We start from the raw sequence: 56,596 nt of genomic DNA, 5'->3' as shown, positions 1-56,596 counted from the left end.
CGGGCCTTAACCGCTTACAGCGGCGTCACATACGCCGAGCTGATCCCGCCGTCCACCAGGAACGTCGAGCCGGTGATGAAGGAGGCGTCATCGCTGGCCAAAAACGCCACCGCGGCCGCGATCTCCTCCGGCTCGGCGAACCGGCCCACCGGTACGTGCACCAGCCGGCGCGCGGCGCGCTCCGGGTCGGCGGCGAACAGCTCCTGCAGCAGCGGGGTGTTCACCGGCCCGGGGCACAGCGCGTTGACCCGGATACCCTGCCGGGCGTACTGCACCCCGAGCTCCCGCGACATGGCCAGCACGCCGCCCTTTGAGGCGGTATAGGAGATCTGCGAGGTCGCCGAACCCATCACCGCCACGAAAGACGCGGTGTTGATGATCGAGCCGCGCCCGGCCGGCGTCATGTGCCGCAGCGCCGCCCGGCAGCACAGGTACACCGATTTCAGGTTGACGTCCTGAACCCGTTGCCACGCCGGCAATTCGGTGTTTTCGATCAAGTCGTCATCCGGCGGCGAGATCCCGGCGTTGTTGAAGGCGATGTCCACCGCGCCGAACGTCGCCGCCGCGGTGTCGAACAGCGCGTCGACCTGCTCCTGATCCGAGACGTCGACCGGCACGAACAGACCGTCCAACTCGTCGGCGACCGCGGCGCCCGTCGATGGATCGAGGTCACCGACCACGATGCGGGCGCCCTCCGAGCGCATCCGCCGGGCGGCAGCCAGGCCGATTCCCCCGCCCGCACCGGTCACCACGGCAACCCGCCCCGCCAGACGTTGCGTCAGATCGGTCACTCACATCTCCTTTACTGCGATGAATACGTTCTTGGTGTCGGTGAAGGCCAGCGGGGCATCCGGCCCCAGCTCCCGGCCCAGCCCGGATTGTTTGAAACCCCCGAACGGGGTGTTGAACCGCACCGAGGAATGCGAATTCACCGACAGATTCCCGGCTTCCACCGCCCGCGACACCCGAAGCGCCCTCGACAGGTCATCGGTCCAGATCGAGCCCGACAGCCCGTACACGGTGTCGTTGGCCAGCGCCACCGCATCGGCTTCGTCCTCGAACGGCAACACCGTCACCACCGGGCCGAAGATCTCCTCGGTGACGGACCGGTCGGTGGCCGCCGGGGTCAGCACCGTCGGCGGGAACCAGAACCCGGGGCCGGCCGGCGCCTGACCGCAGAACGCGACCGGTGCGTCGTCGGGCACATAGGAGGCCACCTTGTCCCAGTGCGGCTGCGACACCAGCGGACCCATCTCGGTGTCGCGGGAGGCCGGGTCGCCGACCACAACACCGGACACCGCGGGCTCGAGCAGCTCCATGAACCGGTCATACACGCTGCGCTGCACCAGAATCCGGCTGCGGGCGCAGCAGTCCTGCCCGGCGTTGTCGAATACGCCGTAGGGCGCGGTCGCCGCCGCACGCTCCAGATCACAGTCGGCGAACACGATGTTGGCGCTCTTGCCCCCGAGCTCCAACGTGACCCGCTTGATTCCGGCCGCCGCGGCGGTCAGCACCCGGGTGCCGGTGACGGTGGAACCGGTGAACACGACCTTGGCCACATCCGGATGGGTGACCAGTCGCTCGCCCACCACCGCACCCGGGCCGGGCAGCACCTGCAGAAGGTCCGGCTCCAAACCCGATTCGACGGCCAACTCGCCCAGCCGGATGGTGGTCAGCGGAGTCCACTCGGCGGGCTTGATCAACACCGCGTTGCCGGCGGCCAGCGCCGGGGCGAAGCCCCATGCGGCGATCGGCATCGGGAAGTTCCACGGGGTGATGATCCCGACGACGCCGAGCGGCTCGTGGAAGGTCACGTCCAGCCCGCCGGCCACCGGTATCTGCTGACCCGACAGTCGTTCCGGGCTGGCCGCGTAGAACTGCAGCACGTCGCGGACATGCCCGGCTTCCCATTCGGCGGCCGACACCGGGTGTCCGGCGTTGGTCACCTCCAGTGCGGCCAGCTCGCCGATGTGGGCGTCGACGGTAGCGGCGAAGGCGCGCAGCGCTGCCGCGCGGTCGGCCGGCGCCAGTCGCGCCCACCGCTTCTGCGCTGCCTGCGCCCGGCGCACCGCGTCGTCGACGGCCGCGACGTCGACATGCTCGACGGAAGTGAACACCGCCCCGGTAGCCGGGTTGATGAGATCAGTACTCATGCATACCTTTCCGCCGCGCCCACGATCGCGGTGAACAGCCGCAGATCATCCAGCGACGCCTCGGGATGCCACTGCACCGCGACAACGAAATTCTCCCCGGGAAGCTCGATCGCCTCGATGCAACCGTCGTCATCACGCGCGCTGACGACCAGCTTGTCACCCAGCTCGGCGATCGCCTGATGGTGGTAGCACTGCACCTGGCAGGTCTCACCGACCAGCTCGGCCAGTCGGGTACCGGCCACGGTGCGCACCGGCATCGGGGTGAACACGCCGTTGCCGGCCCGGTGCCCGTTGTTGCCGAGTACGTCGGGCAGATGCTGGTGCAACGTGCCGCCGAGCGCGACATTGAGCACCTGGGCGCCGCGGCAGATACCCAGCACCGGGAGCCCGCGCCGCAGCGCCTCGGCCAGCAGCGCAAACTCCCAGGCATCCCGCGTGGTGTCGGGCCGATCGGTTTCGACGTGCGGCGCCTGGCCGTAACCGGCGGGGTCGAGATCCCTGCCGCCGGTGATCACCAGGCCGGAAACACCGTCGAGCACCCGTGCGGCGATCTCGGGCGTCACCGGCTGCGGCGGCAGCAGCACCGCAATACCGCCGGCGGCGGTGATGCCCTCGAGGTAGTCGGCGGGCAGCAGGCCCGCGCGCACATCCCAGACGCCGGTCTGCGCCCGGTCGAGGTAGGTGGTCAGGCCGACCACCGGACGGTCGGGTTCAGAACCGTTCAAATCCGCGAACCCTCTCCCAGTCGGTCACCGCGGTGTTGAACGCGTCCAACTCAACTCGCGCACCGTGCAGGTAATGAGCGACGACGTCGTCGCCGAAAGCCTTGCGCGCCATCGCCGATTCGGCGAACGCGTCGGCGGCCTCGGCCAGCGTCGACGGCAGATGCGGTAACCCGGCATGGTAGGCGTCACCTTCGACCGGGTCGGGCAATTCCAGCTCGTTGTCGATTCCGTGCAGGCCGGCCGCGATCAGGGCCGCCACCGCCAGGTAGGGGTTCACGTCGCCGCCGGGGACCCGGCACTCCATCCGCAGCGAGTCGCCGCGGCCGATCACCCGCAAGGCGCAGGTGCGATTGTCCAGACCCCAGCCGATCACTGTGGGAGCGAAACTGCCGCCGACGAATCGTTTGTAGGAGTTGATGTTCGGCGCGTAGCACAGCGTCAGCTCGGACAAGGTGGCCAGCACGCCGGCCAGGAAACTGCGGAACATCGCCGACATGCCGTGTGGCGCAGCCGGGTCGGCGAACACCGCGGATCCGTCCGTGCTGCGCAAGGAGAGGTGCACATGGCAGCTGTTGCCCTCGCGTTGGTCGAACTTCGCCATGAACGTCAGGCTCTTGCCGTGCTGGTCGGCGATCTCCTTGGCGCCGCTCTTGTAGACGCTGTGGTTGTCGCAGGCCACCAGCGCCTCGTCGTAGCGGAAGGTCATCTCCTGCTGGCCGGTGTGGCACTCCCCCTTGACGCCCTCACAGCGCATGCCCGCGCCGGTCATGCCCAGGCGGATGTCACGCAGCAGCGGCTCCAGCCGGGTGCCGGCGACCAGGCCGTAGTCGGCGTTGTAGTCCGTGCCCGGTGTCAGGCCGCGATAACCGCCGGCCCACGCCTGCCGGTAGCTGTCGTCGAAGACCAGAAATTCCAGTTCCGTTGCGGCGTAAGCGACCAGCTCGCGCTCGGCCAGCCGCGCGAGCTGCGCGGCCAGGATCTGGCGAGGCGACACCGCCACCGGGTTGCCATCGGGCCAGTAGGCGTCGGCGAGCACGTGGGCGGTGCCGGGCAGCCACGGGATGCGCCGCAGCGTCGCGAAGTCCGGTCGCAGCACCAGATCGCCGTAGCCGGTGCCCCAGTCGGCGATCGGGTAGCCGGGAACGGTGTTCATCTCGACGTCGACCGCCAGCAGATAGCTGCAGCACTCCACGCCGTGCCCGGCGACCTCGTCGAGGAAGTGCTGCGCCGTGACCCGCTTACCGACCAGCCGGCCCTGCATGTCGGTGAGCGCCACCACGACAGTGTCGATCTCGCCGCACCCGACCAGCTGCTGCAGTTCGACCTGGGACAGCATCGCGGGCCGGGTCATTGCGCTCCTTCACCGACGACAGCCCCCCTGACGTTTGAGTGCTGTCAGGTTACCTGCCCGTGCTCAGCCGATCGGCTCCAGCCGACTGAACTGCTGCGACTGGTAGCGCTCAGCGCACGTCGACCGGCGGATCTTGCCGCTGGTGGTGATCGGCAAGGAGCCGGGAGCGACCAGCACGAGGTCGGCCACTCGCACCCCGTGTGACCGCGAAACCGCCGCTGCCACGTCGCGTTTCAGATCCGCCAGCCGCTGCGTTTCCTCCTCTGGAGTGCCGCGGCTCTTGAGCTCGGCGATGACGGCGAGCTGCTCACGACCCTCCCCGCTGACCGGGATGGCAGCGACGCGGCCCCCGGTGAGCTCCTGCACCGTCGCCTCGATGTCGTCGGGGTAGTGGTTTCGGCCGTCGACGATCAACATGTCCTTGATGCGGCCGACGACCAGCAGCTCACCCTCGTGAATGACGCCCAGATCGCCGGTGCGCAACCAAGGTTGGGCGGGTGTGCCGGGGGACGGATCCTCGATCCGCCCGCCGAAGGTGCGTTCGGTCGCCTCCGGGTTGTGCCAGTAGCCGCTGGAGACATTGCCGCCGTGCAACCAGATCTCCCCGACCTGGCCGGGCAGGTTCTCGGTGCGTGTCTCGGGGTCGACGATGCGCGTCGTGCAGGCACGCGGTGGGCCGATGCTGACCAGCTCGGCGCCGGCCGGGCCGGCCTCTGCGACACCGGCTACCAGCTTCTCGTAGTCGAGCCGGAAGGTCACCGGCCGCTTGGCGCGAGGCGCCGACCCGGCGTAGACCATCGCTTCGGCCAACCCGTACGACGGCGCGAGCGCGTTGGAAGGCAGATTGGAGCGGGCGAACCGCTCGTTGAAGCGGCGGATCGTCGCGGCATGGATGCGTTCGCTGCCGCTGAGGATGGTGTGCACGCCGCTCAGGTCGAGCCCGGCCATGTCCTCGTCGGTGGTCCGGCGCGCGGCGAGTTCGAACGCGAAGTTCGGCCCGGCGGTGAACGAGCAGGAGTTGATGGCCAGCTGCTGAATCCAGCGCGCCGGCTTCTGCAGGAAGGCGATCGGGCTCATGATCACGGTGCGGCGGCCCATCAAGACCGCACCCATGATGCCGAGCAGCAGGCCCATGTCATGGTAGAACGGCAGCCAGGACACCAGCGTGGTGTCGGGCGGGGGCGCTCCCCCCTCGTCGACGAAATAGTCCGCCATCACCTGCTCGATGTTGGCGAAGATGTTCCGGTGCGAGACCACGACGCCCCGCGGCGAGCCGGTGGAGCCGGAGGTGTACTGCAGCAGCGCGGTCTTGGTGGTCAGCGCCCCGGCGCCGCTCCATCCGGTGGGCGAGTCGAGGTCGAGCAGGTCCATCTCGATGACCGCCGGCGGACGGCCTCCGATCGCGCCGACGCAGTTCTGGATATCGCCGACCACCGCTGACGTGGTGAGCACCGCGGCCGGTGCGCAATCCTTGAGCGCCCCGGTGACCCGCTCGTCGTGGCTGCCGAACGCCGGCACCGGCAACGGCACCGCGATGCAGCCGGCTTCCATCACCCCGAAGAATCCGACGACGTACTCCAGGCCCTGCGGCGCCAGCAGCGCGACCCGGTCCCCCGGTGAGGCGACCGCGGCCACCTCGACGGCGATAGCCTCGGTGCGCTGCAGCAGCTGCGACCAGGTCAGGGTCTCGGAGTACCCGGCCTGGTCGACCTCGTAGTCGATGAAGGTGAAAGCCAGCTGGTCCGGCCACTGCTCAGCGCGTTGACGCAGCAGTGCCGGTATCGATTGTGCCGACGACAACACTTGAACCCCCCACGTGATCAATCGGTTCTTTTCAGCCGAAGGTCCCCCGACGACGCTCGGCCCTCTGAAAATACTCTTCTTGTCAACCGTTACCAGGTACTGGCCCGCAAAACGATCTCCATCGCGAGTTGCGCGGTGAACTCTTGGGCGCTGCGGCGCCCCGGCAGCATCACCAGGCGGTGTTCGCCGTAGACGAACCGCTGGCTGGCGTCGGCCACCGAGGCCGACGCCCGGGAACTGACCAGAACGGTGGTGTTGATCTCCACCGGTGGGCAGCGTTCGTCGCGGATCGCCCCGCCCAGATCCGGTGCCCGCGGATGCCCCCGATCGAGTACCACCAGGCCGGTGAAGCGGTCCGGGCGCGTCGCCGCCAGCTCCCAGGCATTGTCACCGCCGGTCCGGTCCCCCACGAGTACACCGCACTGGACTCCCAGGGAATCCAGGATCCCGACCACGGACTTGGGCGTCAGCCGCGGGTCGGCGCCGATCACGATGGTGCGCAACGAGGCGGTGTGCAGCCGCTGACAAACCGCGTCGTAGGCGGTGAGCGGGTGCTGGGCGGCTGCGAGCACGACGACGACGGGCCCGTTGTGCGGGCCGGCGATATCGACCGGGATCGGAAACCCGTCGATCGTCATCATCGTGCCAGGCATCTCCGCCACGCTACAGCCAGCGGGCCCGCACCGGGCGGTTTTCGCAGGCCCTCAGCAGCTCACCAGCCACGATTACGTAAGGGTGAGGATCTCGGCGCCGTCGTCGGTGACCAGCAGGGTGTGCTCGAACTGGGCGGTCCACTGGCCGTCGCTGGTGACCACCGTCCAGTCGTCGTCCCAGATCTCGTAGTCCAGGCCCCCGAGGTTGATCATCGGCTCGATGGTGAAGGTCATCCCCGGCTCGATGACGGTGTCGACCTCGGGTTGGTCGTAGTGCAGGACCACCAGCCCGTTGTGGAAGGTCGTCCCGATCCCGTGTCCGGTGAAGTCGCGGACCACGGTGTAGCCGAATCGGTTCGCGTACGCCTCGATCACCCGGCCGATCACCGAGAGCGCACGGCCCGGCTTGACCGCCTTGATGGCCCGCATCGTCGCTTCCCGGGTGCGCTCGACGAGCAGGCGGTGCTCCTCGGAGACGGCTCCGGCCAGAAAGGTGGCGTTGGTGTCGCCGTGGACGCCGTCGATGTAGGCGGTGACGTCGATGTTGACGATGTCACCGTCGGCGATCACCGTCGAGTCGGGGATGCCGTGGCAGATGACCTCGTTGAGCGAGGTGCAGCACGACTTGGGAAAGCCCTTGTAGCCCAACGTCGACGGGTAGGCGCCGTGGTCGACCATGTAGTCGTGGGCGATGCGATCGAGTGCGTCGGTGGTCACCCCCGGCTCGACGGCCTTACCCGCCTCGGCGAGCGCGCCCGCCGCGATCCGGCCCGCCACCCGCATTTTCTCGATCACCTCGGGGGTCTGCACCCACGGCTCGCTACCCTCCGCGGCGGTGGATCGGCCGACGTATTCCGGACGCGGGATCGTCTTGGGGACCGGCAGCGTCGGGGACAGCACGCCGGGGGAAAGCGGGGCACGAACGGGCATCACGCCAGCTTAACGGCCCCGGAGAAAGCGGCGGCTCGGAGTAGATTCGCGCCCCGCGGCTGGGACCGGCTGCTGCGGGCTCAGAACGGCACTGTTCGGGCGCTAGCGGCGCAGCCGGTGCCGGTTGAGCCAGGGCCGCCGGGGGCCCTTGATGTCCACCGAGCCGCACACCACCCGCCCGGTCAGCACCAGGTGCGGGGTGCCTTCGGCGGGTGGGTCGCTACGGCGATCCCGGGCGCTTCCGCCATAGATCTCGACGTCGTCGATCGAGGCGCTCGCGCCGTCGGGCAACCGGATGTCCACGGAGCCGAACCGCATGTCGAGGTCGATGACGACCACCGGCCCGGCGAAGCGCGCCTTGGTGAGGTCGAGGTCGACCGAGCCCAGGCGGCGCACCAACGCCAACCGGGTGGGCACGATCCATTCGCCGTGCCGCTTGAGCGAGCCGGCCCAGCCGCGCAGTTCGACCCGGTCGGCCGCCGAGGTGACGATGGCACGCGGCCCGGGCAGGTCCCCGATCAGCGTGTCGAGGTCCGAGCGCATCCGGGCCTGCGAGACCTGGGCGGCCCGCTCCTCGAATTCGCCGATGTCGATCAGCCCGAGGGAGACGGCGTTGTGCAGGCGGCGCAGCGTCCCGTTGCGGTCGGCATCCGAGATGCGCAGCACCGCCGCCACGTCGTCATCAGTGCCCGTCATGGCTTCTCAACTTACCGCCGTACGCAGCCTCGCGTCAGAGTAGGAAGTTGTCCGGCAGCGAGTCGAACATCACCTTGGTCATCCGCACCGCGTACTGCGAGCTGCCGCCGCCGACGATCAGGGCGGCGAAGGCCAGGTCGCCCCGGAAGCCGGCGAACCAGGAATGCGATCCGCCGGCGAACTCGGCCTCCCCGGTCTTGCCGAACACCGGCCCGCAGCCGGCGATGTCGCGCGCGGTGCCGTCGGTGACCACCAGCCGCATCATCTGGCGCAGACCGTCGAGCATCTCGGTGCTCACCGGCGGAACCGCCGGGCTGTTGACCGCGGTGGGCCGTCCTTGGATCAATCGGGGCACCGGGGTCTTGCCGGCGGCGACCGTCGCCGCGGCCAGGGCGACACCGAACGGGCTGGCCAGCACCTTGCCCTGGCCGAACCCGTCCTCGGTGCGTTCGGCCAGATCCACCGTCGGCGGCACCGAACCGGTGACGGTGGTGATGCCGTCCACCAGGTAGTCCACCCCGATCCCGTAGCGGCTGGCCGCCTGCGACAGCGCCCTCGGCGGCATCCGGCTGGCCAGCTCGGCGAACGTGGTGTTGCAGGAGTTGGCGAACGCCCGCGACATGGACACCAGGCCGAGGTCGAACCCGCCGTAGTTGGGGATGGTGCGCTGGCCGATGTCGAGTTCGCCGGGACAGCCCACCATCGAGTTCGGTGAGGCCATGTCGCGTTCGATGGCCGCACCGGCGGTGACCATCTTGAACGTCGACCCGGGCGGGTACAAGCCGGTGGTCGCGACCAAGCCGTCGGCGTCGGCAGCGGTGTTCTGCGCGACCGCGAGCAGCTCGCCGGTCGACGGTTTGATCACCACCATCATCGCCTTGTCGCCGCGGGTGTTGACCGCGTTCTGGGCGGCGCGCTGCACCGATCGGTCCAGGCTGATCGTCAGCGACGGCGCCGGGGACGGGTCCACCTCGTTCAGCACCGCGACGTCGACACCGTTCTGGTTGACGCTGACCACGCGCCAGCCCGCCTCGCCCTCGAGTTGAGCCGAGACGGTTTTCTTGACCTCGCCGATGAGCACCGGCGCGAAGCGGTCGTCGGTGGGCAGCAGGTCGGCATGCGGGGTGATCACCACCCCGGGCAGGTGGGCGATGGCGGTTTCGACGCGATCGTGGTCGTTCTTGCGCAGCGTGATCAGATCCAGCGGGGTGACCGAGGAGCTGGCCTGCTCGGCGAGCCACTGCGGATCGCCCAGGGTGTCGTCGAACGGTCGCAGCGCGTTGATCACCGCCTGCGCGGTGTGCATCAGGTTCTTCCCGGCCCGGCCGGCGTCCAGTTCGTAGTGGTAGACGTAGCCGGGCACCAGCACGTCGGTGCCGCCGGCCTCGTTGACCGAGGCCCGCCGCGGCGGGTCGGCCCGCAGCGCGAAGGTCTGGTGTTCCCCCAGCCGGGGGTGCAGGCCGGTGGCCGTCCAGCGGACCGCCCAGTGGCCTTCGTTGCGCACCATCTTGAGCTGACCGTCATACGACCAGGTCCGGTTCTTCGGCAGCTGCCAGGTGTAGCGGTAGGACACCGTGCCGGTGTCGTCGTTGTAGCGCGCGCCCAGCACCTGCGCGTCGAGGTGCTCGGCCTGCAATCCGGCCCAGGCGGCGTTAAGGGCGCTGCGGGCGGTCGAGGGGTCATCACTGAGCTCGGCGGCGGTCGCGGTGTCACCGGTGGCCAACGCGGCGAAGAACCGCTCGGCGGTGGGCGCCGGCCCGTCCGGGCGGGGGGTGCACCCGGCCAGGGCGAGCACGATCAGCAGGACAGCTGATACTGATGTTGTTTTTGTTGCCATTGGTGCCGATGTTACGAAACGGACACGGGCTAGGCCCGGAGGCGCACCGTGACCGAATGTGATCACGCCGATCTCGCGCCGAGCGTGCATCCATTGCGAAGACCACGCTGATTTTTCGCAGAGATTGCACGTTCGGCGCGCCGGGCGCCCGTCGCACGCGCCGCGCTCAGTCCAGCAGCACGGTGGCAAAGGTGCCGGCCCGGGTGAACCCGACCCGCTCGTAGGCGGCGCGGGCCACCGCGTTGAAATCGTTGACATACAGGCTGGCGATGCGCCCGGTGCCGACGATCACCCCGGCCAGCATGGCGGTGCCGCTGGAGCCCAGGCCCTGCCCCCGTCGATCCGGATGCACCCAGACGCCCTGGATCTGGCCCACTGTCGGCGACTGCGAACCCACTTCGGCCTTGAACACCACCTCGCCGCGCTCGAAGCGCGCCCAGGCCCGACCCGCTGCGATCAGGTTGGCCACCCGCCGGCGGTAGGCCCGGCCGCCGTCACCGAGCCGCGGATCCACCCCGACCTCGCCGATGAACATGTCGACGGCGGCCACCAGGTACGCGTCGAGCTCGTCCGGGCGTACCTGACGCACCTCCGGATCCATCGGGCAGCCGGGCATAGTGTGCAGCGCCATCAGCGGCTGGCTCTCGCGCACGTCGCGGGCCGGGCCCCAGACGTCGGCGAGGCGCTGCCACATCGGCAATACGAGTTCGGCGCGGCCGACCAGCGACGAACAGCGGCGGATGGCGCTGACCGCCTTGTCGGCGAACGCGGTCAGGTCAGCCGCCGCCCCGCGCAGCGGAATCAGGTTCGGCCCGGCGTAGCACAGTGATTCCTCGACACCGCCGCGCGTCCACAGCTCCCCGCCGATCGCGCGGGGATCGACGCCGTGGTCGGCGACCCGGGCGGCCACCATGCAGGAGCCGACCGGATCCGCATCGAGCACTCGCCAGACCGCCGCGGCGTCACGCACGACGGACACCCGTCGCTGTTCGAGACGAGAATCCGGCGGAGCCGACATGGTGACTCTTTCTTGCGAACTCAACCGCCGCACGCCGTCGGCGGATCGGCTGCGTTCAGCTTACGGCGACGGTGGGCGGGCCGCCGGGAGATGCGCCGTCGCCCATCGCTCCCATTTCTGAGGCCAAGCGCAGCGCCTCCTCGATCAGGGTCTCGACGATCTGCGCCTCGGGAACGGTCTTGATCACCTCGCCCTTGACGAAGATCTGGCCCTTGCCGTTGCCGGAGGCCACCCCCAGATCCGCCTCGCGTGCCTCACCGGGCCCGTTAACCACACAGCCCATCACCGCGACCCGCAACGGGACGTCAAGCCCCTCCAGCCCCGCGGTGACCTCGTTGGCCAGCTTGTAGACGTCGACCTGCGCCCGCCCGCACGACGGACACGACACGATCTCCAGGCCCCGCGGATGCAGGTTGAGCGACTCCAGAATCTGGGTGCCGACCTTGACCTCTTCCACCGGCGGCGCCGACAGGGACACCCGGATGGTGTCGCCGATGCCGCGGGACAGCAGCGCACCGAAGGCCACGGCGGACTTGATGGTGCCCTGAAACGCCGGGCCGGCTTCGGTGACGCCCAGGTGCAGCGGGTAATCGCACTGCTCGGCCAATTGCTCGTAGGCGGCCACCATCACGACCGGGTCGTTGTGCTTGACGCTGATCTTGATGTCGCCGAAGCCGTGTTCCTCGAACAGCGACGCCTCCCACAGCGCCGACTCCACCAGAGCCTCCGGGGTGGCCTTGCCGTACTTGGCCAGAAACCTCCGGTCCAGCGAACCGGCGTTGACGCCGATCCGGATCGGCACCCCGGCGGCGCCGGCCGCCTTGGCGACATCGGCGACCCGGCCGTCGAACTCCTTGATGTTGCCCGGGTTCACCCGCACCGCAGCGCAACCCGCATCGATCGCGGCGAAGATGTACTTCGGCTGGAAGTGGATGTCGGCGATCACCGGCAGCTTGCTCTTTTTGGCGATGATGGCCAGCGCGTCGGCGTCTTCCTGCCGCGGGCAGGCCACCCGCACGATGTCGCAGCCGGCGGTGGTCAGCGCGGCGATCTGCTGCAGCGTCGCGTCGACGTCGTGGGTTTTGGTCGTGCACATCGACTGCACCGAGATCGGGTGGTCGCTGCCCACCCCGACACCGCCAACCATCAGCTGGCGGGTCTTGCGGCGCGGCGCCAAGGTCGGGGCCGGCACCGCCGGCATACCGAGGCCGACGCTCATGAGGGCTCTCCTGTCAAAACAGCCTGATCGGATTGACCAAGTCGGCGGTCACGGTGAGCAGCATGTAGCCGACCACCACTACCAAGACTACGTACGTGGCCGGCATCAGCTTGAGATAGTTCACCGGTGCGGCGGCGACCTTCCCGCGTGCCGACCGGACCACGTTGCGCAGCTTTTCGTAGAGTGCGATCGCGATGTGCCCGCCGTCGAACGGCAGCAGTGGCACCAGGTTGAGCACACCCAGAATGAAGTTCAGCTGCGCCAGGAAGAACCAGAACGCCACCCACAGGCCGTGATCGACGGTGTCGCCGCCGATGATCGAGGCGCCCACCACGCTGATCGGGGTTTCCGGGTCGCGCTCCCCGTTCGGGTTGCCGATCGCGTGCATCAGCGCACCGACCTTGGACGGGATGTTGGCCAGCGACTTGCCCAGCAGCACCGACAGGTCGCCGCTGAAAGCGAAGGTGGCCGGCACCGCCGTCAACGGGTTGTATTGGGTGGGCCCGAACTGGGCGGCCCCCACCCCGATGGCGCCGACGGTGCTGGGTACGGCCGCGCTGTCGCGCCCATCGGCGATCCAGCGCTGGGTCGGGGTCACATCAACGTATTTGGTCAGTTCGGTGCCGTCGCGTTCGACGACGACCGGTGTCACGCCGTGCTGCTTGCGCACGGCGGCGGCCATCTCCTCGAAGGTCGACACGGGCGTGTCGCCGACCTTGACCACCACGTCGCCGGACTGGATGCCGGCCAGCGCCGCCGGACCGGGACCGGCGCAGGGGCCCAGCTCGCCCTTGACGACTTCCGGTGCCACGCAAGCCGTTTCGCCGATGACGGCGGTGGTCGGCGCGTGCAGGTTGGGCAGGCCCCAGATCACCGCGATGCCGTAGACCAGCACCAGGCCGATGATGAAGTTCATCCCGGGCCCGGCGAACAGCACCGCCACCCGCTTCCAGGTCTTCTGCTTGTACATGGCGCGGTCGACTTCGTCGGGCGCCAGTTCCTCCACCGCGGTCATGCCGGCGATGTCACAGAAGCCACCGGCCGGAATCGCCTTGAGGCCGTATTCGGTCTCGCCACGGCGCGTCGACCACAAGGTGGTGCCGAACCCGACGAAATAACGCCGCACCTTCATGCCGGTGGCGCGGGCCACCCACATGTGACCGCATTCGTGCAGCGCCACCGACACCAGGATGGCCAGCGCGAACAGCGCGATGCCGATCGCGAACATCATCGCGTGCTTCCGACCTTTCTCGTAGCTGTCGCCTCGACGGCGCGAGCCGCTCGTTCCTTGGCCCAGCGCTGCGCGTCGAGTACCTCGTCCACGGTAGCGGGTTGTGCCGCCCACTGGTCGGCCGCGGCCAGCACATCGGCGATGGTGTTCACGATCGCGGGAAAGCCGATCCGGCCTTGCAGGAATGCTTCTGCTGCTTCTTCGTTCGCGGCGTTGTAGACCGCGGTCATGCAGCCGCCGATCTGACCGGCGTGGCGGGCCAGCTGAACGGCCGGGAAAACCGCCTGGTCCAGCGGCTCGAATTCCCACGTCGACGCGCTGGTGAAGTCGCAGGCCGCGGCCGCGCCGGGCACCCGGGCCGGCCAGCCCAGGGCCAGCGCGATCGGCAGGCGCATGTCCGGCGGGCTGGCCTGGGCGATCGTCGACCCGTCGGTGAAGGTGACCATGGAATGCACGACCGACTGCGGATGCACGACGACGTCGATGCGGTCGTAGGGCACGCCGAACAGTAGGTGGGTCTCGATGAGCTCGAGTCCCTTGTTCACCAGCGACGCCGAGTTCAGCGTGTTCATCGGGCCCATCGACCAGGTGGGGTGCGCGCCGGCCTGCTCGGGCGTGACACGTTGAAGATCCGCGGCACTCCAGCCCCGGAACGGCCCGCCGGAGGCGGTGAGTACCAGCTTGGCGACCTCGTCGGGCGTGCCGCCCCGCAGGCATTGCGCCAGCGCGGAGTGCTCGGAGTCCACCGGCACGATCTGGCCGGGCTGGGCGGCTTGCAGCACCAGCGGGCCGCCGGCGATCAGCGATTCCTTGTTGGCCAGGGCGAGACGGGCGCCGGTGTCCAGCGCGGCCAGCGTGGGACGCAGTCCCAGGGCGCCGACCAGAGCGTTGAGCACCACGTCGGCCTCGGTGTCCTCCACCAGCCGGGTGACGGCCTCGGGTCCGCGGTAGGGGGCGTCGAGGGCCTCACCGACCTGCGTGTCGGCGACGGCGAGGTTGGCGACGCCGGTCTCGGCGCACTGGGTGGCCAGCAGTTCGGGATGGCCGCCGCCGGCCGCCAGCCCGACCAGCTCGAAGCGATCCGGATTGGCGGCGATGACCTGCAACGCCTGGGTGCCGATCGAACCGGTCGAGCCCAACAACAGGACTTTGGTCCGGCGCCGCGCAGACACACTCACCTGCCCATTGTGCCCGAGATCAGTCGCGTGGTTCCCCGGTGTAGTCGCCGAAGCTGAACAGGTTGCCCTCCGGGTCGCGGACGACGAACTCGCGGGCCCCGTAGTCGGTGCCGGCCAACGGCGACACGACGTCGGCGTTGCGGCTCACGATCCGCTCGTAGAGGCCGTCGGGGTCGGCGGTGACGATGTAGCCGCCGGCGGTGCCAGGCTCACGGCACCAGTCGTTGCCGGGCTGGTGGCTACCCAGCATGATGCCGCCGGTGCCCTCGGGCCAGAGCAGTTCGGCATGTTTGACCGTGTCGCCGTCGACGCCGTGGCGGGCGGTGACGACGAACCCGAAGGTGTCGACGTAGTAGTCGATGAGTTTGCGAGCGTCATGCGCCTGCAGGGTCAACCAAACGGTCGGATTCGAAGTGGTCATGACACCACTGTGACCTTGCGGCGTGGCCGCCGTCTTGAATGTTTTGGAACTCCTCGGCCAGCCAGACCCCCGGCGGCACACCGGCGAACCGAACGAACTCGCGGGTCAGGTGTGCCTGGTCGGCGTAACCGGCCTCGCCGGCGATACCGGCCAGATCGACACGGCGGCGTCCGCGCGCCGCGTCCGCCATCCGAGCGGTGGCGTATTCGAAGCGCATCAGCAGCGCCACCGCCTTCGGGGTTCGCCCCACCTCGCGGCGGAACAGCGTGGTCAGGTGCCGCTGACTCAGCCCGACCTGGTCTGCGACGACGGCCACCGGCGTGCGCCCCCGGCTGCGCTCCAGCAGATGCCAGGCGTAGGCGACCTCGGGTCGCACGCTGGCGCGGCGCCGGCGGCCGGCCATCAGATATTGCGCAACCAGCGCGAACGCGTCGGGCCACCCGCGGGTGTCGGCAACCCGCTCATGTAGTCGCGCCGACGCGCGGCCCAACACCGGCGCCGCGTCGAAGTCGGTCACGCTCAGCTCGGCGGCCGGTACGCCGAACACCGCCCGCGCGGCCAGCGGGTGCAGGGCCACCTGCACACCGGTCTGTCCGCGGCGCTGCCGCACGTGGCTGGCCTGCTCGTGCAGGCCGCCGAGAATGATCGGAGTCGGCCGCGCCGCCGGCAGCGCGTCGGCGGTCCCGGCGGCTTCGACCCCCTCGTCGAGGCTGACGATGAAGGTCAGGGTCGACGACGGAAGTCCCCGGTGCACGGTCTCGGGGACGTCCAGCGCGCGGTAGCCGACCATCGACGTCACGCCCGGCGCAGTGCGCGGCGGCGCCACTACGAAATCCCAGACCTGCGGCCCGTCGACGGCATCAGTGGCCATGGCCTCCACGGTAGGTGGCCGAGTTGCCATATGTCAGAATGTTGCGCAGTCGCTCAGCTGAAAGTAGGGAGTCGAAGTGGCCGGTACCGAAGTGGAACGCCATGGTGTGGACACCGCCGAGGTGCCCTCGGCGGCCTGGGGCTGGAGCGCGATCAACCACCGCACCTGGCACATCGTCGGCCTCGGCATCGTCGGATTCCTGCTGCTGATGCTGCGCGGTAACCACATCGGCCACGTCGAGGACTATTTCCTGCTCGCGTTCGCCGCGCTGTCGCTGTTCGTCGTGCTGCGCGACATCATCGGCCGCAAGCGGGGCTGGCTGCGCTAAGCGCCAGATCCCCGGGCGCCTTTACTGGTCTTCCGCCGCCAATTGACCGCAGGCCGCGGCGATCTCGCGCCCGCGGGTGTCACGCACGGTGCACTCCACGCCCTGGGCCCGCACGCGCCGGACGAACTCCCGCTCCACCGGCTTGGGGCTGGCATCCCAGTCGCTGCCCGGGGTCGGATTGAGTGGAATCAGGTTGACATGCACCAATTGCCCCAGCGCCTTGTGCAGTTTGCGGCCTAACAGATCGGCCCGCCAGGGCTGGTCGTTGACATCGCGGATCAGCGCGTATTCCACCGACACCCGCCGGCCGGTCACGTCGGCGTAGTAGCGGGCGGCGTCGAGCGCTTCGTCGACCTTCCAGCGGTTGTTGACCGGGACCAGCGTGTCGCGTAACTCGTCATCCGGAGTGTGCAGCGACAGCGCCAAGGTGACCCCCAGCCCCTCATCGGCGAGCTTGCGGATCGCCGGGGCCAGCCCGACCGTCGACACCGTCACCGATCGCGCCGAGATGCCGAACCCGTTGGGCGGCGGCTCGGTGATCCGGCGGACGGCGGCCACCACCCGGGCGTAGTTGGCCAGCGGCTCCCCCATGCCCATGAACACGATGTTGGACAGGCGCCCGTGATCCCGATCCCGTAGTTCCACCGCCGCCGCCCGCACCTGCTCGAGGATCTCGGCGGTGGACAGGTTGCGGGTGAGCCCGGCCTGGCCGGTCGCGCAGAAGGGGCAGGCCATGCCGCAACCGGCCTGGGATGAGATGCACACGGTGTTGCGGCGCGGGTAGCGCATCAGCACCGACTCGAATTTGGTGTGGTCGTGTGCCCGCCACAACGTCTTGCGGGTCTCGCCGGCATCGCACTCGATCTCGCTGGCCGCGGTCAGCAGGCTGGGGAACAGCGCGTCGGCCACCGCGGAGCGCACCCCGGCCGGCAGGTCGGTCATCTGCTGCGGATCGGCGATCAGCCTGCCGTAGTAGTGGTGGGCGAGCTGGTTGGCCCGGAACGCCGGCAAGCCCAGTTCGGCGACGGCGGCGGCACGCCCGGCCGGGTCGAGGTCGGCCAAATGGCGCGGCGGCAGGGCCCGCCGCGGTGCGGTGAACATCAGCTGTTGCGTCATGATCCGTTCCAGTATGCCGGTGACTCAGGGCAGAACGGTCAGCACGATCCAGGTCACCACGGCCGACGGCAGCAGCGCGTCAAGCCGGTCCATGATGCCGCCATGGCCGGGCAGCAGCCGGCCCATGTCCTTGATGCCCAGGTCGCGTTTGACCTGAGACTCGATGAGGTCGCCGAAGACTCCGGTGAACACCAGCAGCACCCCCAGCGGCAGCCCCACCCACCACGGCCGGTCGAGGAACATCGTCACCGCGAACACCGCCGCGGCGACACCGAGCACCATCGATCCGGCGAAACCCTCCCAGGACTTCTTCGGGCTGATCGCCGGCGCCATCGGGTGCTTGCCGAACAGCACACCGACGGCGTAGCCGCCGATGTCAGAGAAGACCACCGGAAACAGCAGGCACAGCACCCGGCCGGGACCGTCGTCGCGGAAAACCAGCAGGGCCGCGAAGCTCATGCACAGCGGCACCCAGACCGCGATCAGGATCATCGCCGACACGTCCCGCAGGTAGTTGACCGGGGCGTGGTGCAGCCCCTTGTCGACCAGCCGCCACATCATGGAGATCACGATGGTGGCACCGAACGCGCCCAGCACTCCCCGGGCCCCGAACGGCAGCGACAGCCACAGCATCGCCTGCCCGCCGAGGGCCAGCGGGATGAACGGCACGTCGTAGCCGACTTCACGCAGGCGCCTGGTGATCTCATGGGTGGCGATCGGCGTGGCCACCGCCAGAATCAGCACCCAGAAGCGCGGCGCGAACAACAGGGTGTAGACCAGCATCCCGGCGAGCAGCGCCCCCACCACGATCGCGGCGGGGAGGTTGCGTCCCGCCCGCGACTGCTTTTGACCGGTGGGTGCACCGGTGTCCTTGTCTGCCACGGGTTTTGACTGCTGGCGGCCGCTAGACCTCCAGCAACTCGCCTTCTTTGTGCTTGACGAGTTCGTCGATCTGGCTCACGTACTGCTGGGTGGATTTGTCCAGGTCCTTCTCCGCCCGGCCGACCTCATCCTCACCGGCGTCGCCGTCCTTGCGGATGCGGTGCAGTTCCTCCATCGCCTTGCGGCGGATGTTGCGCAGCGCGACCTTGGCGTCCTCGCCTTTGCCCTTGGCTTGCTTGACCAGTTCCTTGCGCCGCTCCTCGGTGAGCTGCGGCACCGCCACCCGAATCAGGGCACCGTCGTTGCTGGGGTTCAGGCCCAGATCCGAGTTGCGGATCGCGGTCTCGATGGCGCCCAGCTGGGACGCCTCGTACGGCTTGATCACCACCAGCCGCGCCTCGGGCACGTTGATGCTGCACAGCTGGGTGATCGGGGTGGGCGAACCGTAGTAGTCGATGACAATCCGGGAGAACATGCCCGGGTTGGCCCGGCCGGTGCGAATGGTGGCCAGATCGTCGCGAGCCACCGCCACGGCCTTCTCCATTTTCTCTTCGGCGTCGAAGAGAGCCTCGTCGATCATGTGCGCCTCTCCTCTTTTAGGTGGTGACCAGTGTCCCGATCTTCTCACCCGCGACGGCCCGGGCGATATTTCCGTCGGTCAGCAGGTTGAACACCAGGATCGGCATGCCATTGTCCATGCAGAGGCTGAACGCGGTGGCATCGGCCACCTTCAGCCCACGGTCGATGACCTCGCGATGGCTGATCGAGGTGAGCAGTTCGGCGTCGGGGTCCAGGCGCGGGTCCGCGGTGAAGATGCCGTCGACCGCCTTGGCCATCAGCACCACCTGAGCGCCGATCTCCAGCGCCCGCTGGGCGGCGGTGGTGTCGGTGGAGAAATACGGCAGGCCCATGCCGGCACCGAAGATCACCACCCGGCCCTTCTCCAGGTGCCGCTGGGCACGCAACGGAATGTAGGGCTCGGCGACCTGGCCCATCGTGATCGCGGTCTGGACCCGGGTGTCGATGCCTTCCTTCACCAGAAAATCCTGCAACGCAAGACTGTTCATCACGGTGCCGAGCATGCCCATATAGTCCGAGCGCATCCGTTCCATGCCGCGCTCCTGCAACTGGGCGCCGCGGAAGAAGTTGCCGCCGCCGATGACGACCGCGACCTGCACACCGTCGCGGACCACTTCGGCGATCTGGCGGGCGACCTGGGCAACGACGTCGGGATCGAGCCCGACCTGCCCGCCGCCGAACATCTCCCCACCGAGTTTGAGCAGCACCCGCGAGTAATGGGGGCGGCCGGTCGGTGACACCGGGTCGGTACTCGTCGGCTCCGTCATCAGGCTCCTCGGGGCTCCGCGCATGACAGCGCCATCGCAGAATCGTCCGCGACGGCAGTTGTCATCCTGCCCTACCGGGCCGGTCAAACGGTGCGCGGGGGTGGTGACCCCGACAGCAAAAGACCACAACAGATGAAAAAATTTTCAATTGATGTTTTCGCTGCTATGGTCGGGTCCGTGCCGAACTCGCTGCCCCAGCTGAAGGCCGAATTCTTCAAGACCCTGGGCCACCCCGCCCGGATTCGGGTACTCGAGCTGCTGGCGGACGGCGACCGCACCGTCGGCGAGCTGCTAACCGAGATCGGGTTGGAGGCGTCCAACCTGTCTCAGCAGCTGGCGGTGCTTCGGCGCGCGGGAGTGGTGGTGGCGACCAAGGAGGGCAACACGGTGGTCTACTCCATCGCCTCGCCGGTGATCACCGAACTGCTCGCGGTGGCGCGCAAGGCGCTGACCGGGCTGCTCAACGATCAGGTCGCCCTGCTCGACGATCTGCGGGCCGGCCGATGAGCTGGCTCAGCAGGATCTTGCGGCTCGGCCGCATCACCGAACCGGCCGGCGCCCGCCCGCCCGCCGACCCGCCCCGCGGGCTGTCCGGCTCGGTGCAGGTACGTCACGTCGACGCCGGATCATGCAACGGATGCGAGATCGAGATCGCCGGGGCCTTCGGTCCGGTGTATGACGCCGAACGGTTCGGCGCCCGGCTCGTCGCGTCCCCGCGGCATGCCGACGCACTGCTGGTCACCGGGGTGGTCACCCGCAACATGGCCGAACCACTGCGCAACACCGTCGAGGCCACCCCGCACCCGCGGCGGGTCATCGCCTGCGGTGACTGTGCGCTGAACCGCGGGGTGTTCGCGCAGGCGTACGGGACGGTGGGCGCCGTCGGTGAGGTCGTGCCCGTGGACGTCGAGATTCCCGGCTGCCCGCCCACCCCCGACCAGATCGTCGCCGCACTTCGGTCGGTGACCGGAAGGTGACTGACTCCCACCTCTCGCGTAGCAACGCCGTCGGCCCACTACTCAGCGGTACGACGACGATCGGACTGGGCGCCGCCGGAGTCGGTGTCGGGTTGACCGGCGTGTTCAGCGACGTGCCGGCGATCCGGATCGGCTGGCTGCTGCCGCTGCTGGGCGTGCAGCTGCGGGTGGAGCCGGTCGGCGGCTTCTTCATGGTGCTGACCGGTGCGGTGGCGGTGGCGGCCGGCCTGTATTGGATCGGCTACTCCCGGCACGAGAAATTCGGCGCCATTCCGCTGATGGCCCTGCCGGTGTTCGTCGGCACGCTGCTGGCCGTCCCGGCGGCGGGATCGGTGACCACGTTCCTGTTCGCCTGGGAACTGATGGCGCTGAGCTCACTGGTGTTGGTGCTCACCGATCAACACCGCAGCGAGGTGCGCTCGGCCGCACTGATTTACGCGGTGATGACGCAGCTGGGCTTCGTGGCGTTGCTGGTGGGGATGGTGATGCTGGCGGCGGCCGCCGGTGACGAGTTCGCCGGGATCGGCGCGGTGCCCGACGGCGTGCGCAACACGGTCTTCGTGTTGACCCTGATCGGTTTCGGCTCCAAGGCCGGTCTGCTGCCGTTGCACGCCTGGCTGCCACGGGCGCATCCGGAAGCGCCGAGCCCGGTCTCCGCGCTGCTCAGTGCCGCCATGGTCAATCTCGGTGTGTACGGCATCATCCGCATCGACCTGCAACTGTTGGGGCCCGGTCCCCGATGGTGGGCGTGGGCGCTGCTGATCGCCGGCGGCGCGTCGGCGATGTACGGGGTGTTGCAGGCGTCGGTGGCCACCGATCTCAAACGCTTGCTTGCCTATTCGACAACGGAGAACATCGGGTTGATCACCCTGGCACTGGGCACCGCGACCTTATTGGCGGGCGCCGGCTCGCAGCCGGCCGCAGCGGTGGCGCTCACCGCGGCACTGCTGCACCTGATCGCCCACAGCGCGTTCAAGAGTCTCGGGTTCTTCGCCGCCGGATCGGTGCTGGCCGCCACCGGCCTGCGCGACCTGGACCGGTTCGGCGGCCTGGCCCGCCGGATGCCGGTGACCACCGCGCTGTTCGGGGTGGCCGCCCTCGGCGCCGCCGGTTTGCCGTTGGGGGCGGGTTTCGTCAGCGAATGGCTGCTGATCCAGTCGTTGATGCACGCCCGGGCCGGCCACGATGTCGCCATCGCGCTGGTGATGCCGCTGGCGGTGGGGGCGGTGGCGCTGACCGTCGGGCTGGGTGTGGCCGCCATGGTCAAGGCGTTCGGGATCGGTTTTCTGGCCCGCCCGCGCTCGGATGCCGCGGCGGCGGCGCGAGAATCACCCGGCACGATGATCGCCGCGATGGCGCTGCCCGCGGCCGCCTGCGTGGTGCTGGCCGTCGCCCCCGGTGCGGTGGGCCCGATGCTGACCCGGGTGCTCGACACGCTGCCAGTGTTCGGCGAGGCGCCGGCGCTCGGGGTGTTCCTGCACCTGCCGGGCCTGCACGCTTCCATGGCACCGGCCCTGCTGGCCGCCGCGCTGGCCGCCGCCGTGCTGATCGTGGCGATCGGTTCCCGATGGCGCTCGCGCCAACGACCCGAGCCGGCCACGGTGCCACTGTGGGCCTGCGGCGCCGAAGATCTGACCCCGCGCATGCAGTACACCGCGACGTCGTTCGCCCAACCGCTGCAGCAGGTCTTCGACGACGTGCTGCGTTTCGACACCGACGTCGAGGTGAGCGGCCAGGCAGCGTCGACCTATGTGGTCGAGCGAATCGCCTACCGGGCGCGGGTCGCCGACGTCATCGAGGAGCGCTGGTACGCCCCGGTACTGCGGGCCGTCGCCGGGGCCGCGCAGCTGGTGCGGCGCGCCCACACCGGCAGCGTGCACCTGTACCTGGCCTACGGCACGCTCGGCGTGCTGATCGCTGCGCTGGTGGCGCGATGAACGCGATGACTTTTCTGGCCGGTTTCGTGCAGGTCGCCGGTGTCATACTCGGCGCCCCGCTGGTGATCGGCCTGATGCGACAGGTCCGGGCGCGCGCCGAAGGCCGCGCCGGCGCCGGAGTCCTGCAACCGTGGCGCGACCTGCGCAAGCTACTCGGCAAGCAGCTGCTCAAGCCACTCGGCACCACCTGGGTGTTCGCCGCGGCGCCGGCCGCACTGGCCGCCACCACGCTGGTCATCGTCGCCACCGCACCGCTGGTGGCGACGGGCTCGCCGCTGGACCCGGTCGCCGATCTGATCACCGTGGTGGGACTGCTGTTCCTGGGCACCGTGGCGCTGGCGCTGGCCGGAATCGACACCGCGACGGCATTCGGAGGGATGGGCGCAAGCCGGGAGATCACCATCGCAGCACTGGTAGAACCGACCATTCTGCTGGCGGTGTTCGCGCTGTCGATTCCGGCGGGGTCGGCCAATCTGGGCGCCATCGTCGGCAACACCATCGAGCACCCCGGCCAGATGATCTCGTTAGCCAGTGCGCTGGCGTTCGTCGCGCTGGTCATCGTCATCGTCGCCGAGACCGGCCGGCTGCCGGTGGACAATCCGTCCACCCACCTGGAGCTGACGATGGTGCACGAGGCCATGGTGCTCGAATACGCCGGCCCCAAGCTCGCCCTGATCGAGTGGGCCGGCGGCATGCGGCTGACGGTGCTGCTGGCGCTGCTGGCCAACCTGTTCTTCCCGTGGGGCATCGCCGGGGCGAATCCGAGCCCGGTCGACCTGGCGGTGGGCGCCGGTGCGATCGCGATCAAGGTGGCCCTACTGGCGGGCGCCCTGGCCGGCATCGAGGTGTTCATCGCCAAACTGCGACTGTTCCGGGTGCCCGAATTGCTGGCCGGGTCCTTCGTGTTGGCGTTGCTGGCCGTCACGGCAGCGAACTTCTTCACCGGGGCGGGCGGATGAGCTACGACAACATGCTGGATCTGGCCGCCGGCGGCGTGCTGCTGGCCGCGGTGCTGGCCGTCTGGCGCCGCGACCTGTCGGCGATCGTGCGGGGGCTGCTCGTCGCCCAGGGCGCTGCGCTGGCCGCCATCCCGGTGATTCGCGGTGTGCAGGACCATGATCGGGCCCTGATCGCGGTGGGGGTCGGGGTGTTCGCCGTGCGCGCCGTCGCGCTGCCCTGGCTGTTGGCCCGCGCGCTGGGCGCCGAACGGCAGGAACGCCGCGAAGCCACCCCCCTGGTCAGCACCGCCGCATCACTGCTGGTGGTCACCGCCCTGGTGGTCGCGGCGTTCACGATCGCCCAGCCGGTGGTCGACCTGCAGCGCAGCACCGCGACCAACGCCGCCCCGGCCGCTATCGCCACCGTGTTGGTCGCACTGTTCATGATGGCGACCCGCCGCCATGCCATTTCACAGGCGGTCGGACTGCTGATGCTGGACAACGGGATCGCCGCCACCGCCTTCCTGCTGACCGCCGGTGTCCCGCTGATCGTCGAACTCGGCGCGTCGCTGGATGTCCTGTTCGTGTTGATCGTGCTCGGTGTGCTGACCGGCCGTTTGCGCAACGCCTTCGGCGGAGTGGACCTGGACCTGCTGCGGGAGTTGCGCGACTGATGACACCACTGATGCTGCTTCCGTTTCTGGCACCCGTTGTGGCGTCGCTGATTTCCGTCGTGGTCGGCTGGCGCCGGCTCAGCGCTGTCGCGACGTTGGTGTCGGCGCTGACGATTCTGGGGAGCGGGGTCGCCCTGGGGTTTCGGCTTGACGACCGCGCGCATCTGGCACTGAACGGCTTCCTGCGCGCCGACGCGCTGTCGGTGACCATGCTGATCGTGATCGGTGTGGTCGGCAGCCTGGCGACCTGGGCGAGTATCGGCTACATCGACGCCGAGCTGGCCCGCGGGGTGACCGATCCTCGTGGCGCACGGCTGTACGGCATCCTCACCCCGGCGTTCCTGGCTGCGATGGCTCTTGCGGTGTCGGCCAACAACATCGGGGTGGTGTGGGTCGCCGTTGAGGCCACCACGGTGGTGACCGCGTTTCTGGTCGGGCACCACCGCAGCCGTGCCGCGCTGGAGGCCACCTGGAAGTACGTCATGGTGTGTTCGGTGGGCATCACCATCGCGTTCCTGGGCACCGTCCTGCTGCACTTCGCCGCTCGCCATGCCGGTGCCGGCAGCGAGGATGCGCTGCACCTCGACGTCCTGGTGGCCCATGCCGCCGGACTCGACCCGGCGGTCACCCGGTTGGCCGGTGCCCTGTTGCTGATCGGCTACGGCGCGAAGATGGGTCTGGCACCGTTTCACAGCTGGCTGGCCGATGCGCACAGTCAGGCACCGGCGCCGGTTTCGGCATTGATGAGCGGGGTCCTGCTGTCCGTCGCGTTCTCGGTGCTGATCCGGCTCAAGCCGATCGTCGACGCCGCGGTGGGCCCCACATTCCTGCGTACCGCGCTGCTGATCACCGGGTTGGCCACGATGCTCATCGCCGCGCTGCTGCTGACCGTCACCGCCGATCTCAAACGGATGCTGGCCTATTCGTCGATGGAGACGATGGGCCTGATCGCGGTCGCCGCTGCGGCCGGCACCGTGCCGGCGATCGCCGCGCTGCTGCTGCACGTGCTGGCGCACGGGGTCGGCAAGACAGTGCTGTTCCTGGCCGGCGGCCAGCTGCAGGCCGCCCACGGCACCACAGCGATCGGCGAGATCACCGCGGTGTTGGGCAGATCACGGCTGGTGGGCGGCGCATTCGCCGTCGGCATGGTGGTGCTGCTCGGCTTGCCGCCGTTCGCGATGTTCGCCAGTGAGCTGGCGATCGCAATGTCGCTGGCCGACGCCCAGCTGGCCTGGGCCTTGGCACTGGCACTGACGGCGCTGTTGGTGGCGTTCGCCGCGCTGACCGCGAACTCCGGCCGCATGCTGCTGGGCGCCGCGAGCGCCGGCGGACCGGCGATCCGGGTGCCGGCCACAGTCGCGGCCGCGCTGGTGGCCGGTGTGCTGGTCTCAGTGGCCCTGGGAATAACCGCGGGCCCGTTGGCGGGCCTGTTCACCACCGCCGCAACCCAGCTGGGGGCACTGTGACAGCGACGGTTACCCGCGCTGCGGTCACCGACACCGAGCTGGCCGGCGCGGCCGCGGGGTTGCTGGCCGACGGCTTCCGGCTCGCACTGGTTGCCGCCCACGACGACGGCGACAGCCTGCGGGTGGTGTATCTATTCCTGGCGGGCCGGCCGGACCGTCGTACCGAGCTGACCCTGACCGTCCCGGCGCAGCGGCCGTCGATACCGTCCCTGGCCGGGCTGTCGTTTCAGGCCGGCCGCTTCGAGCGGGAGATGCTCGACCTCTACGGGATCACCCCGGTCGGCCATCCGCAGCCCCGCCGCCTGGTACGGCACGCGCACTGGCCGGAGAATTGGCACCCGATGCGCAACGATGCCGGGCCACCGCCGGATTTCGTTGCGGCGGGCCGTTTCCCGTTCCTCAATGTCGAGGGGGCCGGTGTCTATGAGATTCCGGTCGGGCCGGTGCATGCCGGCCTGATCGAGCCGGGACACTTCCGCTTCTCGGTGGTCGGGGAATCGATACTGCGGCTCAAGGCGAGGCTGTGGTTCGTGCATCGCGGAATCGAGCGACTGTTTGCCGGCCGGGCCGCCGGCGCCGCCGTCGAACTCGCCGAGCGGATCAGCGGTGATACTTCTGCCGGACACGCGCTGGCGCACAGCCTGGCCGTCGAGGACGCCCTCGGGCTCCAGCTGCCGGATCCGGCGCACCGGTTGCGCGCTCTGCTCGTTGAACTCGAGCGGCTCTACAACCACGCCGCCGATCTGGGCGCATTGGCCAACGATGTCAGCTTCGGGTTGGCCAACGTCCACGCCCAACGCGCCCGCGAGCAGCTACTGCGGATCAACGCTCACGTGACCGGCCACCGCTTGTTGCGCCAGGCGATCCGTCCGGGAGGCGTTGTGCTGCAAACACTCCCCGATCCGGCGCAGCTGCAGGAGCTGGCCGACGACATCGCTGAGATCGCCGAACTGACGCTGGGCAACTCGGTGATCTACGACCGGTTGGCCGGCACCTCGGTGCTGCATCGGGTCGACGCGGAAGCGCTTGCGACACTGGGCTATGTGGCACGGGCCAGCGGGCTGGTCACGGATGCCCGCCTCGACCATCCGCTGACCGACCTGCCGGTAACCGAGGTGACGGCGACAGCCGGCGACGTGCTCGCCCGCTATACGGTCCGTCGCGACGAGTTCGCCGCCTCGGTGGCGCTGTGCCGCAACCTGATCGAGAACCATCGCGGGCCGCTCGAGTTCACGGCGGACTTACCCATGGCGAATCGGGCACGCAGCGGCGTCGGGATCGTCGAGGGATGGCGCGGCACCATCGTGCACCGGGTGGAGATCGGCGCCGACGGAGTCATCACGCGCGCCAAGATCGTCGACCCGTCCTGGTTCAACTGGCCCGCACTGCCGGTTTGCATGAGCGACACCATCGTCCCGGACTTCCCGCTGACGAACAAAAGCTTCAACCTGTCGTATGCGGGAAACGATTTATAGCGGCTCGTAACCGCGACCCGGTATGTCAGGATATTTGATATGGGTGAGGTGGACAGCGCTCCGCTGGGTTATCTGCTGTACCGGGTCAGCTCGGCGCTGCGCCCGCAGGTCTCGGCGGTGCTCGGGCCGCTGGGGCTGACGCCTTCCGAATTCGTATGCATGCGGGTGCTTTCGCTGCGCCCGGGGTTGTCCAGCGCCGAGTTGGCCCGCCACACCAGCGTCACACCCCAGGCCATGAACACCGTGCTGCACCGGCTGCAGAACCGGGGCGCGGTGAGCCGGCCGAAGTCGGTGCCGTCCGGGCGAGCGCTGCCGGCGACGCTGACCGACGCCGGTCGCGAACTGCTGACACAGGCGGAAGATGCGGTGCGGGTCGCCGACGGCCGGGTGCTGGCGGCCCTGAGCCCGGCCGAGCAGCACCGGTTCCGGCAGATGCTGGAACGGATCGGCGACCAGTGTTGATGGCGGCGGCCCGCTTCGCCCGGCTTCGCCGCACTTGCGACCGCCGCTAGCCTCGGCCGGTGATCGTGGGCCAGGGCTTGGCCGCCTCCAGTTCGTAGGCCAGCTCCAGCAGCCGGGCGTCCTGGCCGAAATGGGCGCTGAACATCATGCCGACCGGCAATCCGGCCGCAGACTCGGCCAGCGGCAGCGAGATCGCCGGGTCACCCGAGGCGTTCTGCAGCGGGGTGAACGCCACCCAGTCCATCAACCGGTCGATGATCTGCTGATAGTCGGCGGTGGGATCCAGGTGGCCGACCTTGGGGGTCTCGTGGGCCAGTGTCGGGGTGAGCACCACGTCGTAGCTGCGGAACAACCGCGCGGTGTGGCGGCGCAGACTCGCCAGCCGGGTGATCGCCAGCGGCAGCCGGTGCAGGCGCCGGGAGGCATGGCGATCCAGCCCCAGCGTCAGGTTGTCCAGCCGGCTGCGGTCGAAGGTGGGGCCGAACATCCGCCGCCCCCCGCGCACCAGCGCGGTCGCCAGAAACGCCCAGTAGAGCAGGAAGTCGTCGGCGAACGACTCGGGCACCGGCGGGCGGTCGAGGTATTCGACGCGGTGGCCGAGCTCCTCGAGCAGCGCGGCGGTCTTCAAGGTCAGCTCGCGCATCTCCGCCGACGTCTCGCGCTGGATCGACTGGGTGATCACCGCGATCTTGAGCCGCTGGGCACCCGGTGCCCGGACGTCGCCGATGGGCGGCAGCTTGGTATTGCGCCAGATCCGCTCCGCTTCGGCGTAGAAGGCCGCGGTGTCCCGCACCGAGCGGGTGACCACCCCGTTGTAGACGATGCGCACCGGCATGGCGCGCAGGTCTTTGTCCAGCGGCAGCCGGCCCCGCGACGGTTTGAGGCCGACCAGGCCGTTGCAGGCCGCTGGGATGCGGATGGAGCCGCCGCCGTCGTTGGCGTGGGCGATCGGCACCACCCCGGCCGCGACGAACGCCGCCGAACCCGACGACGACGCCGCCGCGGTGTAGTCGGTGTTCCACGGGTTGCGCACCGCGCCCAGCCGCGGGTGCTCGGCGGCGGCGCTGAACCCGAATTCGGACAGCTGGGTCTTGCCCAGCGCGATCAGCCCGGTACCGAGGTAGAGCCGGGCGAAGTCGCCGTCGGCGGCAGCGGGGTGCGGCTGCCACGCGTCGGTGCCCTGCATGGTCGGCATCCCGGCGACGTTGACGTTGTCTTTGACGAACGTCGGCACGCCCGCGAAGTAGCCCCCGCGGGGTGCCGTCGCCTCGGTCCGGGCGCGGTCGAACGCCTGGTAGGCCAGCGCGTTCAGCTGCGGGTTGACCGCCTCGGTGCGCGCAATCGCGGCGTCGACGAGCTCGGCGGGCGACACGTCGCCTGATCGGATCCGCTGAACCAGGCCGACCGTGTCGGAGTCACCGAGCGCGTCGTCGCCGAAAGCGTGGACATGTTGCATGTCCTGACGCTAGCAAGGCCACCAGGACCGTTTAGGCCTGGCCGACCTCGAACCGCGCGAAGCGGGTCACGCTCACGCCCGCTTCGTCGAGCAGCGCCTTGACCGTCTTCTTCGAGTCGGACACCGACGACTGCTCCAGCAGCACCACGTCCTTGAAGAAGCCGGTCACCCGGCCTTCGACGATCTTGGGCAGGGCAGCCTCGGGCTTGCCCTCCTCCTTGGCCGTCTCTTCGGCGATGCGGCGCTCGTTGGCCACCAGGTCGGCGGGCACGTCGTCGCGGCTCAGGTACTTGGCCTTGAGCGCGGCGATCTGCAGCGCCACCGCGTGGGCTGCCTCGGTGTCCGAACCGGTGTACTCGACCAGAACACCCACCGCCGGCGGCAGGTCGGAGGCCCGCTTGTGCAGGTAGGTCTCCACGGTGCCGTCGAAGTAGGCGACCCGGCGCAGTTCGAGCTTCTCGCCGATCTTGGCCGACAGCGCCTCGATGGCCTCACCGACGGTGCGGTCCCCCATCTTGGCGCTCTTGAGCTCCTCGACATCGGAGGTCTTGGCCGCCGCGGCGGCGGTGACGACCTCTTCGGCCAGCGCCTTGAACTCGTCGTTCTTGGCGACGAAGTCGGTCTCGGAGTTCAGCTCGATCAGGGCGCCGCCCTTGGCGGCGACCAGGCCTTCGGCGGTGGCGCGCTCGGCGCGCTTGCCGACGTCCTTGGCGCCCTTGATGCGCAGTACCTCGACGGCCTTGTCGAAGTCGCCGTCACTCTCGGCCAGCGCGTTCTTGCAGTCCATCATGCCTGCGCCGGTCAGTTCCCGAAGCCGCTTGACGTCGGCAGCGGTGTAGTTCGCCACTGTTGTGTGCCTTTCCTACGATGCGTCGGTGGTGGTTTCGGCGCCGGCAGCTGCGGCGTCGGCGTCGGGCGCCGAGGTGGTGGCGCCCGCCAGCAGCTCCTGCTCCCACTCGGCCAGCGGCTCAACCGCTTCGGCCGCAGCCTTGCCCTCGCCGTTGCCCTGACCCGCCCGGGCCTGCAGCCCCTCGGCCACCGCGGAGGCGATGACCTTGGTCAGCAGCGCCGCCGAGCGGATCGCGTCGTCATTGCCCGGGATCGGGTAGTCGACCAGGTCGGGGTCGCAGTTGGTGTCCAGGATCGCGATGACCGGGATACCCAGCTTGCGGGCCTCGCCGACGGCGATGTGCTCCTTGTTGGTGTCGACGACCCAGACCGCCGACGGCACCTTGGCCATGTCGCGGATACCGCCGAGGCTGCGCTCCAGCTTGTTCTTCTCGCGGGTCAGCATCAAGATTTCCTTCTTGGTGCGTCCCTCGAAGCCGCCGGTCTGCTCCATGGCCTCAAGTTCCTTGAGCCGCTGCAGACGCTTGTGCACGGTGGAGAAGTTGGTCAGCATGCCGCCCAGCCAGCGCTGGTTGACGTAGGGCATGCCGACCCGGGTGGCCTCGGCCGCGACCGACTCCTGGGCCTGCTTCTTGGTGCCGACGAACATGATCGACCCGCCGTGCGCGACGGTCTCCTTGACGAACTCGTACGCCTTGTCGATGAAGGTCAGCGTCTGCTGCAGGTCGATGATGTAGATGCCATTGCGGTCGGTGAAGATGAACCGCTTCATCTTGGGATTCCAACGACGGGTCTGATGCCCGAAGTGGGCGCCGCTGTCCAGCAGCTGCTTCATGGTTACAACAGCCATGAGTCCATGATTCCTTTGTGTCGGTTGTCGCCCGGCGACGGGTGAGGCCGGGCCCTGGTGACTGCTGAGATGCCGGACCCCTGTCGGGGACCGCCGGCATCCGGTTGTATTGCAGACACGCGAAGTCAGTCCGCATACGCGAACTGCGCAGATGAGTTTACACCGCCCGAACAGGTGCTTTGTCCACAGCGGTGACTGGCCGGTTTCCGGGCCGCCGGGGTGAACTGGGCGAATGCGGTGCGTGGCATTGTTCCTGGTCGCAAGCCTACTGCTGGCCGCCCCGGCGCGCGGCGACGCGGCGCGACTGGACTGGCCGCTGCGTCCGCGGCCGGCGGTGGTGCGGGGGTTCGATGCGCCGCGGCCGGACTGGCAGCGCGGCCATCGGGGGGTGGATCTGGCCGGCGCCGCAGGTCAGCCGGTGTATGCCGCCGGGAGCGCGACCGTGGTCTTCGCCGGCCTGGCGGGTGGCGTGCCGGTGGTGTCGCTGGCCCACCCTGGCGGACTGCGCACCAGCTATCAGCCGGTTCGCGCGTCGGTGCGGCCCGGCCAGCGGGTGGCCGCGACGACGGTGATCGGCGCCCTGGACCCCGGCCATCCGGGCTGCGGTGCCGCGGCCTGCCTGCACTGGGGCGCGATGTGGGGCCCGGCCGCGCGCGCCGACTACCTCGACCCGCTGGGACTGCTGGCTTCCACGCCGATCCGGCTCAAGCCGCTGGGTGGGTGAGTTCCCATGGCGCGAGCAGTCGCGAAAGCCCCCTTTTTAGCACTGAAATGGGGGCTTTCGTGTCTGGTCGGCGGGGTGTGGCGCTAGGCCCGGGGGTGGGCCCGCTCGTGCACCGCACGCAGGCGCGCGACGGTGACATGGGTGTAGAGCTGGGTGGTGGCCAGGCTGGAGTGCCCGAGCAGTTCCTGCACGATGCGCAGATCCGCCCCGCCCTCCAGCAGATGGGTGGCCGCGGTGTGGCGCAACCCGTGCGGCCCCATATCGGGGGCGCCACCGACCGCGGCGACGGTCTGGTGCACGACGGTGCGGGCCTGCCGCGGGTCCAGGCGCCCGCCGCGGGCACCGAGCAGCAGGGCCGGGCCGGACTCCGCGGTCGCCAACAGTGGGCGCCCGCGGGCCAGCCAGGCCTGCAGCGCCTCGGCGGCCGGTTCGCCGAACGGCACCGTCCGCTGCTTGTTGCCCTTGCCGAGCACTCGCAGCAGCCGACGTCCGGAATCAACGTCGTCGACGTCCAGACCGCACAGTTCGCTGACCCGCACGGCGGTGGCATAAAGCAACTCGGCGATCAAACGATCCCGCAACGCCAGCGGGTCATTTTGCTGCGCACCGGATTTCGCGGCCACCATCGCGGCGTGCGCCTGGTCCGTGCGCAATACCGCGGGCAGCGTCCGGCGGCCCTTGGGCAGCGCAAGACGCGCCCCGGGATCGGATGCGAGCAGGCCGCGCCGGGCCGCCCAGGCGGTGAACGTCTTGACCGTCGAGGTGCGCCGTGCCAGCGTGCTGCGGGCCGCGCCGGCGCCGGCCTGCTGGGCCAGCCAGCTACGCAGCAGCGGCAGGCTCAGGGCCTCGATACCGCTGTGCCCGCGCTCGGCGAGAAACACGAACAGCGACCGCAGGTCGCCGAGGTAGGCACGCCGGGTGTGCTCGGACCGTCCCCGCTCCAAAGCCAGGTGCTCGTCGAACTCCTGGAGAATCGCGTCCACGCCGATCACGGTGGCAGAAGGCGTCTAAGTGCTCAGGTGACGCGCCGCAGCGTGTCCGGGGTGAGATCAAGCCGTGACGGATAACCGTCGACCGCCATGATCAGATCGGCCTCGGCCAGCAGCGAACGCAGCACGTGCACGATCCCCTCGACCCCGCCCAGCGCCAGCCCGTAGGCGTACGGCCGGCCGATTCCCACCGCGGTCGCGCCCAGCGCCAGCGCCTTGATGATGTCGGCGCCGGTGCGGACGCCCGAATCGAACAGCACCGGCAGCTCGTCGGCGGCCGCCACCACCGCCGGCAGACAGTCCAGGGCCGGCAGCCCGCCGTTGGCCTGACGCCCGCCATGGGTGGAGCAGTAGATGCCGTCCACGCCGCCGTCTTTGGCGCGCCGGGCGTCATCGGGGTGACAGATTCCCTTGACGATCAGCGGCAGATCGGTCAACGACCGCAGCCATGGAAGGTCGTCCCAGGTCAGCGGGTTGCCGAAGGTCTGCACCCAAGACAACACGGCCGCCTGCGGGTTCTCTTCGGGCGGTTGGGCCAGCCCCGCACGGAATACCGGGTCGGAGAAGTAGTTGGCCAGGCAGTGCCCGCGCAGCTGCGGGAAGTTCGACGTCGCCAGGTCACGCGGGCGCCAGCCCGGAACCCAGGTGTCCAGGGTGACGACGATGGCTTGGTATCCCGCCGCCTCGGCACGGCGCACCAGGCTTTCGGCCAACTCCCGGTTCTTGGGCGTGTACAGCTGGAAAATCCCTGGGGTGTCGCCGAATTCGGCGGCCACGTCCTCCAGCGGATCGGCGGTCAGGGTGGACACCATCATCGGGACGCCGGTGGCCGCCGCGGCCCGGGCGCTGGCCAGGTCGCCGTGGCCGTCCTGGGCGCAGATACCGATGACACCGATCGGTGCCATGAAGATGGGTGAGGGCAGCCGTAACCCGAACATCTCGATGGACAGGTCCCGCTCGGTGGCCCCGACGAACATCCGCGGGATGAGCCCCCACCCGTCGAACGCCGTCACGTTGGCCCGCTGGGTGCGCTCGTCGCCGGCACCGCCGGCCACATACGACCACACTGACGGGGAAAGCGCCGCCGCGGCTTTGGCCTCCAACTCGGTGTAGGTCATCGGCAGCCCAGGCACCACCCCGGCCAGGCCCTGCAGATAGATCTCGAACTGGTAGTCGCCGAACGCCATGTCGCTAGCCCGCCGCAGCTTCTGCTGCTTCTTTGCTGGCGAGTTCCTTCTTCCACAGCCGGAACGTCTCTTCGGTGCGACCGCGCCGCCAGTACCCCGAGATCGAGGTCCACTTGGCCTCCACCTCGCGCTCCTTGCGGATGTAGGGCCGCAGGTTGTGCATGACGGCCTGCGCCTCGCCGTGGATGAACACCTGAACCTGGCCGGGCAGCCACAAGGTGGTGGTGACCGCCTCGACGAGCGGGGCGTTGTCGCCGGCCCGGTCCTGCCCGACCAGATCGGCACGTCCGCCGCGGTGCAGCCAGTTCAGCTGCACCCCCTGCGGAGCGGTCAGCGTGAGCTCGTCGTCCGGGCCGGCGACCTCGATGAACGCCTTGCCGACCGCGTCGGCCGGCAGTGCCTCCAGGGCGGCCGAGATCGCCGGCAGCGCGCTCTCGTCACCGGCCAGCAGATGCCAGTCGGCCGCGGGGTCGGGCGCGTACGCGCCGTTGGGGCCCATCAGATAGACGGCCTGGCCGGGCTGAGCGCCGGTGGCCCACGGGCCGACGACGCCGTGGTCGCCGTGCACCGAGACGTCGATGGCGATCTCCCGAGCGACCGGATCGGCGCGCCGCACCGTGAGAGTGCGGATCACCGGACGGTCCTCGTCCGGCAGGCCGTCGAAGCTGTCCAGCGTCAACGGCTGCGGCAGCGCGGCGACGTCGACGCCATGGCGCACAAAGACGACTTTGACGTAGGAGTCGGTGAATTCGCTCGGGCGGAAGGTGTCGTACCCGGTGCCACCCAACACCACCCGCACCATATGTTCCGAGAGTTGCTCGGTGCGAACCACTGCGAAGGTGTGAACCGGTCTTCCTGCCACGCTGCCTCCCCGTTTCGGCTGTTCCCGCCGACTATACGAGCTACCGTCTGCGCCGGACTATCGCCCAACTGCCGTTACGGCGCTCGACCAGACCCGCCACCTCCAGCATCGCCAACGGCCCGAACACCTGGGCCGGGGCCAGCCCGGATGCGATCGCTACCTGATCGACGGTCGCCGTGCCGCGGCCCGGCAGAGCTTCGTAGACCTGACGTTCGGCGGCGCTGAGTGGATCCAGCGGGGTTACCGGATGTGGCGGGACGGCGGCCAGCTCCCCTACCCGCCCGGCCAATTCGATCACCTCGTCGGGCCGGGTGACCAGTTCGGCGCCGGCGCGCAGCAACACGTGACAGCCGGCCGACGCCGCGCTGGTGACCGGCCCGGGGACCGCGGCCACCGGGCGGCCCAGCAGCCGCGCCCACGCTGCGGTGTTGGCCGCCCCGCTGCGCAGTCCGGCCTCGACCACGACGGTGGTGCCGGCCAGCGCCGCGACCAGCCGGTTGCGGGTCAGAAACCGGTGCCGGACCGGACGGACCCCGGGTGGATATTCGGTGACCAGCAGTCCGTTGCCGCCGATACGGTGCAGCAGCGCGGAATGGCCTGCCGGATAACTGATGTCGATGCCGCCGGCCAATACCGCCACCGTGGTGCCGTCGGCGGCGAGCGTGGCGCGGTGCGCCGCACCGTCGATGCCGTAGGCGCCGCCGGAGACCACCGCCACGTCGCGTTCGACCAGCCCGGCGGCCAGGTCCGCGGCCACCAGCTCGCCGTAGGCGGTCGCGGCCCGGGTCCCGACGATCGCGGTCGCGCGTTCGGCGATCTCATCCAGGCGGGCCGGGCCCACCGCCCAGAGCGCCAGCGGTGCACGGCAGTCCGGCTTTCGGGTGGCCGCGGTGCCGTCGAACGCGGCGAACGCCAGCAGCGGCCATTCGTCGTCATCGGGAGTGACCAGCCGGCCGCCGCGGCGGGCCAGTAACTCCAGATCCTCGGCGGCAGAGTCGATCTCGCGCCTGGCCTCGGTGTGCTTGGCCAGTTCCGGTTCGACGGCGCCGCACCGGATGCGTTCCGCCGCCTCGACCGGGCCGGCCCGCTCGACCAGCGCGGCCAGATCCGGGCGCGGCGGTTCGGCCACCCGGGACAGATACGCCCAGGCTCGCCGGGCGGCCGCCTCGGCGCTCACCGGGCCGCCCCCGGCTGGCGGAAGCTCAGGGCCGCGGCGACCTCGTCGAGGCCGGGCGAGTTCCGGCCCGCCAGGTCGCTCAACGTCCAGGCCACCCGCAGGGTGCGGTTGGCACCGCGGATCGAGAGCAGGCCGCGGTCCAGCGCGGTGCGCAGCGGGGCCATCGCCGCGCCGGAGAGCCGAAACTTGCGGCGCAGCAACGCGCCGCTGACCTCGGCGTTGGTGTGAAAGCCGTGCGGCCCCCAGCGGGTCGCCGCCGCGGTACGCGCATCTGCCACCCGGGCACGCACCGCGGCGGTCGACTCGCCGTCGGCGGCGGAGAACGCGCCGGCGCGCACCGGATGCATCTCCACCCGTAGGTCCACCCGGTCCAGCAGCGGCCCGGACAGCCGGCCGAGGTAGCGCCGCTTCTCCATCGACTTGCAGGTGCAGTCGCGCGGGTCGGCCGGTGCGCACGGGCAGGGGTTGGCCGCCATGACCAGCTGGAAGCGGGCCGGATAGCAGGCCACTCCATCGCGGCGGGCCAGCCGGATCTCGCCGTCCTCCAACGGTGTGCGCAACGCTTCCAGGGCGCTGACCCGGATCTCGGCGCACTCGTCGAGGAACAGCACTCCGCGGTGCGCGCGGCTCACCGCGCCCGGTCGGGCCATTCCGGAGCCGCCGCCGACCAACGCCGCCACGCTGGAGCTGTGGTGCGGTGCGATGAACGGTGGCCGGGTGATCAACGGCGCGCAACCGGATAACAGTCCGGCGACCGAGTGGATCGCGGTGACCTCCAGCGACTCACTTTCGGTCAGCGGCGGCAACAAACCCGGAAGGCGTTGCGCCAACATGGTTTTGCCGACACCGGGCGGACCGGTCAGGATCAGATGGTGTGATCCGGCCGCAGCCACCTCGACAGCGAACCGGGCTTGGGCCTGGCCGACCACCTCGGCCAGGTCCGCGGCCGGCTCAGTTACCGGAGCCACAGTGGTGATCCGTTCCTGCAGCCGTGCCGAGCCCTCCAGCCAGTCGTGCAGCCGGCGCAGCGTCGCCACCCCGAGGACCTCGATGCCGTCCACCAAACTGGCTTCGGCGAGGTTGTCCACCGGGACCACCGCACGTGCCCAGCCCTCGTTCTTAGCGGCCAGCACCGCCGGCAGCACCCCGTGCACCGGCCGCACCCGCCCGTCCAGCGCCAGCTCCCCCAGCAGCACCGTTTTCTCCAGCCGGGACCAGGGTGTGCCACGGTCCGCCGAAAGCACCGCGGCGGCCAGCGCCAGGTCATAGACCGACCCCATCTTCGGCAGCGTCGCCGGCGAGAGCGCCAGGGTCAGACGGGATTTCGGCCAATTCTGTTCGCTGTTGGTGATCGCCGCCCGCACCCGATCCCGCGACTCCTGTAAGGCGGCATCGGGCAGGCCCACCAGGTGCACGCCGGGCAGCCCCGAGGTGATGTCGGCCTCGATCTCCACGATGAGCCCGTCCAGGCCGCGCACCGCGACCGAGAAGGCCCGCCCCAGCGTCATCAGAGCACTCCCCGCAGGTGGGTGATCTCCGGCGTGCGGCACCGCCCGATCCGAACCCCGATCACATCCACCCGGACTTCGTCCCAGTGCGATTGCTGGCCGGCGAGCCACAATCCGGCCAGCCGGCGCACCCGGCGAACCTTCTCCGGCGGGACCGCGTACGCCAGCCCGCCGAACCCGTCACCGGTGCGGGTTTTCACCTCGACGAACACCACGGCGCGCGCTGCCGGATCGGCAGCTATCACGTCCAGTTCGCCGTACCGGCACCGCCAGTTGCGGGCCAGGACCGCCCACCCCTGCCCGAGCAGGTGGTCAACGGCCAGCTGTTCCCCAAGCGCCCCGAGCTCGGCGCGCGTCATGGTTGTCATGCCGGTCAGGTTCGGTCATCGCACCGACAGCGTCGAGCCGCGCCGCACCGAAAACGGCTGCAGCCCGGTCGGTTATCCCCAGCGGCGTCTTCATCCACAGCCGCTCAGGCAGCGGCAACTAGCCGGCGTGGGCGCCCGGTGCCCGAACCACCAGCGGCACACCGGGGAAGTACGCGGCCATCTCGGTGCGCGCACGGCGCAGCGCGGCGGTGCCGTAGCCCTTCTTGCGATGTTCGGGCTGGATCCAGATCCGCACGTTCACCTCGCCGCGGCTGAGGTCGCCGAAGACCATGCCGATCTTCTGCGCACCGTCGATGGCGACGAACAGCGCGGCGTCCTCGTCATCGACCCGGGACAGCGCGGAGCGGATCTCGTCGTCGAGAACGCCGGCCGGGGCGCCGGACCCGTCGCCGCTGGCGCCGACGTCGGTGGTGCGCAGCTCGAAGATGTCACGATCGGCCTCGCCGGCGAACGGGCGGAGCACCAGCGTCTCCCCGGAGCTGGCCGGGCGGTCGCCGAGGGTGAAGGTCAGCTCGTTATTGAGGTCGTCGAGTTCGGCGGCGATCCGGCTCCGGGAATCCTTGGTCAGCTGATCCAACGACATCCCGATCACCGCTTCGCAGCCCGCCGGTGAGGTGCCGAGCAGGTTCGCGATCGCCTGCACCGCCGACGCGCGGTCTTCGGCGTCCACGATCACGTCGAGTACCTCGTGGCGACGTTCCATGGCTTTGAGCAGGGCATCGGTGATCTCCCGACGGGAGACGGCACGGTCGACAGCGGTCATGTCAGTCAGCCTAGACCGAACCCGCCGGTGACGCTGGGGTGTTATTCGGGCAGCCGCAGCTCGGGCTTTTCGACCTCTTCGATGTTGACGTCTTTGAAGGTGACCACCCGTACCTGCTTGACGAACCGCGCCGGTCGGTACATGTCCCACACCCACGCGTCGGCCAAGCGCAGCTCGAAATACACCTCGCCGTCGGCGTTGCGCGGCACCATCTCCACGCTGTTGGCCAGATAGAACCGCCGCTCGGTCTCCACGACGTAACTGAACTGCCCCACGATGTCCTTGTATTCGCGGTACAGCGAGAGTTCCATCTCGGTTTCGTACTTTTCGAGATCTTCGGCACTCATCGGCTCAGCTGTCCTTCTGCTCGGTTCGTCTCCATTGTCCCTGTCGCCGCCGCGGCCAGCGCCGCCACGTTGCGCACGTTGATGAATGAGTAGCGGTGGTGACTGCTGGGCCCCAGCGCCGTCAGCGCCGCGGTGTGCGCGGCGGTGGAGTACCCCTTGTGCTCGGCGAAGCCGTAGCCGGGGTCGTCCAGCGCCGCCATGTACCGGTCGCGGGTGACTTTGGCCAGCACGCTCGCCGCGGCGATGCAGGCCGCCGCGCCGTCGCCGCCGACCACCGGCAGCGACGGCATCGGCAGTCCCGGTACCCGGAACCCGTCGGAGAGCACGTAACCCGGGCGCAGGGCCAGCCCGGCCACCGCGCGCCGCATGCCTTCGATGTTGGCCGCGTGCACGCCGCGCACGTCGACGTCGGCCGGTGCGATGAACACCACGTGGTAGGCCAGCGCGTGCCGGCGGATCACCGGGAACAGCTGTTCACGGGTCTTCTCGGTGAGCTTCTTGGAGTCGTCGAGCGCCGCCAGCGCGGCGGGCCGGCTCGGCCCGAGCACACAGGCGGCCACCACCAGCGGTCCGGCGCAGGCGCCGCGGCCCACCTCGTCGACCCCGGCCACGGGCCCCAGCCCACTGCGATATAGCGCCGACTCCAGGGTGCGCAGCCCCGGTGAGCGGCGGATCACCGTGCGCGGCGGCCAGGCCGGGGCCATCGCCTACGGCCCCTGCTGCGGGTTTATCGCTCTCACCGGCCCCCACCGCGACGGCGGCCAGGCGATGAACCGGGTCTTGCCGATCACATTGCTCACCGGCACGGTGCCGGCGTCGACGTTCTCGCCGGTGCACAGGGTCCGGCGCTGCAGATCGGGTTGGATGGCCACGGTGTCGCAGTGCGCGCGGGAGTCCGACGAGTGCGTGCGGTTGTCGCCCATCACCCACAGCCGGCCGTCCGGTACGGTCACCGGACCGAACTCGGGGCCCAGGCACGGGTAGACCATCGGGTCGACCATCAGGGTGGCCGGGTTCAAGTAGGGCTCGTCGAGTGTCTTGCCGTCGACGGTGAGGCCGGTGTCGTTGCGGCACTGCACGGTCTGGCCGCCGACCGCGATGACCCGCTTGACGAGATCGTTCTCGTCGGGCGGGACGAATCCGATGAAGGACAGGGCGTTCTGCACCCAGCGCACCGCGGTGGTGTCGGACCGGATCGACTTGTAGCCCACGTTCCACGACGGCGGGCCGCGGAAGACGACAACGTCGCCGGGGCGCGGGGCGCTGAACCGGTAGGTCACCTTGTCGACCATGATCCGGTCGCCGACGCAGCCGTGACAGCCGTGCAGCGTCGGTTCCATCGACTCCGACGGGATGAGGTAGGGGCGTGCGACGAACGTGAGCACCAGGTAGTACAGCACCAGCGCGATCGCCACCAGCACGACCGACTCGCGCAGCGTGGAGTGCTTGCGTTCCTCGGGCGCCTCGGCGGCGTCGGCCTCAGGGGCCTCGGCGGCCTCGGGGACCTCGGGCTGGTCGGCCTCGGGAGAGTTCTCGGGTGACGAGCCCGTGGTTTCGGTCACGAGATCAGGGTAGTGACCGCGTCGGCAGCGCCGAAGACCGACCGGAGGCTATCGCCCGAGCGGAGGCGCGGGTCAGCGCTTCTCCTTGATCTTGGCCTTCTTGCCGCGCAGTTCGCGCAGGTAGTACAGCTTGGCCCGGCGGACGTCACCGCGGACCACGACGTCGATGTGGTCGACGTTGGGCGAGTGCACCGGGAAGGTGCGCTCCACACCGACGCCGTAGCTCTCCTTGCGAACGGTGAAGGTCTCACGCACGCCGCCACCCTGCCGGCGGATGACCACGCCCTTGAACACCTGGATGCGCTCCTTGGTGCCCTCGATCACCTTCACGTGCACGTTGACCGTGTCGCCGGGGGCGAAGGCCGGGATGTCGTCGCGCAGCGACGCCTTGTCGACGATGTCCAGCGTGTTCATTGCGGAAACACTTCCTCGCGGGTCGCGGCTGCCGACCGGGCCGCACGCGGGTGCGCGTGCAGACGGTAACCGAGCCGATGGGTTCGGGCATATTGTCGCATCGTGCGGTTCGGCGAGCCGTCGGGCCCCCGCTGCAGAATCAACTGCCGGGCAACAACTGCTCAATTGTGCCAGACGCGGCGCAACCAGTGAAATCGTGCAAATCGCCGCTGGTCGCTCCCGCGGGAAGCGTCCGCATCGTGATAAGCCTGATGGGAAGGCGGACTGCGCGATCTGGGTGCGCTCGCGGTAACCTAACCGGCGGGCCGATGGCAGCACGTGTGGCGAGCCCGTAGATGTCGGCGTCTTACGCGACTAATACCTGTTGAGGAGGCCACCCGCCGTGCGGCCATCGATGCTAGTGCTGACCATCGTCATGGTGATCTCGACGGTGGTGTTCGGCTGCGACGAGAAGGTCTACGGCGCCGCCGCCCCGCGGCCCCCGCAGTACCGGGCGCCGGAGGTGGCGCCGGTGGCGACCGCGATCGAGGCGCCCCGCGCCCCCGCGATTCCCCCGGCCGCCGTGGTCGACGGGCTGGCGGCACGCATGCAGGAGGCGACCGAGGAAGCCGCCAAGGTCGGCGCCAACATCTCGGTGGCCGTGCTCGACCGGATCTCGCACCAACTGGTCACCAACGGCAACACCCGGTCGATCGCCACCGCCTCGGTGGCCAAGCTGTTCATCGCCGACGACCTGTTGATGCACCAGTCGGAGGCCGCCCTGTCGGCCGATGATCAGGCCGCCCTGGAAGTCATGCTGCGCGCCTCGGACGACGGGGCCGCCGAGACGTTCTGGAACTCCGGCGGCGGCAACGCGATCATCACCCGGGTGGCAAGCCGCTACGGCCTGGCCGGCACAGCGCCGCCGTCCAACGGCGCCTGGTGGAACACCATCAGCACCGCGCCGGACCTGGCGCGCTACTACGACATGCTGCTCAACGGCTCCGGTGGCCTGCCCGCGGACCGGGCCAACCTGATCGTCAACGACCTGGCGCAGTCCACCCCGACCGGCATCGACGGCTACCCGCAGCGGTTCGGGATTCCCGAGGGCCTGTACAACGAGCCGGTGGCCGTCAAGCAGGGCTGGATGTGCTGCATCGGCAACAACTGGATGCACCTGTCGACCGGCGTGGTCGGCGCGGACCGTCGCTACGTGGTGGTGATCGAGTCGCTGCAGCCCAGCGACGACGCCACCGCGCGCGCCACCATCACCCAGGCCGTCAAGACGATCTTCCCCGGCGGCCGGATCTAGCGGATCCCCGCCATCGGCCTGATTCGCTACTCCCCCAACAGGTCCGGGCGGCGCTTTCTGGTCCGCGCCACCGCGGCCTCATGGCGCCACGCGTCGATTCGCGCATGGTCGCCCGACAGCAGCACCTCCGGCACCTCCAGGCCACGCCAGCTCGGCGGCCGGGTGTAGCTCGGCCCCTCCAGCAGTCCGTCGCGATCCGGGGAATGCGAATCATCGTGGCGGGAGACCGGATTGCCCAGCACTCCGGGCATCAGCCGCAGCACCGCCTCGAGCATCACCAGCACCGCGGCCTCGCCGCCGGCCAGCACATAATCGCCGATCGAGACTTCTTCGACCCGCATCCGCCGGGCGGCGTCGTCGGCGACCCGCTGGTCGATGCCTTCATAACGGCCGCAGGCGAACACCAGATGCCGTTCCTGGCTCCACCGCTCGGCGGTGGCTTGGTCGAACAGCGTGCCCGCCGGCGTGGGTATGACCAGAACCGTGTGCTCCGAACAGATTTCGTCGAGCGCTTCGCCCCACACCGGTGCCTTCATCACCATCCCCGGCCCGCCGCCGTACGGGGTGTCGTCGACCGAGCGGTGTACGTCGCGGGTCCAGCGCCGCAGATCGTGTACGGCCAGCTCCACCAGCCCGGTCTGGATCGCCTTGCCCGGCAACGATTGCCGGATCGGGTCCAGGTAGTCCGGGAAGATGGTGACGACGTCGACCCTCACGGTGACAGGTCCAGCAGCCCGTCGGGCGGGTCGATGCACACCAGCTGCTCGGCCAGCGACACCGAGGTGACGATCGCGGACACGAACGGCACCAGCAGCTCACCGCCGCCGGTACGCCGGACCGACAGCAGCTCGCCCGCCCCGGTGTGCAGCACCTCGGTCACCGTGCCGAGGTCCTCGCCCGCCTCGGTGCGCACCCGCAGACCTTCCAACTGATGGTCGTAGTAGGTGTCGTCCTCATCGATCGGCGGCAGGTCTGCCGAGTCGATCACCAGCAGGCTGCCGCGCAGGGCGTCGGCCGCATCCCGGTCCGACACCCCGGCCAGGCGCACCAGCAACCGGGCACCATGCGGGCGCGCGGTTTCGACCACGTGATCGCGCGGCTGCTCGCCGCGCTTCTTGGCACACAGCACGGCACCGGGAGCGAAACGCTCTTCGGGGTCGTCGGTGCGGACATCGACAACGACCTCGCCGGTGATCCCGTGAGCTTTGACCACCCGCCCGACCGTCAGCTCCATGAGCCGGCCGGCTATCGGTCGGTGTCGACCACGTCCACGCGGATACCGCGTCCACCGATACCGGCGACGAGGGTGCGCAACGCGGTGGCGGTGCGACCGCCGCGACCGATGACCTTGCCCAGGTCATCGGGGTGGACGTGCACCTCCACGGTGCGGCCACGCCGGTTGGTCACCATGTCGACGCGAACGTCATCCGGGTTGTCGACGATGCCGCGCACCAAGTGCTCGACGGCATCTGCCACCACGGCACTCACGGCCGCACTCAGCTCTCGGTGGCCGGCTCGGCGGCCTCAGCAGCGGGAGCCTCGTCCTTGGCCTCGGCGGCTTCGCCCTTGGCCTTCTTGGCAGGTGCCTTCTTCTTCTTGGCCGTGGTCGCCTCGGTGGTCGGGCCACCCTCGGCCTCGGCCAGCGCGGCGTTGAACAGCTCCAGCTTGCTCGGCTTGGCCGGCTTGACCTTCAGCTTGCCCTCGGCACCGGGCAGGCCCTTGAACTTCTGCCAGTCACCGGTGATCTTCAGCAGCTTGAGCACCGGCTCGGTGGGCTGAGCCCCGACCGACAGCCAGTACTGGGCGCGCTCCGAGTCGATCTCGATCAGGCTCGGCTCTTCCTTGGGGTGGTAGCGGCCGATGACCTCGATGGACCGGCCGTCCCGGCGGGTGCGCGCGTCGGCGACCGCGATGCGGTACTGCGGGTTGCGGATCTTGCCGAGCCGGGTCAGCTTGATTTTGACAGCCATGAATCACTCCTGAGTAGCACGCTGCAATTCAGCGATGCGGGCGGATTTGCCCCCATCCGGTTTTGCCTCGCGTGTTGCGCCGTGACGCCGCACGCCCTGATAAGGGCACGGTCACACGACGGACAGCCGCCCATTGTGCCAGAACCGGCCCGCTGCGCAGAAATCGCCCTACGGCAGCTTCTCGAAGCACTTGGTCTCGACGCGGCGGGTCATCCGCCAGCCGTCGGCGGTGCGGACGAACGCGTCGTCGTACCACAGGCCCAGCAGCATGGTTGCCGGCTTCTCCCCACCGAACACCATCGGGTTGAAGCAGAAGGTACGCGCGGTGGCCGTGTCGCCGTCGACCCGGATCGACGGCAGGCCCAGCATGTGGGCGTAGCCGGCGAAATTCGGCAGCACCTCCGCCAGCCACGCCTTCACCTGGGGATAGTGCCCCTCGATACCGCCCATCGCGCGGTAGTCGATGTAGGCATCGTCGGTGAAAACGGCGTCGAGGTCGTCGAAGGTGCGGGTATCGATGGCGGTGGAGTAGTCGACCAGCAGCTGCTGGATCTGCCACCGGTCCGACATTTCGGCCTGGCTCAGCATTCCTTGATTCAACACTGCAGTGGTAGGGGGCGGTAGGCTGACCCGCCATGCGGAAACTTCTGGCCGCAATCGCGGCTGTGCTGACCGTGCTCGCCACCACCGCCGTGACCGCCTCCGCCGATGTCGCCCAGCCACTGGGCTCCGCACCGGTTCCGGCCGGCCCCGCGCCGAACTGGCTCATCGCCGACCTGGACTCCGGGCAGGTGCTCGCCGAGCAGAACGGGTACGCCGTCACCCCGCCGGCCAGCACGATCAAGGTGCTGCTCGCGCTGGTGGTGCTCGATGAGCTCAACCTCGATGACACCGTGGTCGCCACCCCGGCCGACACCGCGGTGGAGTGCAACTGCGTCGGGCTCAAGCCGGGCCGCGGCTACACCGCGCGTCAGTTGCTCGAAGGCCTGCTACTGGTGTCGGGCAATGACGCCGCAAATGCTCTCGCGGACATGCTCGGCGGGCCCGAGGTGACCGTGGCGAAGATGAACGCCAAGGCGGCCGCGGTCGGCGCGACCAACACCCACGCCAGCACGCCGTCCGGCCTGGACGGCCCCGGCGGCCCTGGCGCCAGCACACCACACGACCTGGCGGCGATCTTCCGGGCGGCGATGGCCAACCCGGTGTTCGCGCAGATCACCGCGCAGCCGTCGGCGATGTTTCCCACCGAGACCGGCGAGCGCCCGATCGTCAACATGAACGAGCTGCTGGCCCGGTATCCGGGCGCGTTCGGCGGCAAGACCGGATTCACCGATGCGGCCCGCAAGACCTATGTCGGCGCGGCGGCCCGCGACGGCCGGCGGCTGGTGGTCGCGATGATGTACGGGCTGATCCACGAGGGTGGTCCGACCTACTGGGATCAGGCCTCCGCGCTGCTGGACTGGGGTTTCGCGCAGGGCCCGATGTCCGGCGGCGTCGGCAGCCTGTAGGCCGGCGCGACTCAGTACACCCGCCCGCGCAGCATCACCAGATCCGGCCGGCCCAGTACCGCCGGCCCGCGGCGCGGGTCCTCGGTGAAGCAGAGCAGGTCGGCCGGGACGCCGTGTTCCAGTCCCGGGACACCCAGCCAGCGCCGGGCATCCCAGCAGGCCGCACCAAGCGCCTCGGTGGCACTGAGGCCCACCCCCGTCAGGGCGTGCACCTCGTCGGCGATCCGGCCGTGGGCGACCATGCCGCCGGCGTCGGTGCCGGCATAGATCGGCACCCCGGCCTCTCGGGCGGCGCCGATCCGCTCCCGACAGCTCGCGTGCAGCGCCCGCATGTGCGCGGCGTAGGTCGGGTACTTGGCCGCCGAATCGGCGATCCCGGGGAAGTTCTCGATATTGATCAACGTCGGCACCAGAGCGGTGCCATGGGCCAGCATCAGCGCGATGATGTCGTCGGTGATGCCGGTGCCGTGCTCGATGCAGTCGATGCCGGCGTTGATCAGGCCGGGCAGGGCATCCTCGCCGAAGACGTGCGCGGTGACCCGGGCGCCGTTGGCGTGAGCAGCCTCAATGGCCGCGGCGAGCACCTCGTCGGACCACAGCGGCGCCAGGTCGCCGATCCCCCGATCGATCCAGTCCCCGACCAGCTTCACCCAGCCATCGCCCCGACGGGCTTGGGCCGCAACGGCTTCCGGCAACTTGCTCTCGTCGTCAATGTCGAGGCCCAGCCCGGGGATGTAGCGCTTGGTGCGGGCCAGGTGCTGCCCGGCGCGGATGATGCGCGGCAAGTCGGCGCGGTCGTCGAAGGCGCGGGTGTCGATCGGTGAGCCGGCATCGCGGATCAGCAGCACCCCGGCGCGACGCTCGGTTTCGGCCTGGCGCAACGCCTCCTCGGCGTCGACCGGGCCGCCGGGCCCGATCCCGATGTGGCAGTGCGCGTCGACCAGGCCCGGGATGATCCAGCCGTCGGAGAACACCGTCTCGGCGTCGTCGACCGGCTCGAGGCTGACCGCGCCGTCGACGATCCAGTACTCGACCGGTTCGTCATCGGGCAGCCCGCGGCCGCGAACGTGCACCGCCAAATTACTTCTGGCCCGGGAAGTTCAGCTTGGACAGGTCGAAATCGGCCAGCCCCGGCGGCAGCTCGTTGAGCCCCTCGGGCATCTGCGACAGGTCGGGGAAACCGGCCGGCATGGCACCGAACGGGTTGCGCGCCTTGGGCGGGGTGGGCCCCCGCTTCTTGCCGCCCTTCTTGCCCGCCTTGCCCTTTGCCTTACGGGTACTGCTCTTGCGGCCCATGCCGGGCAGGCCCATGCCGCCCATCATCGACGACATCATCTTGCGGGCCTCGAAGAACCGGTCGACGAGCTGGTTGACCTCGGACACCGCAACCCCCGACCCGTTGGCGATACGCAGCCGGCGGGAGGCGTTGATGATCTTCGGGTCGGCCCGCTCGGCGGGAGTCATGCCGCGGATGATGGCCTGCAGCCGGTCGAGTTGGCTGTCGTCGACGGCGGCCAGCGCGTCCTTCATCTGGCCCGCGCCCGGCAGCATGCCCAGCAGGTTGCCGATCGGGCCCATCTTGCGGATCGCCAGCATCTGCTCGAGGAAGTCCTCCAGGGTGAGCTCGCCGGTCCCGATCTTGGCGGCGGCCTCCTCGGCCTTCTGGGCGTCGAAGACCTGCTCGGCCTGCTCGATCAGGCTCAGCACGTCGCCCATGCCCAAGATGCGACTGGCCATCCGGTCGGGGTGGAAGACGTCGAAGTCCTCCAGCTTCTCCCCGGTGGAAGCGAACAGGATCGGCGCGCCGGTGACTTCACGCACCGACAGCGCCGCACCACCGCGGGCGTCACCGTCGAGCTTGGTCAGCACCACACCGGTGAAACCGACACCCTCGCGGAAGGCGTCGGCGGTCGTGACGGCGTCCTGGCCGATCATCGCGTCCAGCACGAACAGCACTTCGTCGGGCTGGACGGCATCGCGGATGGCGGCGGCCTGGGCCATCATCTCCTCGTCGATGCCGAGGCGACCGGCGGTGTCGACGACGACGACGTCGAAGTGCTTGGCCTTGGCTTCGGCCAGGCCCGCGGCGGCGACGGAGACCGGGTCACCGGGGCCGATCTGCGCCTCGTGCGCCTGGGCGGAGGTACCGGGATGCGGCGCGAACACGGCGACCCCGGCGCGTTCGCCGACGACCTGCAGCTGGTTGACCGCGCCCGGGCGCTGCAGATCGCAGGCCACCAGCAGCGGGGTGTGGCCCTGGCCCCGCAACCAGGTCGCCAGTTTGCCGGCCAGGGTGGTCTTGCCCGCACCCTGCAGACCGGCCAGCATGATCACCGTCGGCGGGGTCTTGGCGAAGGTGAGCGTGCGGGTCTGCCCGCCGAGGATGCCGATGAGCTCCTCGTTGACGATCTTGACGACCTGCTGGGCCGGGTTGAGGGCACCGGAGACCTCAGCGCCCTTGGCCCGGTCCTTGATCCGGCCGATGAACTCCCGCACCACCGGCAGCGATACGTCGGCTTCCAGCAGCGCCAGCCGGATCTCCCGGGCGGTGGCGTCGATGTCGGCGTCGGTGAGACGACCCTTGCTGCGCAGGCCCTGAAGAGCACCGGTCAACCGGTCGGACAATGATTCGAACACGCAGCCAGCCTAAAGGGTGTCGGCCAACTGGGCGCGGTCGAGGCGGTGGCGGCAGTCGGACCTGGCGATAATGTAACTGCGAAGTTAGAAATATCGCACAGTTAATGCGACGAATCGTGGCGATTAATGCAATGTTTCATGGCACTCACGGACCATTGGCTGCGTTAATACTTCTGTATGCAGCCGCTAACAGAATGTTACGCCTCTTCCAACCACCCGAATTCGTGAAATTCTCAGCGTGCGGGTGGCACCAAACACCGCGGATCACTCGACGGTCGGGCCCGCAATTTGGGAGGAGAACGCATGTCATTTGTGAAAGCGGCGCCCGAAGCCATGACGTCAGCCGCGGGACAACTCCAAGGTATCGGCGAAGTCCTCGTCGCACAGAGCGCCTCGGCGCGAATCCCCACCACCGCCATCGCCCCGGCCGGTACGGACCCGGTTTCGCAACTACAAGCCGCCCTCTTTGCGACCTATGGCAGCCTCTACCAGTCGATCAGCGACCAGGCGGCGGTCGTTCACCAGCAGCTTGTGCGGGCCCTCGGGCAGAACGCCGTCATGTACTCCGCCGCCGAGGCGACCAACCAATCCACGACATCGCTGGACGCGGCGATCCAAGGGTTCTTGACCGACGTCCTCGGTGTCCCGACCAGCGGCAGTTCTTCGCTGTTGTCCGGAAACGCCGCCAACATCGGCAACATCGGGATGGGCAACTGGGCCTCAGCCGGCTCGGCCCTGCTCGGCCTGGCCGGTGGCGGCCTTCTCGACCTTCCCGAAGAGGTCGCCGCCGATGCCGGCGGATTGACCGGGTTGGACCAGGCCATGCTGGCCGGGATGGCGGGACCGATCGCGACGGCCGGCATGGGCGCGACACCGATGGCAGCTGGAGTCGCGCCGGCCACCGCAATGGGCGCCGCAACCGCGCCGGGTTGGGCCGGGGACGGTGTGGCGGCCGCGGCCGCCACTCCGGCTCGCCTGGCGGCCGCGAGCGTGGCTGTCCCGCAAACCGCGCCAACCATGGCAGCCGTGCCGGCCGCCCTGCCGTCAGCAGCATCGGGCGACCGTGGCGTCGGAAGATTCGGCGTACCGCGCTACGGCACCAAGCCCACCGTCGTTCCCAAGCAGCGCGCCGTCTAGTCCAGCCGACGAGATGGGATACCAGCATGTCTTTCGATTTCGGAGCATTGCCGCCGGAGATCGTGTCGGCATGGATGTACAGCGGAGCCCGTTCCGGACCGCTGGTGTCAGCCGCCTCGGCGTGGAGCAGCCTGGCCGCCGAGCTGGAAACTTCGGCAACGTCCGCCCAGTCGGTGATCTCGGAGCTGACCGACGAACTGTGGACGGGGCCGGCGGCGGCGGCGATGGCCACCGCAGTAGCGCCTTATCTGGCGTGGCTGAACACCACCTCCGCTGCCGCCCACCACGCCAGTTCGCAGGCGATGGCGTCGGCGGCAGCCTTCGAGGCCGCCCACGCGGCGACGGTGCCCCCGCCTGTGATCGTTGCCAATCGGGCCCAGCTGGCAGCACTCGTCGCGTCGAATCTGCTCGGGCAGAACACCCCGGCGATCCTGGCCACCGAGGCCCACTACATGCAGATGTGGGCGCAGGACACCCTGGCCATGTTCGGCTACAGCACATCGTCGGCCAGCGCAGCTGAGTTGTCGCCGATGTCTCCGGCGCCGCAGCCCACCAATCCCGCGGCGGTCGCCGGCGCCAGTGCAGCCGGCGGGCTACAGCAGGAGCTGGCCCACGCCCTCACGACCCTGCAGGGGGCGCTACAGACGGTCACCTCACCGCTGGCATCGTCAACATCGGCGGCCATGCCCCTCGGCAACGCCGTCGACCTCTTTCTCGGCACCCCATTGTTCTCGAATGCCATTAACGGAGGCGTGAACACTGCGGCTTGGTTTGTATGTACCGCGATCCCGTCGGCGGTGTCGCTGGGCCACACCCTGGCCTTGGCGGGCCCGGCCAGCCTGGCTTCCGACGTTGTCGGCGCCGAAGGTCTCGCAGCCGGTTTGAGCCCAGCGGTGCTGGCCGGCATGGCGCAACCGGCCGGGGCGATGGCTTCCGGCGCGGCGCCGGTGGTGGCGGGACTGGGCCAAGCGGCCACGATCGGCGAGGTGTCCGTCCCGGCTTCTTGGTCGGCAGCGGCGGGAACGCAAGTCGCGGCATCGACAGGCTCGGGCTGGACCGCTGCCGCCGAAGAGGCTGCGCCGATGCATGCCGTGCCGGCCGGGATCGGGTCAGCGGGCTCAGCCGGACGCTCCGGGTCCGGTTCAGGTCTGCCCCGCTACGGCGTCAAGCCGACAGTGATGCCCAAACAAGTGTTCGTGTGACAGCTGCCGGAGCGGCCCCTTGGTCTCTGGTCACTGCGGGGGCTTTCCCGTCCATCTGCGGCTCAGGGGTACGGGCCGGCGGACGCCGATGCCCCGGACAGGTTCGGTAGCGGATGCAGCCACAGTTGAGGCCGATGATGCATGCCTCGGGACCAACAGGACCTGCGCTCGGCGCTGACAGCACCCGACTGGGCGACTCAGTCGCCGCGCTCGCCGGCCCGGTCAGAAACGCGGGGGCACCGCTGAACCCGACCGCCAAGGCCACGCCGACAGCACCCAACCGCGCGCACGTCATCGTGCTGCAAAGCCTCATCACCACGTCCTGATGTTTCGTCCGTGTTTCGCCCTGCTCACACGCTACGCGGCATTCCTGGCAGCTCTCTGACTGCCAGCGGCTCACTCACCGAGCGGCCTGCCGCGGTCGCCGGCAGCCCATTTCGCGAGAATGCAACTATCCAATCGCTTATTGGATCAATTCGCCGGGATCCTGCCCGAGATACAACAAGCCCTGGAACCAGATCTTTTTCGCGAGCGCCAATTAACGCGAGCGCCAATTAATCGGCACACACTCGAATTACCGATGAACTCCACGCCTACTCGGGAACAGGAAAACGGCGGCCCGCGGCCTGAATAATGGCCGAAACGTACTGAGTCAATCCAATGCGGTGAGCAGATGCTTCTCGATCACCGTTCGATTTACCGGCGCAGGCAGGACGACACAGAACACGTCGTCTGCCGTCGACCCCCTCGTGGTGACCTTTGCCCACACGACATCGGCGCCGGCCCGTTCCAGCGCCGCCGCCAGCCGTGCCAGGAGGCCGGGGCGATCCGCAGCACGGACTTCGATGATCGGCCGGCCGGGCGTGCTGTCAAACCACAAGATTCGAGGCGGGGCCGCCGGACCGCTCACCGGCACCCCTGCGGGAACCTCACCGTAGGTGATCCGGTGCGATTCGTCGTGGCGTCGCTGCAACCCGGCGTGGACGTCGATACCGTCCGCGAGCGCCAGGCGGAACTGCTCACCGACGAGCTGGGCAACCGGCGGTGAGCCGAAGTGCGGAGACACCACGAACTCGGTGATCGCCGCCCCATGCCGAACATTGACCGTCGCGGCGTGCACCCGCAACGAATTCATCGCCAACACCCCCGCAGCCTTCGACAGCAGACCGCGCTGCGCGGGGGCGATCATGACCGCGCGGTAGCCGCGTCCGCCGGCGTCGCGGCGCAGGTCCACGTGTACGTCACCCGCTTTCGCCAGCAAGACGTACTCGGCGTCGATCGGGTCGGCCTGCGGTAGCGGCTCACCGGCCATGACGAGGCGGCAGCGCCGAACCAGGTCGGCGACCAGCGTTGCCTTCCAACCGTTCCATGTCTCCGGACCGGTTGCCAGCGCGTCGACCTCGGTCAACGCGTGCAGCACCTCGAGCGTCACCACGTCTCCGCCCAGCGCCGCCGCAACACCCGCGATGACGTCCGGATCATTGAGGTCGTGCCGGGTGACGACCTTCGACAGCAGCAAGTGGTGCGTCACCAAAGTGGAGAGCATCGTGACATCACTGGGCCACAGACCCAGCCGAGTACCGATCCGGGCCACCAGCTCAGCCCCGACCAGGCTGTGATCGCCACTGCGGCCTTTGCCGATGTCGTGCAGCAAGGCCGCGAGGACCAGCAGGTCGGGCCGCGCCACCTGGGTTGTGAACGCCTGAGCCCGGACCGCGGTCTCGATGAGATGTCGGTCGACGGTCCAGATGTGGACAGGGTCGCGGGGCGGCAGATCGCGGACAATCGCCCATTCCGGGAACAGCCGACCCCACAGCCCACTGCGATCCAGCGCTTCGATGGTTGTCACGGTTGCCGGGCCGGCGGCCAATACCACCAAAAGATCATCGAGAGCCTCCCGAGGCCACGGCTCCGGCAGCTCGGGCGGATCGCGGGCCAGGCGGCTCAATGCGGCTGACGCGATGGGCAATCCGGTGCGGGCAGACGCGGCCGCCACCCGCAACACCAGACCGGGATCGCGCTGCGGCCGGGCGTCGCGGGCCAGTACCACCTCTCCGGCGAATGCGACCACCCCGTCATCCAGCGGTCGCCGTAGCCGTGGCCGCACCGCTGCGATTCCGCGTCTCGGCAGTGCATTGGCAGCGATTCGCAGACCCGCGTCAACGCGATAACTGATGGTGCGAGCCGCATCCGACAGGCTGCGCGCCAATTCATACCGGTCGCCGATGTGCAACGCAGCACCGATCTCGTCGGCGTATTGGGCCATCAGCAGCTCGTGCCCGCGCCCGGAGACTCGATGCAACTCGGTACGGACGTCAAGCAGCCGGACGTAGGACGCATCGACCGAACCACCTGCGATCTCCGAACTGCAGACAGTCGCACGGTCCGCGAGTTGAGCGATCGCCAATGCGTTGAGCAACTGCACATCGCGCGACCCTCCGCGTCCGCATTTCAAGTCGGGCTCGACGCGATGCGCGATTTCGCCGCTACGCCGCCACCTCGCGTGCGTCGTTTCGACGAGTTCACCGTAGCGAGAACCGATTCCGTACCGCCACCGGTGGCGTACCTCGCGGATCAGTTGCGTCGAGAGCCACTCATCTCCGGCGATATGGCGCGCATCCAGCATGCCCAGGTTCGCAAGCAGATCAGCCCCGGCGACCTCGATAGCCTCGGCTACGGTACGCACGCTGTGGTCAAGGCGAACTCCTGCGTCCCACAGCGGATACCACAACAGCGCCGCAACCTTTTCGACTGCCTCGGCTGATTTGCCGTCGTGCAGTAGCAACAGGTCCAAGTCTGAGTGGGCTAGCAACTCGCACCGGCCCAGTGAACCGGTCGCCACGATTGCGAATCCGCTGTCTGCCACGATGCCGATCTCCGCCGCCTTCGCGGTCAACCAGCACTCGTGCAGCCGTCGCCACTCATCCCGCAGTCCAGCCGAATCCAGCCGGTCCGCGCTCTCTGAGCGAAGCGCTGCCCGTGCCCGCGCCAAATCAGTGGTCGTGCGGAAAGATCGCACTGACCGTGTTGCGGGCTGCCCTTCGCGTTGCGCCATCGCGGCCCACCGAGGTCAACTCGGGTCAGATCTCATAGGGCATCTGCTCCACGCTCACCGGTGCGGACCCGCATCACGGTTTCCACCGGGCTCACCCACACCTTGCCGTCGCCGATCTTTCCGGTGCGTGCCGCGCGCGCGATGATGTCCAGAATCTGTTCTACCGCAGCGTCCTCAACCAGGACCTCAACCCGTAACTTCGGCACGAAATCAACCGAATACTCCGCCCCCCGATAGACCTCGGTGTGGCCTTTCTGCCGCCCATAACCCCGAACTTCACTGACCGTTATGCCCTGCAGCCCCGCCTGTTCCAAGCCGGTCCTGATGCCGTCCAACGTGAAGGGCTTCACGATCGCGGTAATCAGCTTCATATTCACTTCTCTCCTCGGCGGAATGGACAGGACCCGGGCTGCCGCCGACCGCGAAGTCGTAGCCGCTTTCAGCATGTAGCGCTTCGTCGATGCCCGAGGCCTCAGCTTCCGCGCCCAGACGCAGTCCGATGGTGTATTTGACGATCCATGCCACGGCAGCCGTGCCCACCGCCGAATAGGCCGCAACGCTGCCCGCGCCGATGATCTGGCGCCACAACTGCTGCGTACCGCCGCCGTAGAGCAAGCCCGGAGATACGCCGGCACCACCGGCGATCGCAGCGGTCGCGGGCGCCGCCAAGAGACCCACCAGCACGGTACCGACGAACCCGCCGACCAGGTGTACGCCGACGACATCAAGCGAATCATCCAGGCCGAAACGGTATTTCAAGCCCACTGCCAAGGCGCAGGCGACGCCGGCAACGGCACCGATGGCCAGGGCGCCGACAACGTTTACCGAGGCGCACGACGGGGTGATGGCAACCAAACCGGCCACAATCCCCGACGCCGCACCCAGCGAGGTGGCATGCCCGTCTCGGATTCGCTCGGCCAACAGCCAACCGAGCATTGCCGCGGCGGCTGCCACCGTGGTGGTGATGAATGTCGACCCCGCGACACCGTTCGCGCTGACCGCCGACCCCGCATTGAACCCATACCAGCCGAACCACAGCATGGCCGCGCCGAGCATCACCAACGGGAGATTGTGCGGACGCATCGCCGCCGGCCAGCCGCTGCGCCTACCCAGAATGACCGCCAGTACCAACGCGGCGGTGCCGGCGTTGATATGCACCGCAGTGCCGCCGGCGAAGTCGATCGCATGCAGCTTGTTGGCGATCCAGCCACCGTGGGCCGCCGCCGCTCCGTCGAACGCGAACACCCAGTGCGCGACCGGAAAGTACACCACACTCACCCACAGAGCGGCGAACAGCAGCCAGCTTCCGAACCTCAACCGATCGGCAACCGCCCCGGAGATCAACGCCACCGTGATGATCGCGAACATCAACTGAAACGCGACAAAAACGTTCTGCGGCACGGTACCGACGACCGGAATCTCAACCGCCGAGCTGGTGCCGCCCGAACCGGCGGGCGCCGCATTGACACCGATTAGTCCCTTCAGGCCCCAGTAATCGGTAGGGCGGCCAAGCACATTGCCCACGTCCTCACCGAAGGCCAGCGAATACCCGTAGAGCACCCACAACACGGTCACCACACCCATGGCACTGACGCTCATCATGATCATGTTCAGCACACTTTTGACGCGCACCATCCCGCCGTAGAAGAACGCCAGACCGGGTGTCATCAGTAGCACCAGCGCGGCGCTCATCAGCATCCAGGCGGTATCGCCGGTGTCCGGCACCCCCAAAATCGGAAAACGATCCAAGTGTCCAGACCTCCTCGCCGACCCAGCTGCGCGATATGTAGATCAAGTTGGTCAAACAATGCGTAGTGGTTGTTTCGGCTGCAGCGCCGCGCTGTTGCGGACATGTCACAACCTGCTCACACCGCCGGGCTGCAATTCGGGCCGCGACAGCCGGATTCGGCTACAGATGGCGCAGTGCCAGGCGCGCGGCGTTGGCGCCGCACATGCCGTGCGCGCCTGGCCCCGGTGGGGTCGCCGCCGAGCAGATATAGGTGCCGGGAATTCCGGTGCTGTACGGCGAGAGTGTGACGCGCGGGCCAAAGGCCAACTGGCGAACATCTTTTGCGCCGGTCATGATGTCACCGCCGACGAAATTGGGGTTGTAGACCGCCATCTCGCCGGTGCTGCGCACGGCCTGACCGACGACGCGGTCACGGAAACCCGGGGCGAACCGCTCGATCTGGGCGATGATCGCCGCGGTGGCGTCCCCGGTGTAGCCGTGGGGCACGTGGGCGTAGGTCCACACCGGGTGCACATCGCCGACAGATCGCTGCGGGTCGGCCAGGTACTGCTGACCGACCAGGACGAACGGCCGCTCGGGCATGCGTCCGGCGTGGACGTCGCGTTCGGTGGCGGCCAGCTCGCGGTGCGTGCCGGCCAGGTGCACGGTGCCGGCCAGCCGGGCATCGTGGTTGGTCCACGGCACCCCGCCTTCGAGGGCGAAGTCGACTTTGAAGGCCCCCGGCCCCCGGCGGAACCGCCGGTAGGCCCGCGCCACCCGGCTCGGCAACCGGTCGCCGAGGATCTGCGCGACGGCGTCGGGGGCCAGGTCGAACAGCGTCACGTCGGCGGGCGGCAGCTGCGATGCCGAAGCCACCCGCACGCCGGTTTCGATGGTGCCGCCCAGTTCGATCAGCGCGGCGGCCATCGCGTCGGCGATCGCCTGCGATCCCCCCGCGGCCACGGCCCAGCCGTGCCGGTGGCCCGCGGTGAGGATGCCCAGCCCGATCGCCGAGGTCATCGGATAGTGCAGCGGCCGAAACGCGTGCGCGGCCACGCCGAGAAACAGCGCCCGTGCCTGCGGGGTACGAAACCAGCGGGCCAGCGCCGAGGCGGGCAGTGTCGTGGGGGCACCGAAGCGGGCCAGGGTCAGCGGGTGGTGCGGCAACCGCAGCAGCGGGCCCATGATGTCCTCGTTGAGCGCATCGAACCGAGCGACCGGACCGTCGAACAGACGTCGCCAGCGGCCGCCGTCGCGGCCCAGGCCGGCCGCGGTCTGCTCGACCGAGCGGTACAGCACCCCG

58 protein-coding genes and 1 pseudogene (1 of these 59 cut by a window edge) are annotated in these 56,596 nt (G+C 69.2%); 15 read left to right on the top strand and 44 right to left on the bottom strand.

Going from position 1 to position 56,596, the window contains the following annotated elements; translation table 11 throughout:
• Window positions 1-10, top strand: partial view of a hypothetical protein gene (locus A5648_RS21375; protein ID WP_065026483.1) — the final stretch only. It extends 662 nt beyond the left edge of the window; only the last 10 of its 672 coding nucleotides appear in the window; the start codon falls outside the window, past its left edge; it ends in the stop codon at window positions 8-10.
• A 4-nt stretch (window positions 11-14) separates the two neighbouring features.
• Here the strand turns inward: A5648_RS21375 and A5648_RS21370 are convergent, their stop codons facing one another.
• The 15 genes from A5648_RS21370 to A5648_RS21300 all read right to left on the bottom strand — a co-directional run bounded on the left by A5648_RS21370 (window position 15) and on the right by A5648_RS21300 (window position 16,005).
• The gene (locus A5648_RS21370) at window positions 15-791 is read right to left on the bottom strand and encodes a 3-oxoacyl-ACP reductase (protein ID WP_065026482.1); all 777 of its coding nucleotides are present in this window, start codon (window positions 789-791) and stop codon (window positions 15-17) included.
• Window positions 792-2,153: an aldehyde dehydrogenase family protein gene (locus A5648_RS21365; protein ID WP_065026481.1), complete on the bottom strand. Its 1,362-nt coding sequence runs from the start codon at window positions 2,151-2,153 to the stop codon at window positions 792-794. It abuts the gene before it with no gap.
• Window positions 2,150-2,851 carry a gamma-glutamyl-gamma-aminobutyrate hydrolase family protein gene (locus A5648_RS21360; protein WP_065026480.1) on the bottom strand — a complete coding sequence of 234 codons (702 nt, stop codon included), beginning with the start codon at window positions 2,849-2,851 and terminating at the stop codon, window positions 2,150-2,152. Before A5648_RS21360 ends, A5648_RS21365 begins: the two co-directional genes overlap by 4 nt.
• 13 nt (window positions 2,852-2,864) lie before the next feature.
• Window positions 2,865-4,229 carry a glutamine synthetase family protein gene (locus A5648_RS21355; RefSeq protein WP_065026479.1) on the bottom strand — a complete coding sequence of 455 codons (1,365 nt, stop codon included), beginning with the start codon at window positions 4,227-4,229 and terminating at the stop codon, window positions 2,865-2,867.
• Window positions 4,230-4,292: 63 nt separating this feature from the next.
• Window positions 4,293-6,032 (bottom strand): AMP-binding protein, encoded by a 1,740-nt coding sequence (locus tag A5648_RS21350; RefSeq protein WP_065026478.1) that lies wholly within the window; start codon window positions 6,030-6,032, stop codon window positions 4,293-4,295.
• A gap of 89 nt (window positions 6,033-6,121) precedes the next feature.
• Window positions 6,122-6,685, bottom strand: coding sequence for an alpha/beta fold hydrolase (locus A5648_RS21345; protein ID WP_065026477.1), 564 nt, complete (start codon window positions 6,683-6,685; stop codon window positions 6,122-6,124).
• Between the two features lie 72 nt (window positions 6,686-6,757).
• Window positions 6,758-7,615, bottom strand: a complete 858-nt coding sequence (gene map / locus A5648_RS21340; RefSeq protein WP_065026476.1) for a type I methionyl aminopeptidase — start codon at window positions 7,613-7,615, stop codon at window positions 6,758-6,760.
• 102 nt (window positions 7,616-7,717) lie between these two features.
• Window positions 7,718-8,311 (bottom strand): DUF1707 SHOCT-like domain-containing protein, encoded by a 594-nt coding sequence (locus tag A5648_RS21335; RefSeq protein WP_065026475.1) that lies wholly within the window; start codon window positions 8,309-8,311, stop codon window positions 7,718-7,720.
• Between the two features lie 34 nt (window positions 8,312-8,345).
• Complete coding sequence (locus A5648_RS21330) at window positions 8,346-10,148, bottom strand: penicillin-binding transpeptidase domain-containing protein (RefSeq protein ID WP_065026474.1); 1,803 nt, start codon at window positions 10,146-10,148, stop codon at window positions 8,346-8,348.
• Window positions 10,149-10,314: 166 nt separating this feature from the next.
• A complete protein-coding gene (locus A5648_RS21325; RefSeq protein WP_065026473.1) occupies window positions 10,315-11,166 on the bottom strand; it encodes a GNAT family N-acetyltransferase in 852 nt (283 codons plus the stop codon).
• A 55-nt stretch (window positions 11,167-11,221) separates the two neighbouring features.
• Window positions 11,222-12,385 carry a flavodoxin-dependent (E)-4-hydroxy-3-methylbut-2-enyl-diphosphate synthase gene (ispG, locus tag A5648_RS21320; protein ID WP_065026472.1) on the bottom strand — a complete coding sequence of 388 codons (1,164 nt, stop codon included), beginning with the start codon at window positions 12,383-12,385 and terminating at the stop codon, window positions 11,222-11,224.
• Window positions 12,386-12,398: 13 nt separating this feature from the next.
• Window positions 12,399-13,616: a M50 family metallopeptidase gene (locus A5648_RS21315; RefSeq protein ID WP_065026471.1), complete on the bottom strand. Its 1,218-nt coding sequence runs from the start codon at window positions 13,614-13,616 to the stop codon at window positions 12,399-12,401.
• Window positions 13,613-14,794 (bottom strand): 1-deoxy-D-xylulose-5-phosphate reductoisomerase, encoded by a 1,182-nt coding sequence (dxr, locus tag A5648_RS21310; protein WP_428844367.1) that lies wholly within the window; start codon window positions 14,792-14,794, stop codon window positions 13,613-13,615. The genes A5648_RS21315 and dxr overlap by 4 nt, the downstream gene beginning before the upstream one ends.
• Window positions 14,795-14,813: 19 nt before the next feature.
• The gene (locus A5648_RS21305) at window positions 14,814-15,215 is read right to left on the bottom strand and encodes a VOC family protein (RefSeq protein ID WP_065026470.1); all 402 of its coding nucleotides are present in this window, start codon (window positions 15,213-15,215) and stop codon (window positions 14,814-14,816) included.
• Window positions 15,169-16,005 (bottom strand): helix-turn-helix domain-containing protein, encoded by an 837-nt coding sequence (locus A5648_RS21300; RefSeq protein WP_065026491.1) that lies wholly within the window; start codon window positions 16,003-16,005, stop codon window positions 15,169-15,171. Before A5648_RS21300 ends, A5648_RS21305 begins: the two co-directional genes overlap by 47 nt.
• Before the next feature lie 157 nt (window positions 16,006-16,162).
• Here A5648_RS21300 and A5648_RS21295 point away from each other — a divergent pair, with 157 nt between their 5' ends.
• Window positions 16,163-16,414, top strand: a complete 252-nt coding sequence (locus tag A5648_RS21295; RefSeq protein WP_065026469.1) for a DUF2631 domain-containing protein — start codon at window positions 16,163-16,165, stop codon at window positions 16,412-16,414.
• A 21-nt stretch (window positions 16,415-16,435) separates the two neighbouring features.
• Here A5648_RS21295 and rlmN read toward each other — a convergent pair whose 3' ends face one another.
• From rlmN to pyrH, 4 genes are read right to left on the bottom strand one after another with little or no spacing between them, the layout of a single operon-like run.
• Complete coding sequence (rlmN, locus tag A5648_RS21290; protein WP_065026468.1) at window positions 16,436-17,530, bottom strand: 23S rRNA (adenine(2503)-C(2))-methyltransferase RlmN; 1,095 nt, start codon at window positions 17,528-17,530, stop codon at window positions 16,436-16,438.
• Window positions 17,531-17,554: 24 nt separating this feature from the next.
• The gene (locus tag A5648_RS21285; RefSeq protein WP_065026467.1) at window positions 17,555-18,412 is read right to left on the bottom strand and encodes a phosphatidate cytidylyltransferase; all 858 of its coding nucleotides are present in this window, start codon (window positions 18,410-18,412) and stop codon (window positions 17,555-17,557) included.
• A gap of 22 nt (window positions 18,413-18,434) precedes the next feature.
• Window positions 18,435-18,992: a ribosome recycling factor gene (frr, locus tag A5648_RS21280; protein WP_065026466.1), complete on the bottom strand. Its 558-nt coding sequence runs from the start codon at window positions 18,990-18,992 to the stop codon at window positions 18,435-18,437.
• A gap of 16 nt (window positions 18,993-19,008) precedes the next feature.
• Complete coding sequence (gene pyrH / locus A5648_RS21275) at window positions 19,009-19,758, bottom strand: UMP kinase (RefSeq protein WP_065026465.1); 750 nt, start codon at window positions 19,756-19,758, stop codon at window positions 19,009-19,011.
• A gap of 177 nt (window positions 19,759-19,935) precedes the next feature.
• Here pyrH and A5648_RS21270 point away from each other — a divergent pair, with 177 nt between their 5' ends.
• From A5648_RS21270 to A5648_RS21235, 8 genes are read left to right on the top strand one after another with little or no spacing between them, the layout of a single operon-like run.
• Window positions 19,936-20,265 carry an ArsR/SmtB family transcription factor gene (locus A5648_RS21270; RefSeq protein ID WP_234787510.1) on the top strand — a complete coding sequence of 110 codons (330 nt, stop codon included), beginning with the start codon at window positions 19,936-19,938 and terminating at the stop codon, window positions 20,263-20,265.
• The gene (locus tag A5648_RS21265; protein ID WP_065026463.1) at window positions 20,262-20,735 is read left to right on the top strand and encodes an NADH-quinone oxidoreductase subunit B family protein; all 474 of its coding nucleotides are present in this window, start codon (window positions 20,262-20,264) and stop codon (window positions 20,733-20,735) included. The genes A5648_RS21270 and A5648_RS21265 overlap by 4 nt, the downstream gene beginning before the upstream one ends.
• Window positions 20,732-22,672, top strand: coding sequence for a proton-conducting transporter membrane subunit (locus A5648_RS21260; protein WP_065026462.1), 1,941 nt, complete (start codon window positions 20,732-20,734; stop codon window positions 22,670-22,672). The genes A5648_RS21265 and A5648_RS21260 overlap by 4 nt, the downstream gene beginning before the upstream one ends.
• A 5-nt stretch (window positions 22,673-22,677) precedes the next feature.
• A complete protein-coding gene (locus tag A5648_RS21255; RefSeq protein ID WP_109470883.1) occupies window positions 22,678-23,631 on the top strand; it encodes a respiratory chain complex I subunit 1 family protein in 954 nt (317 codons plus the stop codon).
• Window positions 23,628-24,284: a hypothetical protein gene (locus tag A5648_RS21250; protein WP_065026460.1), complete on the top strand. Its 657-nt coding sequence runs from the start codon at window positions 23,628-23,630 to the stop codon at window positions 24,282-24,284. The genes A5648_RS21255 and A5648_RS21250 overlap by 4 nt, the downstream gene beginning before the upstream one ends.
• On the top strand, window positions 24,284-25,750 hold the full coding sequence (locus tag A5648_RS21245) for a proton-conducting transporter membrane subunit (RefSeq protein WP_065026459.1): 1,467 nt from the start codon (window positions 24,284-24,286) through the stop codon (window positions 25,748-25,750). Before A5648_RS21250 ends, A5648_RS21245 begins: the two co-directional genes overlap by 1 nt.
• Window positions 25,747-27,225 (top strand): NADH-quinone oxidoreductase subunit C, encoded by a 1,479-nt coding sequence (locus tag A5648_RS21240; protein ID WP_065026458.1) that lies wholly within the window; start codon window positions 25,747-25,749, stop codon window positions 27,223-27,225. Before A5648_RS21245 ends, A5648_RS21240 begins: the two co-directional genes overlap by 4 nt.
• A gap of 39 nt (window positions 27,226-27,264) precedes the next feature.
• The gene (locus tag A5648_RS21235) at window positions 27,265-27,687 is read left to right on the top strand and encodes a MarR family winged helix-turn-helix transcriptional regulator (protein WP_065026457.1); all 423 of its coding nucleotides are present in this window, start codon (window positions 27,265-27,267) and stop codon (window positions 27,685-27,687) included.
• Between the two features lie 46 nt (window positions 27,688-27,733).
• Here the strand turns inward: A5648_RS21235 and A5648_RS21230 are convergent, their stop codons facing one another.
• Genes A5648_RS21230 through rpsB form a run of 3 tightly spaced genes read right to left on the bottom strand, consistent with a single transcriptional unit; the run spans window position 27,734 to window position 30,842 of the window.
• Complete coding sequence (locus A5648_RS21230) at window positions 27,734-29,143, bottom strand: amidase (RefSeq protein ID WP_065026456.1); 1,410 nt, start codon at window positions 29,141-29,143, stop codon at window positions 27,734-27,736.
• A 31-nt stretch (window positions 29,144-29,174) separates the two neighbouring features.
• Entirely contained in the window at window positions 29,175-29,990 is an 816-nt protein-coding gene (tsf, locus tag A5648_RS21225; protein ID WP_065026455.1) for a translation elongation factor Ts, read from the bottom strand.
• Window positions 29,991-30,005: 15 nt separating this feature from the next.
• Window positions 30,006-30,842 (bottom strand): 30S ribosomal protein S2, encoded by an 837-nt coding sequence (rpsB, locus tag A5648_RS21220; RefSeq protein ID WP_024443212.1) that lies wholly within the window; start codon window positions 30,840-30,842, stop codon window positions 30,006-30,008.
• 247 nt (window positions 30,843-31,089) lie between these two features.
• Between rpsB and A5648_RS21215 the strand changes: the two are divergent.
• Window positions 31,090-31,557 (top strand): annotated as a pseudogene (locus A5648_RS21215) (M23 family metallopeptidase); the annotation flags it as partial.
• A gap of 92 nt (window positions 31,558-31,649) precedes the next feature.
• Here the strand turns inward: A5648_RS21215 and A5648_RS21210 are convergent.
• The 11 genes from A5648_RS21210 to rplS form a co-directional block, all read right to left on the bottom strand.
• On the bottom strand, window positions 31,650-32,549 hold the full coding sequence (locus A5648_RS21210) for a tyrosine recombinase XerC (protein WP_065026453.1): 900 nt from the start codon (window positions 32,547-32,549) through the stop codon (window positions 31,650-31,652).
• A 32-nt stretch (window positions 32,550-32,581) separates the two neighbouring features.
• Window positions 32,582-33,742 carry an alpha-hydroxy-acid oxidizing protein gene (locus A5648_RS21205; RefSeq protein ID WP_065026452.1) on the bottom strand — a complete coding sequence of 387 codons (1,161 nt, stop codon included), beginning with the start codon at window positions 33,740-33,742 and terminating at the stop codon, window positions 32,582-32,584.
• Window positions 33,743-33,746: 4 nt separating this feature from the next.
• Window positions 33,747-34,604, bottom strand: a complete 858-nt coding sequence (locus tag A5648_RS21200) for a siderophore-interacting protein (protein ID WP_065026451.1) — start codon at window positions 34,602-34,604, stop codon at window positions 33,747-33,749.
• 40 nt (window positions 34,605-34,644) lie between these two features.
• Window positions 34,645-35,781, bottom strand: coding sequence for a DNA-processing protein DprA (gene dprA, locus A5648_RS21195; protein ID WP_065026450.1), 1,137 nt, complete (start codon window positions 35,779-35,781; stop codon window positions 34,645-34,647).
• Complete coding sequence (locus A5648_RS21190) at window positions 35,778-37,289, bottom strand: YifB family Mg chelatase-like AAA ATPase (protein WP_065026449.1); 1,512 nt, start codon at window positions 37,287-37,289, stop codon at window positions 35,778-35,780. The genes dprA and A5648_RS21190 overlap by 4 nt, the downstream gene beginning before the upstream one ends.
• Window positions 37,289-37,657 carry a YraN family protein gene (locus A5648_RS21185; protein WP_065026448.1) on the bottom strand — a complete coding sequence of 123 codons (369 nt, stop codon included), beginning with the start codon at window positions 37,655-37,657 and terminating at the stop codon, window positions 37,289-37,291. Before A5648_RS21185 ends, A5648_RS21190 begins: the two co-directional genes overlap by 1 nt.
• 118 nt (window positions 37,658-37,775) lie before the next feature.
• Window positions 37,776-38,441, bottom strand: coding sequence for a GNAT family N-acetyltransferase (locus A5648_RS21180; protein WP_065026447.1), 666 nt, complete (start codon window positions 38,439-38,441; stop codon window positions 37,776-37,778).
• Window positions 38,442-38,482: 41 nt separating this feature from the next.
• A complete protein-coding gene (locus A5648_RS21175; protein WP_012393608.1) occupies window positions 38,483-38,788 on the bottom strand; it encodes a DUF2469 domain-containing protein in 306 nt (101 codons plus the stop codon).
• A complete protein-coding gene (locus tag A5648_RS21170; RefSeq protein WP_065026446.1) occupies window positions 38,785-39,492 on the bottom strand; it encodes a ribonuclease HII in 708 nt (235 codons plus the stop codon). The genes A5648_RS21175 and A5648_RS21170 overlap by 4 nt, the downstream gene beginning before the upstream one ends.
• A gap of 3 nt (window positions 39,493-39,495) precedes the next feature.
• A complete protein-coding gene (gene lepB, locus A5648_RS21165) occupies window positions 39,496-40,350 on the bottom strand; it encodes a signal peptidase I (RefSeq protein WP_065026445.1) in 855 nt (284 codons plus the stop codon).
• A gap of 72 nt (window positions 40,351-40,422) precedes the next feature.
• Window positions 40,423-40,764: a 50S ribosomal protein L19 gene (gene rplS / locus A5648_RS21160; protein WP_019736221.1), complete on the bottom strand. Its 342-nt coding sequence runs from the start codon at window positions 40,762-40,764 to the stop codon at window positions 40,423-40,425.
• A gap of 394 nt (window positions 40,765-41,158) precedes the next feature.
• Here rplS and A5648_RS21155 point away from each other — a divergent pair, with 394 nt between their 5' ends.
• Entirely contained in the window at window positions 41,159-42,055 is an 897-nt protein-coding gene (locus A5648_RS21155) for a hypothetical protein (RefSeq protein WP_065026444.1), read from the top strand.
• Between the two features lie 26 nt (window positions 42,056-42,081).
• Here the strand turns inward: A5648_RS21155 and trmD are convergent, their stop codons facing one another.
• From trmD to A5648_RS21130, 5 genes are all read right to left on the bottom strand, one after another.
• Window positions 42,082-42,771: a tRNA (guanosine(37)-N1)-methyltransferase TrmD gene (trmD, locus tag A5648_RS21150; RefSeq protein WP_065026443.1), complete on the bottom strand. Its 690-nt coding sequence runs from the start codon at window positions 42,769-42,771 to the stop codon at window positions 42,082-42,084.
• Window positions 42,768-43,289, bottom strand: coding sequence for a ribosome maturation factor RimM (gene rimM, locus A5648_RS21145; protein ID WP_065026442.1), 522 nt, complete (start codon window positions 43,287-43,289; stop codon window positions 42,768-42,770). Before rimM ends, trmD begins: the two co-directional genes overlap by 4 nt.
• 11 nt (window positions 43,290-43,300) lie before the next feature.
• The gene (locus tag A5648_RS21140) at window positions 43,301-43,543 is read right to left on the bottom strand and encodes an RNA-binding protein (RefSeq protein WP_019736217.1); all 243 of its coding nucleotides are present in this window, start codon (window positions 43,541-43,543) and stop codon (window positions 43,301-43,303) included.
• A gap of 8 nt (window positions 43,544-43,551) precedes the next feature.
• A complete protein-coding gene (gene rpsP, locus A5648_RS21135; protein ID WP_065026441.1) occupies window positions 43,552-44,025 on the bottom strand; it encodes a 30S ribosomal protein S16 in 474 nt (157 codons plus the stop codon).
• Window positions 44,026-44,193: 168 nt separating this feature from the next.
• Window positions 44,194-44,613 (bottom strand): nuclear transport factor 2 family protein, encoded by a 420-nt coding sequence (locus A5648_RS21130; protein WP_065026440.1) that lies wholly within the window; start codon window positions 44,611-44,613, stop codon window positions 44,194-44,196.
• A gap of 47 nt (window positions 44,614-44,660) precedes the next feature.
• Here A5648_RS21130 and A5648_RS21125 point away from each other — a divergent pair, with 47 nt between their 5' ends.
• Window positions 44,661-45,533 carry a D-alanyl-D-alanine carboxypeptidase family protein gene (locus tag A5648_RS21125; protein ID WP_065026439.1) on the top strand — a complete coding sequence of 291 codons (873 nt, stop codon included), beginning with the start codon at window positions 44,661-44,663 and terminating at the stop codon, window positions 45,531-45,533.
• 11 nt (window positions 45,534-45,544) lie between these two features.
• Here the strand turns inward: A5648_RS21125 and A5648_RS21120 are convergent, their stop codons facing one another.
• Window positions 45,545-46,612 (bottom strand): amidohydrolase family protein, encoded by a 1,068-nt coding sequence (locus tag A5648_RS21120; RefSeq protein ID WP_065026438.1) that lies wholly within the window; start codon window positions 46,610-46,612, stop codon window positions 45,545-45,547.
• A 1-nt stretch (window position 46,613) separates the two neighbouring features.
• Window positions 46,614-48,170, bottom strand: a complete 1,557-nt coding sequence (gene ffh / locus A5648_RS21115) for a signal recognition particle protein (RefSeq protein ID WP_065026437.1) — start codon at window positions 48,168-48,170, stop codon at window positions 46,614-46,616.
• A gap of 303 nt (window positions 48,171-48,473) precedes the next feature.
• Between ffh and A5648_RS21110 the strand changes: the two genes are divergently transcribed.
• Window positions 48,474-49,307: a PE family protein gene (locus A5648_RS21110; protein WP_065026436.1), complete on the top strand. Its 834-nt coding sequence runs from the start codon at window positions 48,474-48,476 to the stop codon at window positions 49,305-49,307.
• Between the two features lie 26 nt (window positions 49,308-49,333).
• Window positions 49,334-50,509, top strand: a complete 1,176-nt coding sequence (locus A5648_RS21105) for a PPE family protein (protein ID WP_065026435.1) — start codon at window positions 49,334-49,336, stop codon at window positions 50,507-50,509.
• Between the two features lie 652 nt (window positions 50,510-51,161).
• Here the strand turns inward: A5648_RS21105 and A5648_RS21100 are convergent.
• From A5648_RS21100 to A5648_RS21085, 4 genes are all read right to left on the bottom strand, one after another.
• Window positions 51,162-53,564 (bottom strand): [protein-PII] uridylyltransferase, encoded by a 2,403-nt coding sequence (locus A5648_RS21100; RefSeq protein WP_065026434.1) that lies wholly within the window; start codon window positions 53,562-53,564, stop codon window positions 51,162-51,164.
• Between the two features lie 32 nt (window positions 53,565-53,596).
• Entirely contained in the window at window positions 53,597-53,935 is a 339-nt protein-coding gene (locus tag A5648_RS21095) for a P-II family nitrogen regulator (RefSeq protein ID WP_065026433.1), read from the bottom strand.
• Complete coding sequence (locus A5648_RS21090) at window positions 53,841-55,313, bottom strand: ammonium transporter (protein ID WP_082966623.1); 1,473 nt, start codon at window positions 55,311-55,313, stop codon at window positions 53,841-53,843. The genes A5648_RS21095 and A5648_RS21090 overlap by 95 nt, the downstream gene beginning before the upstream one ends.
• Window positions 55,314-55,473: 160 nt before the next feature.
• The coding region (locus A5648_RS21085; RefSeq protein WP_065026432.1) for a phytoene desaturase family protein at window positions 55,474-56,596 on the bottom strand (1,123 nt) is incomplete at its 5' end.

Source organism: Mycolicibacter sinensis, assembly GCF_001673565.1.
Lineage (GTDB): Bacteria > Actinomycetota > Actinomycetes > Mycobacteriales > Mycobacteriaceae > Mycobacterium > Mycobacterium sinense_C.
Note: the sequence above shows the minus strand (reverse complement) of the source record. Positions and strands in the feature narration are given on the sequence as shown.

Coding starts and splice junctions, on each gene's coding strand:
- frr (WP_065026466.1), bottom strand. CDS start 18,992: ATGATCGACGAGGCTCTCTTCGACGCCGAAGAGAAAATGGAGAAGGCC.
- rplS (WP_019736221.1), bottom strand. CDS start 40,764: ATGAACACGCTGGACATCGTCGACAAGGCGTCGCTGCGCGACGACATC.
- rlmN (WP_065026468.1), bottom strand. CDS start 17,530: ATGACGCAACAGCTGATGTTCACCGCACCGCGGCGGGCCCTGCCGCCG.
- A5648_RS21190 (WP_065026449.1), bottom strand. CDS start 37,289: ATGACGCTGGGGCGGGCCTTCTCGGTCGCGGTGCGCGGCCTGGACGGG.
- rpsP (WP_065026441.1), bottom strand. CDS start 44,025: ATGGCTGTCAAAATCAAGCTGACCCGGCTCGGCAAGATCCGCAACCCG.
- A5648_RS21255 (WP_109470883.1), top strand. CDS start 22,678: ATGACTTTTCTGGCCGGTTTCGTGCAGGTCGCCGGTGTCATACTCGGC.
- rpsB (WP_024443212.1), bottom strand. CDS start 30,842: ATGGCTGTTGTAACCATGAAGCAGCTGCTGGACAGCGGCGCCCACTTC.
- A5648_RS21110 (WP_065026436.1), top strand. CDS start 48,474: ATGTCATTTGTGAAAGCGGCGCCCGAAGCCATGACGTCAGCCGCGGGA.
- A5648_RS21095 (WP_065026433.1), bottom strand. CDS start 53,935: ATGAAGCTGATTACCGCGATCGTGAAGCCCTTCACGTTGGACGGCATC.
- A5648_RS21235 (WP_065026457.1), top strand. CDS start 27,265: ATGGGTGAGGTGGACAGCGCTCCGCTGGGTTATCTGCTGTACCGGGTC.
- map (WP_065026476.1), bottom strand. CDS start 7,615: ATGCCCGTTCGTGCCCCGCTTTCCCCCGGCGTGCTGTCCCCGACGCTG.
- A5648_RS21315 (WP_065026471.1), bottom strand. CDS start 13,616: ATGATGTTCGCGATCGGCATCGCGCTGTTCGCGCTGGCCATCCTGGTG.
- rimM (WP_065026442.1), bottom strand. CDS start 43,289: ATGGAGCTGACGGTCGGGCGGGTGGTCAAAGCTCACGGGATCACCGGC.
- A5648_RS21155 (WP_065026444.1), top strand. CDS start 41,159: ATGCTAGTGCTGACCATCGTCATGGTGATCTCGACGGTGGTGTTCGGC.
- A5648_RS21175 (WP_012393608.1), bottom strand. CDS start 38,788: ATGAGTGCCGAAGATCTCGAAAAGTACGAAACCGAGATGGAACTCTCG.
- pyrH (WP_065026465.1), bottom strand. CDS start 19,758: ATGACGGAGCCGACGAGTACCGACCCGGTGTCACCGACCGGCCGCCCC.
- A5648_RS21180 (WP_065026447.1), bottom strand. CDS start 38,441: ATGACCGCTGTCGACCGTGCCGTCTCCCGTCGGGAGATCACCGATGCC.
- A5648_RS21265 (WP_065026463.1), top strand. CDS start 20,262: ATGAGCTGGCTCAGCAGGATCTTGCGGCTCGGCCGCATCACCGAACCG.
- A5648_RS21345 (WP_065026477.1), bottom strand. CDS start 6,685: ATGCCTGGCACGATGATGACGATCGACGGGTTTCCGATCCCGGTCGAT.
- A5648_RS21245 (WP_065026459.1), top strand. CDS start 24,284: ATGACACCACTGATGCTGCTTCCGTTTCTGGCACCCGTTGTGGCGTCG.
- A5648_RS21100 (WP_065026434.1), bottom strand. CDS start 53,564: ATGGCGCAACGCGAAGGGCAGCCCGCAACACGGTCAGTGCGATCTTTC.
- A5648_RS21325 (WP_065026473.1), bottom strand. CDS start 11,166: ATGTCGGCTCCGCCGGATTCTCGTCTCGAACAGCGACGGGTGTCCGTC.
- A5648_RS21365 (WP_065026481.1), bottom strand. CDS start 2,153: ATGAGTACTGATCTCATCAACCCGGCTACCGGGGCGGTGTTCACTTCC.
- A5648_RS21205 (WP_065026452.1), bottom strand. CDS start 33,742: ATGGCGTTCGGCGACTACCAGTTCGAGATCTATCTGCAGGGCCTGGCC.
- A5648_RS21105 (WP_065026435.1), top strand. CDS start 49,334: ATGTCTTTCGATTTCGGAGCATTGCCGCCGGAGATCGTGTCGGCATGG.
- A5648_RS21170 (WP_065026446.1), bottom strand. CDS start 39,492: ATGGCCCCGGCCTGGCCGCCGCGCACGGTGATCCGCCGCTCACCGGGG.
- A5648_RS21250 (WP_065026460.1), top strand. CDS start 23,628: ATGAGCTACGACAACATGCTGGATCTGGCCGCCGGCGGCGTGCTGCTG.
- A5648_RS21185 (WP_065026448.1), bottom strand. CDS start 37,657: ATGACAACCATGACGCGCGCCGAGCTCGGGGCGCTTGGGGAACAGCTG.
- A5648_RS21130 (WP_065026440.1), bottom strand. CDS start 44,613: ATGCTGAGCCAGGCCGAAATGTCGGACCGGTGGCAGATCCAGCAGCTG.
- ispG (WP_065026472.1), bottom strand. CDS start 12,385: ATGAGCGTCGGCCTCGGTATGCCGGCGGTGCCGGCCCCGACCTTGGCG.
- A5648_RS21300 (WP_065026491.1), bottom strand. CDS start 16,005: ATGGTCGGCTACCGCGCGCTGGACGTCCCCGAGACCGTGCACCGGGGA.
- A5648_RS21230 (WP_065026456.1), bottom strand. CDS start 29,143: ATGCAACATGTCCACGCTTTCGGCGACGACGCGCTCGGTGACTCCGAC.
- A5648_RS21305 (WP_065026470.1), bottom strand. CDS start 15,215: ATGACCACTTCGAATCCGACCGTTTGGTTGACCCTGCAGGCGCATGAC.
- A5648_RS21125 (WP_065026439.1), top strand. CDS start 44,661: ATGCGGAAACTTCTGGCCGCAATCGCGGCTGTGCTGACCGTGCTCGCC.
- A5648_RS21335 (WP_065026475.1), bottom strand. CDS start 8,311: ATGACGGGCACTGATGACGACGTGGCGGCGGTGCTGCGCATCTCGGAT.
- A5648_RS21330 (WP_065026474.1), bottom strand. CDS start 10,148: ATGGCAACAAAAACAACATCAGTATCAGCTGTCCTGCTGATCGTGCTC.
- A5648_RS21355 (WP_065026479.1), bottom strand. CDS start 4,229: ATGACCCGGCCCGCGATGCTGTCCCAGGTCGAACTGCAGCAGCTGGTC.